This is a genomic window from Stenotrophomonas sp. PS02300 (assembly GCF_029959395.1).
In the GTDB taxonomy this organism is placed as follows: domain Bacteria; phylum Pseudomonadota; class Gammaproteobacteria; order Xanthomonadales; family Xanthomonadaceae; genus Stenotrophomonas; species Stenotrophomonas maltophilia_AD.
This window is the reverse complement of record NZ_JASCOP010000003.1, coordinates 1-53,715: the sequence shown is the minus strand read 5'-3', so window position 1 is coordinate 53,715 and position 53,715 is coordinate 1. Positions and strand designations below refer to the sequence as shown.

Here is a 53,715-nt window from a genome sequence, read left to right as displayed (position 1 = left end):
AAGCACGGTGTGGTTGGGGAAGGTCGTCCCTGGCGGGAACGCACCTCCCGCACTGATCAGGAAGTTCATGATGCTGTTGTGGAAGTCCGCCCCCGAAAAAGGAGCGCGCTGCATCTGGCCGAAGGCCATCTGGGTTTCCATCCAGCCCGACACCTGCACACGCGAGAGGCCAGACAGCTCACTCACGTTGAAGCGGAAGAAGCGCCGAGGAGGCGTGGAGTAACTGTTCCCGAGCAGCATCTGACCCATGATGGACTGACCCGTGCTCAACGGCGACTCGCAAACGACTTCCGTATCGCTGCTGCTCACGACCGTCCACTGGACATCCATGCATTTGCTGGACAAGCGGGAGACCGCCACCGATGCCTTGCCTGAGAACACCGCCTCGGGTGTGCCACTGGGAGTCACAGCGAACAGCTGGGAGCCAGTAGCGGTGAACGGCAGGACGATGAAACCAAGAAGAAAAATCAACGTTCGAATCGCCATGTGCGCTCCCCCTAGAGCATGTGACGTTGGACCTCCAGCCAATGTTACCTGTTTAGCTAACCCCTAAGCGCCGGATCGGCCCTCCAGAATCTCTCGCGCGATTTCCTCAGCGGCGTGCAGCGCCAGGCGGCACGATTCGAAATCCGGTAGCACCACGTCCCGGCAACCCGCTGCCGGGACCTCCACGGATAGAAGGCGCCATTGGAACCCTCCGCCGCGCCAGATCGTGGCCGAATACTCGTGACCGTCAAAAGAGAGAAATACCCGATGTAAAGACTCCGGAGGCTTCTGAGTGCCCATGACGGCTTTTCCAGGACCAGGATGGCTCAGTCTGTCTTCGGGCCCCACGCTGTGCAACACAGGAAGCCTGAACAGGCCGAGGCCGAGATGAGCTCGGGGCCTCATGGAAGCGATACGGCTATAACAAAGGCCTTGGGGAAGTTCTTCGACCATCGACAGCCCTGGAGATCAGCGCCTTACGCAGCCTTGCGGTGCTCGTAGTAGGGGTGCTGCTTGTCGTCCATCAGAGCGAGCAACTCCTCGACGCTGCGGCCCTGCGGCGTCAACCAAGCGTCCACGTTCTCCGGCTTGAGGTTGACAATGGTGCGATCGTGCCCTGCAGCCGCGACTTCAGGCTCGGGGGCGTCGGTCACCGCCGCATAGGACCAGAGATCGGGCAGCAGGCCGGCCGGATCGGTCCAATGGGACACCAGGCACGCGATCAGCAGGTTCTCTCCGGTGCTCGGGATGAACTGAAGTTCTTGGCTGCCGCCTGCCCCATCATCGACGTTCTCGTAGAACACACGCGCCACCATCAAGCCGTGCGTATGCCCGAACTGGTGTCGCCAGAACCGAGTGAGGTTGTCCCGGCGGGCGTTGTAGGTGCCCGAGACCTGCCCGCGTTTGGTTCTGTCGATGCTAGGGTCCATGCCTGCCGGTCGGCAGTGGTAGCGCATCGGCCGAACGATCGGCCTGCCGTCCTCCACGATGAGAACAGGGGCATACCAGTCCGGGAAGATGCGGTCGTCGCGCTCGGGGACGGGCACCGTGCGGATGCCATCCGATATCCAGCGTTTCAGCTGCTTGACCTTTTTGCCCGCGATGCGTTGGTCGTTCGCGGCTTTCTTCGTCGGCTTGGACCCGGCCAACACCCGCTCTGCGTCGGCCAACCGCTTGGCCTGCTTGAACAGCTCTTGCTCGCTGTTTTGCACAAAAGTGGCGTTGTAGGACTGGATCAGCGCCTGAATCTCCGTCACGCCAGGCGTTTGCGGATGGAGGAACCCCTGGTCCATCCCTTTGGGGATTTTGATCTTGGGATCCGCTGCCCGGCGCAGGTAAAGCTCGACGAATGCGTCGATGTCGATGTCCGCGCCATAGGCGCGAACGTATTTGTGGTAATCGGCCCACACTTCAGCGGAATAGCACATCCGGTCCTCTCCCAGCACGCGGTCTAGGCAATCCTAGCCAACCGGCCCGAGAGGGCGCGTGTGGAGGAAGCAAGCGCTCTGCCCCATGAGCGCATTCAGGAACTCCGACAAGCCGCGTTAGCAATACTACTAACAGCCCGCTAGACTGACGGCCCGTTGTGGTCTCACTGGATGAGCCAGCCTTTCAGGAAACTCCCGCCATGCTCACCCCATCCTCCTTCCCTCCCGGCTTCCTTGGCGCCGCCAACCTGGCCGCCGAAGTCTCCTGGCCCTCCCTGTGCTGCCGGTGCGCGTCACGTGTGGCTTCCCCAGTCCAGCCGAGGACTTCTTCGGCGTCACGGACCTGCTGGACCTCAACCAGCGGTGTATCGACAACCCGGTCGCCACGTTCTTTGTCGAGGCCGATACCGGCGAATCCATGGAGGGGTTTGGCATTGGACCAGGCGACACGCTGGTGGTCGACCGGAGCAAACGGCCGCGTCCGGGGGATGTCGTGATGGTGTTGTGGGAGGGAGGGTTCACCGTCAAGCAGCTGCGCCAGCGGGCCGGCCGGTTTGAGCTGCATTCCGGCAACCCGGCCAATGCTGCAATACTGGTTCCAGAAGACGTTGAGCTGGACGTCTGGGGCGTGGTGACCTGGTCCTTCCGAAAACAACTCAGGCGCTGACATGGAAGACTTACGAACCCGTTGGAGTCACCTCACAGCAATGGAGGGCCCGCGCTGGCCCATCCGCTGCGGTCATGTATTCAGCGCCGACGACCTCGCACTGCTGCGGGAGGGCCTTTGGCCCCGCGATACGGACGACCGGTGGGCGGTTTGGGTGGACGGTGGGGACACCTTGCGATGCTGGCGCTCCTCGACCGGCACGTGCATTTACGAGGCCCAGTTGCTGTTCGTCACCGACGGTTCGGCGGCAGTTGGCGTGCTGAACGTGCTTGACGAAGAAAATGTCTACCGGCGAGCGCCCACGGACGAAGGGGAGCTCGAACGCTTTGAAGGGGTGCTGTCCCTCGTGTGGCGTCGCGAGGCCGGGTCCAACGCGCTCGAAGACATAACAACTATCCAGGAGCCGTGATGCGCGATCGAATAGCTCTTTGGAAGCGTGTCTACGACACAGACGACAACGCGATTTCGAAGGCATTGTCCAAGCTCGCGTGGGACCTGACCGCATTCACTTGCGTGGTGGAAATGGTCCGCCACGCGCCCGATGTCGATGACGGGAAGCGACTCAATGGGATGGTGTTGGAAATGCTCGTTACGGGCTTCTGGAGCAGCACCATGCAAGGCGTTCGGCGTCTGGCTGAGCGGGACACCATCCACGGCGCTTATGGGGTGTGCTCCATTTCTGGCCTGTTGCTGGACGCCAAAGCGATCCGGCAACGCGTCACGCGCCGGGTATTCGTAGAGGACATTGCCGGATTGGCCTATAACTACTCCGCCGTTGAAGAACAGTATTGGCAGTTCGCGCGCGCCCAACCACCAGGCGACGCTTATCTCGTTCCGCGGGAGTATCAATACGAGCCTTCGGCACAACGGCATGCAGTGTTTGACTGGCTCAGCGGGACCACGTCCGGCACCTCAACTCCGGATGATCTGATTCGGGAAGAAGTGTTCGACGCGTTGGAGCGCCGCCTAGCGGGCCTGGATGGTGTCGTGGAACACGTTAACGTAGAGATTGCCCACGCGGCCACAGAGTTCAGCCGGACGGGCCGAGTGCTTCCGCGCTGGAATCTGGACGACGCAAAGGACGCCATCAAGGAGCTGGCCCAGATCGCGCAACTGGTGGGCGAGTGGTTTTGCTACAGCGGCATTGGCAGCGTTCTTCCCCACCCCTCGTTCGACCAATTCGCGCACTTGGACCAGCCCCTTTTCAACGGTGACACACATCAACTCCAAGTTGCTTGGGATGGTCTGGAGCAAGAAATCAGGCAGTGGCACGACGTGGATCCAAGGACCCTTTGACATGCTGGGTCTCGTCGACGGCAACAACTTTTACGCCAGCTGCGAACGGGTCTTTAACCCCTCCCTCCGCGGCAGGCCCGTGGTCATCCTCTCCAACAACGACGGCTGCGCCATTGCCCGCAGCCAGGAGGCCAAGGATCTTGGGGTCGGGATGGGCCAGCCGATCCACCAAGTTCCTTCCGACGTCCGTCGCAAGCTGAAGGTGCTATCGGCCAACTTTGGCCTCTACGGCGATCTGTCTGGGCGGGTGGTCTCCATCCTCCGGGACCTGTTTCCGCACGTTGAGGTCTACAGCATCGATGAATCGTTCGTCTCGTTCGATGGCATCCCAAAAGCCGATCACGAGCGTGTGGCTGCCGAGGCGCGCGCGCGGATTTTGCAGTGGACCGGGATTCCGTGTTGCGTGGGCATCGGCCCGTCGAAAACCTTGGCCAAGCTAGGGAACAAGGCCGCCAAGAAGACGGTGCACGGCGTCATAACAGCCCTGCCCGGCTCCCGCCTGCTGGAACGCTTTCCCGTCGAAGATGTCTGGGGCGTGGGCCGGAAGCTCACTGCCCGGCTGGGGATTGAGGGCGTGCTTACTGCGGCTGACCTGTTCCACGCCGACAGCGACACATTGCGGGCGCGGTATGGCGTGACCTTGGCCCGCACGCAGCGTGAGCTTCAGGGCATCGCCTGCGCTGGGCTGGAAGAAGAAGAGCCAGACCGCCAGCAGATCGTGGTGTCGCGCTCGTTTGGAAAGGAAATCGCTGCCGTGAAAGACCTACAGCAAGCGGTGGCCACGTTCGCCCAGCGGGCGTGTGAGAAGCTCCGGGCACGTGCGCTTCAGGCGGGCGGGGTGTGGGTTTTTCTGCATACCAACCCATTTAATCCAGGAGCCGTGCAATACCACCCCAGTAAAGCGTTCAACTTCGTGGCACCCACCGTGGACACCCGCGAGGTTCTTATGGTTGTTCAAGCCTTGACCAAGGCGATGTGGCGCCAGGGCTATCATTACAAAAAGGCCGGGATCGGCCTGCTGGACCTGAGCGCGGGCAATGTCCACCAAGGCGATTTGTTCGCCCAGGTGGATGGCCGGTCGCAGGCGCTGATGGAGGTGATGGACCGAGCCAACGCCAAGTTCGGACGCGGCGCGATGGCCTTTGCCTCGTCGGCCAAGCGGGTGCGCCATGGAGAGCAGCGCCGGCCGTTGTGGGCCATGAATCAAAAAAGCTTGTCCCCGGCTTACACCTCCCGGTGGGATGAACTGGTTAGGGTGAGATAGGAGCAGGCGGGTTTGTCGGAAGGCCTGCCTTCTTGCAAAAGAGGTAGACCGCCGAACTGCTCACCCCCAGCTCCCGGGCCAGCTGAGCCCTGCTGACGTCCTTCAACCGCGTCTGGACCTGGACGCGGCTCAGCCCCCGCAAGGTCCGCCCCTCGGGTCCCTTCAAGGCGCGACTGACGCAAAGCGCCCGCCGGTCCATGCTGACGGTGGCAGTGGATGTCCCCAGCAATGCCGCCACCTGCGCAGACGTTCGCCCGTCCTTCAGCAGCTGTCGCACCTGCCGGCGACGTTGGGCCACTTGCTCAGCTTGCCGTGATCGGTAGGCCTGCAGCCCCACAGAAAGGAGGCCATGGCGGTGCACGAAGCGGTTCACGGCTTGGTGTGTGAGGCCCAACCGCTGGGCTAAGGCGCGCTGGCTGAAGCCCGGATCGAGCAGGGCTTGGATTTGCTGCGGGGAGTGACCACCCAGGCCGCGGCTACGTGGGGTCATGGGGCAAAGGTCCCGTCATCGCTTCAACCGGTGTTTTCCCCGGTCAGCGCGGGGTGCCTTGAGCTCCGCTCGCTTCAGGTGTTGAGAGACCTGGGCAGGACTGGTTTTCAAGTGGCGCGCTACCGCACCGACGGTCTCAAACCGCACCAACAGCGCTTGCACGTCCGCACGGCTCAAGCCGAGCAGAGTGAACTCCTCAATCGGCGTCTTGCGGCGCGGCAGTTTCAAGTTCACGCGATCACCTGACACCACATGCGTGGGAACGCCCAAGCGCTCCGCCATCTCGCTGATTGAAAGGCCTTTGGCGCTTAAGAGGCGCACCATTTTCTGCCGCTCGGCTATCTTTTTTCGGCGTCGCGCATGGGCAGGATTGGTAAGGCCGTTCGCCAGGCAGAACTGACTGACTGCTGGATGGGACACCCCGAGACGCTTCGCTAACTTGCCTTGTGTGAGTCCCTGGTCCAGCAAACCCTGGATTTCTGAAGGTGAGAACTTGGCGAGGCTAGGAGACGGGAGGGGTTGGTGACGCAAGCGCATGGTTGCCAGGTTGCTGCGGATCGTGTGGACAGGCACCGCCAGCACCCGGACCATTTCTTCAGGGTGCTTGCCTGCCTCAAAGTAGGCGCGAACGGCGTAACGGCGCTGGCTCACGTAAGCCCGATAGCGCTCTACCGGGTAGCTGGGCATGGCATCGCAGGGGTCCACGCGCTGGGCATGCAGGAGTTGCTCCAGCTCGCCGTGCGCCTGCCGGTGGGCCGCCAGGACGTCGTCCAGCTCGGTGCCGTAGGGTGTGCTTCGCTGTGCAGCGTCGTAGATAGCCTGGATGTCTGGAGGCATGGGCAGCAACTCAAAGCCGCCGCTATTCGACAGCGCGCTTGGCGCAAACAAGGCGGAGCGCACGCGGCTCATTGCCTCGCTCCGCGCGCGACAATGCATGCACCCAAGCAAGCCAGGAGCAGGAACAGGCCAACCGGCCACGCACCGAAGGTGCCCACCGCTGCAACCATCGCCAGGAAGATGACTCCCACCCCAAACAAGCCGGCCTGGATAACGAAGCGGCCGTAGGTTCGGCCGTGTCGCTCTCCTGCACGCACACGGAGCCATGCAATCTTCGCGGCCCTGAAGCGGTTGAAGGTCCAGGACGGCACCGTGAGCATCAGCCCCAGCAGCACCCCAAGCAGAAGACCGCTCATCATTGGCGGCCTGCCACACGACTCCTCAGCGGGCGCGCCTGGAAGGTGAGAGGCTGGCCCACTGGCTGGGCTTCAGATTCCAAGCCATTGGCGGCTTGGCCTCCTCTTGTGGCCCAGTGCCGACAAGGCCGTGTTGGCGAGCGATGACTTGGAGGGGGAGACGGAGGTTCATCCGAGCATCCATCCCAGCGCTAAAGCCACAGCTCCCAAGACCGCTCCTGTCATAAGCCCTTGATTGAAGCGATCAGTCAGCTCGGCCTGGTGTTCTACGCGAAGCTTCCGAATCTCCATCAGGATGGCCTCTTGGCTCCGGATGACGTCTTGGCGCTGCTCTTCAGAAAAAACTTCTTGAGATGAGGTATCCATCAGCGTTGCCCCTCCATCGGCACGACGGGCACGACGCGGGTCTTGGTGCCCTTCCCTGTCAGGAACACCTTGTCCCCAGCGCGGACCGACAAGTCGTCTGCCTGGACGATGGCAATCACCTTGCCGCTCTCCAAGTCTCGGGCATACACCTCCACGCCCCGGCGTTTGCTCAAACCATTCTGAACCGCCGTGCCAGCCACACCGCCGATGGTCCCGGCCGCAATACGAGAAGCGTTTCGATAGTTTTTGTTCACGCCTCGCACGGACGCGTAACCTACGGCGGCGCCAATAGCGGAACCGGCGTCTAGACGCTTGTCGCTCTTGATGTCCACACTGCGGACCATCAACACCTCGCCCAGGCGGGCGTTCTGAACGGACAAGGTTTCGCTGGTGCCGTATCGGCGGGCCGACGTGTTTTCCGCGGCCGAGGCAGTGAGCGGGAGCAGGCTGGCGAGGGCCAGGGAAAGAATCAGTGCGCGCATGGAGGCTCCTTCTTCGTGTGGGTTGATATACCCATAACAAACGGTTGGCTTTGCGCAAGAGGCTCAGACAAGGAAAAGGCGGATTTCGCCGCCTTCTCTTATCTCTTACAAACTTCACCCAAGTTGAGATCGGACGCTGTGGCGGTCGCTCCCTCCCCTCGGACACAGACGACGAGCGTCGTCAGACGCGATTGACCGTCAGGTCGTGCAATAAGCCGGATCTTTGAGCTGAATGGGTCATTGGCCACCACCAGCGAACGACCGGAGGTCGCAGCACTATCGACAAAGGGCCCTTCCAGAGTGATCTCACCGGCGAACTCTGCCCAAGTCACTCCCCCAGATTTCAGCAGAGCAGGAATGTCCTCAACGGTCGCGTTCTTCGGCAAGTCCACTTCGCCGACCAGCTGTAAAGGTTCAGAACGGACCACGCCACGCGGTTGGCCATCGGAACCGACGGAACATCCCGATGCGAGCAACAGCATGCCGGCAATCATCGAACCAGAAATGATGCGCATATAACCTCCTTTTTTGGGTGGGTAGATATACCCATACCAAACGGATTGAGTTGCGCAAGGCCATTGAGAAAGGAAAAGACCTCTTTCGCTGTTCATATCTAACCCTAAGCCTTGGGATCCTTCTTTTTGGGGCGCTGCAGTCGGACCAAATTTTTCAGGTGGGACTGCAAGCTAACAAGGTTGCATCCTGACCTTTGGATCGAGTCCGCCAGGCCCCGATCCCAGAACGCAACCGAGACCGAGATCCCTCGTTCCTTCAACCGAATGATCGCGGGCAAGTAGTCCGCGTCGCCGGACACGATGATCACTTCGTCGCCGGGTTCGTAGCTGATGAAGCTGTCTGCAATCAAGTCGGCTACCAGGGCAGTATCGACGCCCTTCTCTTTGTCTTGCAGGCGCCTCACAAAGCTTGGAACGAAGCCTGCCTTAGACGTTTCAACGATCAACGCGTGTCTTTCAGCAGCGCTTCCAAATGACCCGTAGATTCGCGCCGCCTTGGGCTGCTCGCCGAACGAAAGCATTTCCTGCAAGGCTTTGTAGTTGCATACCGCGCCCCACAACTGCCAATGTGCAGACCCCAAGAGCTCGCGCGCGGTGGCCCGCAGGTTGCTGTCGTCAACGTAAATAAGACTTGCCATACTCCCTCCAAATGCTTTGTTACTTCATGCATACCAAAGCATTCGAGTTCCGCAAGATCGGAAATGATGAGGGCGGCCATGGCCGTCCTTTGCTCCGCTTCCTCTTTGATGCAGGCGTAAGAAGCTTGACAAAAAACCTACGCTTAGTTACAGGCCCAGAAAATCACCAACTAAGCATTCTTTCCACCCCGGCCAGGATTCGTCCTGACTCATTCTTTGTAGCAAAGATCCTTAGGCCGTCAAGGGTGTCCGTCTGAGCAGTTGATGCCCAGGAGCTTGAAAAAGATTTCAAGCCACCTCGCGTTCGCGCTCCTTCTTCCGCCCCCGCCCCCTGCCCTTCCCCTGGCTCTCGGCCACCGGGGTTGATGCGGGCTTTTCGGCTTCCTGTTCTTTTTTGACCTGCGGCAGCGGTTCGCGCTCGAACGCGGGGATGTCAAGGAAGGTCATGACCTTCTCGGCCTGGCTTGCCGCACGGAACAGGGTCTTGGGGTCGTCGGCCAGGGCCTTCATCCAGCTCTGCAAGTAAGCCGCGTGCTGCTCTTCGTGTTCCTTGCCCAAGGAGATACCAAGGCGCTCTGAAATAAACAAACTTGAAAGCTCGGCTACCAACTCCTCCTTGGCGTAGTCCTGGCTGCCGAAACGGCCGGTCTGATCGCGGTCCAAGCGGTGCTTCGCGCCGGTCCAATGGGCCAGTTCGTGGAGCAGCGTGGCTTGGTAGCTCACGTCATCTCTGAAAGTGTGGTGCTTCGGCAAGTGAATCGAATCCGCGGCGATGGAGTAGAACGCTCGGTTGCCACCGTCGTGGTGAACCTTCGGCTGGTGACGTCCCAGCAGCTCCCGCACGCGCAGGTTGCGGATGGTCTCGGGCATGACAAAGGCTGGCGGGGGCTCGGGCATGCCGTCGATCTGGCTGGCGTTGAACACGGTAGCGACGAACACGGACGGGCCGCGATAACCCTTCTCTTCGTCTTCCACGGCGGGCCGCTCACCTTCTTGCGCTTTGCCCGTCTTGCTGAAGTCCCAGTAGGCGATCTGCTGGCCCTTCTCGCCGCGCTTGATCTGGGCCCCAATGCTTTGCGCCTGGCCATAAGTCAGCCAACGGTCGTCTTGGTAGCCGTGGTCGAGTTTGGCCCCGCGCAGGATGAGCGTGTTGGAGCCTCGGTAGGCCTTGCCTGTGGTCGGGTTCCAAGGCCCACTGATCGCGCCGTTCTGCGGGGCGTCGGGATCATTCCAGGGCCGACGCCAGGGGATGGTGCCCTGCTTCATCAGCGCGAGCATGCGCTCGGCGGTGGCTTGAATAAGATCGGAATACTTGGACATGCGGGGTTGCCTCAAATCTTTTTCAAACGCCTGCGCCTCTTAAGCAGGTGCTTGTGGATGGATGGTTTGGAACTCGATGTGAAGGGTCAGGGTCTTGCGATGGAACAAAGCCCGCCGGACCAGCTCGGCGATCTCATCCTCGCTTCGCATCCCAAGGTCGCCTTCTTTTCCTAACTTCACGTGGAAGCCGAAGGCCGATTGGATCAGCAGGTATTGCGGATCGAACTCGGGGCCGTCTGGTCCTTCTAGATCAGCGGCGGTGATGGCCTCTTCGTGAAAAGCGTCATCTGGGATTTCGGGGTTGAGCGATGGCATGGGGGCTCCGTTTTGGTTTGGATATCTCTTTGCAATAGCGCAACTTCGAGAGATGTAAAGGCCTGCCCTGAATATGCAGGGCATTGCTGGGTTAGCCGGCCTTCTTCTTTTCCGCTTCACCCTTGCGTTGCTCGCGTGCCTCACGCTCCCGGCGATCCTGCTTCTCCCACGCGGCGGCGTTCTTGGCTTGGCGCTCGCGCTCTGCGCGTCGCTCGGCCTGGACCTGCTCGTAGGGCGTGTTGGTGAAGCCGAAGACGTCCTGGATACCGTCGGGCATGTCGGCAAAGTCCTGTTCGGCTTGCTGCTCGGCTGCCGCAGTCCGGGCCTGGTTGTCCGCGTCGTTCGCGGCCTTGGCCTGGTCAAACTCGGCTTTTCGGGCTTCTGGCGTCAGGGCTTCCAACCGCTTGAGCTCCTGCTCTTGTGCGCGCTCGGCGTCGGTCTGCTCTCCCTTCCAGCAGCAGAGGTAGCAATCCAACTGCTCGCCCTCCACGCGCCGATTCGACGGACGCCCGCGCAAGTGCCCGGCGGTCTTCAGGCCACGGGTGAACTGGCGCTGCGAGAGGATTTCCTCCGGTTCAAAGCCCTTTTTCTCGCACCAGGCCACATAGCGGGCGTGGATCGACTTGATGCTCTGCCACTGGTCGCTCCCGGCAGCATTGCCAAACTGCACTCGGTCGGCATGGGCCCATGCAGCGATGGAATCGGCGCCGTGTATCACAGCCTGCTTGTAAGCCTGCGCGGCTTCCGGGAGCTCGTGATCGGCCATGAAGCGGCCGCGGGCCACAACGCGCCGGGCCCCTTCCAGCATCCAATCCAGGAATAGTTGGCCCTCTTCCTCCAGCAGCCTTTTGCTGAAGTCGGGAATGCGGTCCTTTTCGGGGATGACGTTCACCCATTCGACAATCGACAGCCGGCGGGCCACGCCGCCGGACTTGTCGCGGAAAAACGGTGCGGAGTTGCTACTGATGATCCACTTGGCCTTGCTCTGGTAGTTCAGAACCGACAGGTGCTTGCGATTGATCGCGATGCCATTCCCGCTGACCAGGGTCTTGAACGTGCCCTCTTTCCATTTCTCGCACTCGACCTCATCGACGAGAATCAGCTGGCTGCCCAGGATGCCTTCGAGCGCGAACGTGTCGCTCAACGTGCCCAAGTCCAGTCGGGCCACTTTGTTGTGGACGCCTTCCACGCATTCGGCCAACGTGGACTTGCCGCTGCCGGCCGCGCCGTGCCACCAGGCCGCGATCTGATAAGAGCCGGGCAACAGGGTCATGCCGCATTGCTCCTGCACCAAGGCGCGCACGCCTTCGTCCGGAAGCGCATGGGCCAGAAACTTGCCCAGCAGGCTATCGGCCGGAAGGGGGGTGGGCGTGTAGGCCTCGCCGGGTGCGGCGCCCGTTGCGATGTTCAGGGCGTGGGTCATGCCATAGCGGGGCATGGGGGCCAAGGCTTGGATGCTGTCCGCCGTGATTTCCAGGTAAGCGTCAGCGCACGGAACCACCGCCCGATTGGGTTCCAGCTGCGGCAGCGCGCTCTGCTGACCCAACCGGGTCCGGGCGTAGGCCCAGCAGCTGGAGGCGAGCTTGTCGCAGGCCTTCGCCGGGATGTTCGTATCAAGCCAGTCGGACGCCAGGCCGTCGCCGAGTCCGCGGTGAACCAACGCCCAGTGGTTTTCACTCCAGCGGTAGACGAGCGTGGACTGGGTCGCGGATTCGTCGCGGACGCTGGCCCAGAGGTTGCCGTCCAGTCCCAGCTGCAGGTGGCGAGCGAACAGGAAGTCCAGGCTTTCCGGGCGCAGCTCGCCTTTGTTGAGCTTGGCTTGCTTGTGGCGATCCAGGGCGCGTTGTTCAACTTTGAGATTGCTGGCGTAGTCCCGATGGTTTTTCTCCCAGTGCTTTTCGATGAGAAATGCAACCTCGGGGGGGTTGACGACCGACGGATCTTGGGGGAGATTGGTTTTATACATTGTAGTTGGCTCCAACGACTCCCCGCCCGGCAAGGCGGGGTGTCGCGTTTGTGGGGTTAGGCGACGTGCGGCAACGCGTTGTCGAGGATCCGGCGCAGCTTCTCGCTGGGAGAAATCCCCGACCGCTTGGCTTCGGCTTTCAGCCGCTCAATCAACGCCTTTTCCATGCGGGCATTGAAAGGATCCTTGCGCGGGATTTGGTTTTGCTGCGTGCTCATGGGTGCTCCGTGTTGCGCCTGTAATACATTCAAGAAAGCAGGTTTCTCAAAACCGTCAACCCCTTCCCCACTAAATATTTTTTCAAGCTGCTGGTTAATTTTTCTGCTGGTTTTCTGTTTTTTCTTAAACCAGCAACTGAACCAGCAACTAAAAACCCTCCAAGTGACTGTTTAATCTTGGTTTTGTTCAAAAAATAAGCAAACTGCTGGCTTGCTGGTTAAATAAAATGCTTTACGCTACGTGCTAACGTCTCATTGAGTCGAGCGTATTTCACGCATTCTTAACAAGGCGCAGTTGCAGAGAAAGAGTGAAAAAAATAACCAGCAAACCAGCAGGAGCACTCAAAGTCTTACGCAGAAATGGTTTTGTTGCTGGCTTAGTCGCTGGTTAGCGGTTTTGACGTTAACCAGCAGGAGCGTTGACCAGCAGTTTTTCCTAACAAACCGATGCGATTGGATTATTTTTCGTATGGAATAGCTTTCAGGAGAGCCGGGTAACAAGCACTTGTTACCCGGTTTCTGCTGCTAAAGAGCGAGAGCAAAAGCGGCTTGAAGCAAAGAGCCGGCGGCTGCTCGCCGCCGAGTCTCGGGAGGGAAAGGCCGAACCCCCGGCCTACTCGTAGTTGTGAGAGAGGGACCAGAACCCGGGACGGCATGGACCAAGCAGCTCGTCTCCAATCGTTACTTTGACCGCCCCAAGCGGCAGGCAATGAAAGGTTTGATTCGCGTGGATCTGCAGAGCAGTCATCGCTGCGCACAACGGATCGATGTCCCCTGCCCGCACTAGTATTTTTTCGCTTGAGATGTGTTTCAGGGAGCTCCTAATCGCGGCAAGTGCCAGCGAACCAGCACCGCAACAGCAGTCATAGATCCTGCCCCGGCTGGCACTGGGGTGACGCCTCGTGGCAAGGGCTTGAACCAGATCGGAAAGATCGCCGGGGGTGAAAGACTGCCCCAGCCATTCCCCCCCCTCCTTGCCAGCAGCTCGGCATGGACCCGTCCCAGGACATCCTCGAATGGCCCGCTTGCGGTGACCGCTTCGATGTAAGCGGTGATGGCTGCTCCCACTTCGGCCACTGCTACGGCTTTTTCTCGCAAGGGGACAAACGCAAGGACTTTGGGATCAAGGTAAGCGTCGGTGTCTACGTGGAGATGCCCGATTGACATCAGCGCGTGCTGAACAAAGGTTTCGACTGCAACCCGCGGATTCCACGGCTTACCATCGGTGGAAGGAATGGCCCGGATGGCCTTCACAAGCTTTGCGACCTCATTCATCGTTAGCCGCCCCCGCGCCCGCGCCCAGCACCCAACTCACCCGGGCGAAATCCAGCTCCAAGAAGCACCCGCGGATCTGCCCTTCTTTGACCGCCCTTTTCAAGCGACGGGCGCCCTCCTCACCGTAGGCAATCCACGCAGGCCCAGCGTGCGGCGCATCCCCCACGTCTCCGTTGGCACGGTGGAACTTCAGACGGACTGCCTGAAAGACCACAGCGCTGACGTTGGGATGGTTCAGCACGAAGCGCTGGAACCACCGGGTTTCCGTCCTCGCAAACACCAGGGCGATTCCGCCGCCCGGGTGATTGGCCATCTTTTCCATCCAGGCCTCCTGACCACGGCCGAACGGCGGGTTCATGAAAACGAAGGCGTCCGCCGGCCAGCCGGTCGTCAGGCCGTCATCGCTCGGTTTGAGCATCGTGCCCGTAGACGTGGGCCAAGGCATGCCCTCCTCGGGCGTGCAGGGGTCGAGATCAAAGGGACCCAGGCCCGTATAGCCCTCCTTCGGGCTGCCCCAGATGAGCTCCGGCGGGGTGAGCCAGGTGTCCGTGCTCTGCGCAGCAGGCAGGCGGTCGTAACCGACCGTGGCGGATGCGAGCTCTTTGACGCGCGGGAGCGACGTCGTCTTATTCTTTTTCGGCAAAAACAGGGTATTGGAATCGGGCGAAGCGTGGGCAGTGTTCAAAGGACATCCTTTCAGTGATTACCGACGGATAAAAGGCGGAAATCACCCGACTTCCGCCCCAGTTGAGGGGCAACGTGCTCAGGTCGTCCCGTGAGCCAGGTCCACGTCAAAACAGAGCGTTGCTTCGCCCGTCAGGTCAGAGATGGCGAGGTGTGCGAGATCGACAGAGAGGACCGTGGCCGGTGCGCCGCTTTCCTGCTCAACCGTGAAATCCACCCCCGTGATGCCTTCTGCCACCATCAGCCCGGACCTCGCCCGCACCTCAGCGACCAACAGCTGCGTCAAGCCTTCACGGGTCGCGTCAATGGGCTGCTTGAACCTTTTGGAAAGCCGGTGAATGAGCTCAAGCGCGGCTTCGGAGAACCGCAGCTGAGGCGTCTGCGCCCAGAAGGGTTCACTGAGCAGGAGGTGGGTGGCGTCGGAACAGAACATGTGGAACTCCATTTGGGAAAGAGAAGGTTCTGCCGCCTGAATGGCGGCGGTGAGCAAGGCTTCGCCAGCACGGCAGAAGTTCCGCGGGGAAGAAGTTGTTTAGTGCAAAGGAAGTTGCTTTTTACAGCGTGGTTTCGAGGTGACCCGCGATGTCAAAGAGGATGTCTCCATCAACTCCGTAAGGCTTGTCCCACACGAGGACCTCTCCCTCCAGATCGATGCTCCCAACATCCCAACGCGGCGCATTGAGCTTTTCGTTGGTGAGCGCATCAAACTGCTTTATGGCGTCATCCAAGCTTTCGGCTTCAAAGGAGTAATCGCGACTGGCCAGACCATCGCCCCTCAGCTCGATGCCGGAACCGCCCACCGCGTCCGTCGACTCGAACTCAAGCGCCATTCGCTGATCGATGCTGAGGCAGTAGTGCAGCACTTCCTGGCCGGACTCAGTACCATCGCTGTAGGTCAACTCGCGCTCGATGTTCTCAAGTTCGTATGCGGCGCACTTCTTCATGGTTTCAGCCACGTTTTTAGGATCGTCCCTGAAGATGCGTGCGATCGCGTCTGGCGCTGCCTCTTCAGAATCGAGGGGCAGCCAATAGCTGATACCAACAGGGCCGATGACGCAGATGGTGTAAGTCTTCACGGGGTGTCCTTGTGTTTGGGCAAAGCTTCGCCAGCACGGCCCGAGTGCCGCGTTGAAAAGCATGGGAATTAGGGCTTTGGGGAAACCAGGCCCGGGTTGGTCAGAACGGGGAGAAAGGTCTGGCCGAACTGGTGGCTAGTCGTCGGTGCCTCGATTCAACTCGATCAGGTCTTCCAGGGTTGTGACTTGGATGAAGAGCACCTCCGCGGGGAGGAACCCTGCCGCGTTCGTGTTGGCGACCGTCGGGACAACGCCAGCGTCGGCGTCAGAAAGGGCTTGCATGAGTGCCTTCGAGAGCGATTCACCAACCGATTTCGAATCACGCCGCTCAAGGAGACTTTCGACCGCGCTGGGGTGGAGATGGAGAATCAGAGGGGTCATCGAAGTGGCTCCGCGTTGGTGTGGGCTCATCATGTCCTCGTCCTGCCGGTTAGCCCTCCCCCAATGGGACAGCTGTCCCTTTCCCGTCGGTCGTCCACGAAAAAGCCCCAGCTTTGCTGGGGCTTGCGGGGATCGACGCAGCGGCGTCTGACGTCGCTCTTGCCTGCGCGAGGGGGGCAGCGACGTCGCGTCTGCCATTGGCGCCGCTAGAACCGCCGTCTGATGTAGGACCTCTCATTGCTCGCAGCGGGCAATAGAGCCGCTAACGCTGCGCCGCGGGCCTGGCTGCTCCACGCCATCGCCTCCTTCTCCTCCGACAGGGCTTTGGCGCGCCTTTGGTTCAGCATGGACGCCTCGCTGACCGTCTGCCCTTCCCCTTTTGCTTGGTCATTGAGGGCGTTGGCGGCGAGGGCCGATGCTGACGCGTGCTCCGCCAGCCACTGGCTGTAGTGCTTAAGGGTGTCGACATACGCCTCGGCGAGCGCATTCCGCACATCCGGTTTAGCCCAAGGCATGGTTATTGCTTCTGCAACTGTGGACTCTTGCGTCTCCAGTTTCAGCAGGTTTCCCCGCTTGTCCAGCTCAACCAAGCCCGCCTGCAGCAGCCTGCGCCGCATCTCTCTCACCCCCAAGGCGCCTCCGGCATTGAATGACACCACCTCAGGCTGGCCTCCATGCTTGGGCAGGGTGGTGTAGATCACCAGCTTGCCTTCCATGGTGACCTGAAGGTATTCAATGACCTGGCTCAACGTACCGCCGAGTGTGACGTTGTCGTCCCGGGAGCTTCTCCAACTCTGCAAGTCAGTGTGTTGATCTGCCCATTGAATCAAGATGCCTGGTCGCACCCTGCTCTTTTGCCCTACCGTACTTTTCTGTAGCACCTTTGATTTCTCGAGCACCTTGCGGGCATGACGCAGCAGCAGAGACCTCCGCTTTGCTGCCGCGATACTCTTGGCTGTAGCCTTGAGATCGGACAATGCCTTGGCATCCGCTTTCAGCCGAACCTTCCACCACTCCGACTCGTGAGCGGTTCCCAACGGAAAACCTGGAATCTCACTTCTTTCTTTCTCGGCTTTTAGCTTGGTGCACTGCTCGACAGTCAGTTCCAAGGCTTTCGCGACTTCTTCGACTTGCTTGGGGTTCTTCGCGTTGTCCAACAGTGCGCGCCGGATGTGATCCTCCCAGATCAAGTCTCTCAGCGCTCGAGAACCCACGTTCAAGAGCCCAGCTGCCGCCGCTAACGGCAGTCCCTTGTGCTCTTCATGTCCTGCACCCCTATGGTCGCCTTGTTGAGCCACATCCTTAGACGCTACAACCTGCTCAAGGATGGCCCCCTTGATCTGTCCCCACTTGGCGCCCTCGCCCCGCTCACGCAGCCGCCTGTGCTTGCCGGGCGAACCAGGCTGACTGCTCTCTCCGTGCCATTTCCAGTAATAGTTGAACAAGGCCTCTTCGGCCTCTTCCTTCTTATAGGTCACTGAATTTCCCTTTCATGATTGGGCAATGGGGCAGAGCATTGGGCGGTCAGGCCGCCACTCCGCTGCTCGAAGCAGTGGGAGCCTGATCTACTACGTCCTTTCCGAGAGGTCCGCATCGCCCCCCTCACTCGCCCAGCCCGCGCGCCTTGGCCTGTTCGGCCTGCGCAAGGTCCCGGGCCAGGTCGTCGACCTTGGGGTTGTAGTAACGCATCAACATCTGGGACGTCTTGTGCCCCGAGATTCGCATCACTTTGTGAAGCGGCAGAAGGTTGGCAAGTTCTGTGATCCGTGTGTGCCGCAGGTCGTGAAGCGTAGCCCCCTCAATGGCGGCCTTCGCACATGCGCGGGACCACGCTTGGGTGACGCTGTCCCCCGCAATCGGGGCTTTTCCTCCGTCGGTTGAGAAGACCGCCCCGGCCCCAGGGAAGGATGGCCTAGCTGACCCGTTCTCGCCGACTTCATCCCCTCCCACCGCCCCCAGCTCACGCAGGAGCTGTTGCAGCACACTCACTGCGTTGGGATGAAGGGGAATGGTTCGACTGTTCACCTTTACCTTCTTGGGGGTCTTGGTGTCCCTCAGGACCACCTGCGGCGTCCCTTCCAAGGCGATGTCCTCCCACCGAAGCTTGATGGCCTCCCCGCGCCGGCAGCCCGTCCATCTAAGAAACGCAATCGCCGCGCGCGTCGAGGGATGCAGGGCCGCCATGGCTTCCTGGAGCCGTGTCCATTCTTGATCGGTCACCACGCGCTCGCGCTGATTGGACACGGAGGGGCGGGAAGCTTTCCGAATCGGGTTCTCGCGAAGCGGAAAGTGCCAGTTCTTGATGGCCGTCGTGATGACGTGGGACAAGAGCGTCTGGTGTCGAACAATGCTTGACTCGGAGAGCATGTAGTCGTCGTAGAGCACGCGCGCGAACCCCAGCTTCTCCATTCCGAAGTCCTTGGGGGTCAACGACTCCACTCCCCTGGAGCAGAGATTGGGGAACCGCTGCTGCATCAATCGAAGAGCGTCGGCGTCGCCCCTCCCCGCCTTCTTTGTCGGGCAGACCTCTTCGATGTAGCGTGCGATCCAAGCGTTGAGACTCTGGTTTCTCAGAAGCCCTGAGGCTGGCTGCTTCTCCACGTGAAGGGCTGCCCGCTCAGCGGTCGCGAATGCCGCCGCTTGCTTCAGGATCGCCACACGGCTGTCGGGCGCCTTGGCGTCGGCCTGAGCGTTGTAAGGGAAGGTCCGATTGATCCGATGCGTGTGCCCGGAAGCGTCTTGGCCCGAGATGCGTACTTGCCAAGAGCTTCCCCGGTCGTATACGCCCTTGGTCGCGGCGTCCTTCTTGCGTCCTGCCATGCTGTACTCCCCTTGTGACTGCATGGAATCTTCCCGCATTTTTCCCGCTGGATCAATTTAGTCTATCATTTCAATGACTTAAACGCGATCTATTATCATTCGCAATGACGAGGTCAGGAGTTCGATCCTCCTTGGCTCCACCACATTCCTGCCGTCGTCCGTTGGATGATCGCGAAACGAAAAAGCCACCCGTCGGGTGGCTTTTTCGTTTGCGGGTCTCCGCGCAGCCACGCAGGGCGTGGCTCTACCGGGGGCCGCCGCCCGCGCGTTCTGCGATGGGGCGCACCTGCTGTACCAGGGTGAGCAGCGTCTTGCCTGGCTCTTCGATCATCACTTCGTGGGCGGACTGCTCGAACCACACCAGCTGCTTGCTCGGTGCCTTCACTGTCTCGAACCACTGCGCCGCCACTTCGGACGATACGTTGTGATCGTGGCGGCCCTCGAACAGGAACAACGGCACCTTCAGTTCGTGTACCTCGCTCATGTCCAGGGTCAGCACCTCGCCGAGCAGGTGCTGCATCGAAAAATCATTGCCTTTCCATATCCCGGCCACGTCCTGGTCGGTGTACTCGGGCGAGAGCTTGATGGCGGCCGCTTCGGCATCGCCCCCGCGACGGTTATGGACCATGCCGCCGTAGTAGTTGAGCCACTTGCGCTGCTTGAACAGGTCAGCCAGCGGCACCGGCGCGCTGCCCTTCGCGTAGGGCGCCAGCGCTTCCAGCTCGGCCACCGCCTCGGCGTTGCCGTCTTCCCGCGCCTGCTGCAGGGTCCACGCCCAGCCCCTCCGCTCGCTCTCCGGCGCGTTGGTCAACTGCCCGATGCCGATGTAGGCGTGCAGCCATTCGGGCCGGCGCTGGGCCAGTTCGAGCCCCAGGTAGCTCCCCCAGGATTGGCCCATCACGAATATCTTGTCCTTGCCGAACTCGCGCCGCAGCCACGCCACCATCTCCTCGCTGTCGGCGATCATCCGTTCGCGGGTCATGGTCGGCGCCACCTGTGCCGGATCGTTGGCGACGTAGGTCTTGCCCGCGCCCCGTTGATCCCACTGCACCACGGTGAAGTACTCCTCCCAACCGCGCTGGAAGTACCAGCTGGTGGGCATGGCCACCCAGCCTGGCCCGCCGTGCAGCATCAGCAGCACCGGGTTGCGGCGGTCGTTGCCGCGGATCGAGACCCATTGATCGATGCCGCCGATGCGGACTTTTTCAAGCCGCTCGATGCCGTTGTCGGCCACCACCTTGCGCAGGTCGGCAATGACCTTCACTGCCTCGGCGCGGCTGTGCGGCGCGGGGGCCGGCGGGTCAGCCGCCTGCGCCGAGACGCTGAAGCCTGCTACCGCAAGCCAGAACAAGACTGCAACCCAACATTTCATCGGCGTAGACACCTTTGCAGGAGCGGTACGCCGATTGTGTCATGCGTCCGGGTTGTCCTTGATCGGCGGGCGCCGGCTTTCAGACTGACGGACGCTCTCATCGGTCTGGCCGGGGCGGGCCTTGGCCGCATCTTCCTGCTTCCGGTCCTGCTTGGCTTCGTCAACGCCCTGCTGCTTGCCGGGCTGCTTTTCAGTGGTCATGTGCGTGCTCTTGGTGGCCTGCCCCGTTGGGCATGCCTGCACCGTAGCGGTGGTCGCGTGATGCAGCGGTCATGGGGCCGGCCAACGGCCGGCGCTACCGGCTCAGGGCCTCTGCGATGCAGCGCGACATCGCTTCGCCATCCACCGGCTTGACCAGGAACGCGCGCCCGCCCCGCTCCATCACCCGCGCGCGCAGCGCATCGGTGGGAAACGCGGTCATGAAGATCATGGGAAACGCGCACCCGCGCGCAAGCAGCTCGGCCTGCAGCTGGTCGCCGCTCATCTGCGGCATCTGCATGTCGGTGAGCAGGCAGTCCGGAGCGTCACCGTCGTCGGCCAGGAACGCCGCTGCCGAGGCGTAGGTGCGCGCTTCGTGACCCAGCGAGCGCACCAGGCTGGACAACGACTGGCGGACCCCGTCGTCGTCGTCGACGATCGCAATGCGGTAACTCGGCTTCATGGGGCCTTTATGCCCGATCCGGCCGCGCGCCGGAACCATACACAGGTTTGTCCCGTCCGGTTCAGGCGGTGCCGGTGCCCACGCCCAGTGCTTCGGCATGCCGCACCAGGTCGGCCAGCGAGCGCACGCCCATCTTGCGCATCACGTTGCCGCGATGGATCTTCACGGTGATCTCGCTCAGGTGCAGCGCGCCGGCCACCTGCTTGTTCATCAACCCGGCCACCACGTGCGCCATTACCTCGCGCTCGCGCGGGGTCAGGGTGGCGTAGCGCGCTTCCAGCGAACCGCGCGCGGCCATGTCCTGGCGGCGGCGGGTGTCGCGCTCGATCGCGGCGCTGACCGCATCCAGCATGTCCTGGTCGCGGAACGGCTTGGCCAGGAAATCCACTGCGCCGGCCTTCATCGCGCGCACGGTCATCGGAATGTCGCCGTGCCCGGTCATGAACACGATGGGCAGGTGGATGCCCTGCGCGGCCAGCTGGCCCTGCAGGTCCAACCCGCTGATCCCGGGCAGGCGCACATCCAGCACGATACAGCCGGGCACGTCCGGCAGCACGGCCTGCAGCAGCTCTGACGGCGCCCCCAGCACCCGGGTCTGCAGCCCGACCGAACGCAGCAGGCTGTCCAGCGCGTCGCGCACGGCGGCATCGTCGTCGACCACCACGACCAGTGGCGATGCGGGTAGGCTCATCATGCGCGTACTCCTGTGGGATGGGTGGCCAGCACCAGCCGGAAGGTGGCGCCACGGCCGGGCGCGCTCTCCACCAACAGGCGCCCGCCATGCGCTTCGACGGTGGACCGGCAGATCGCCAGGCCCATGCCCATGCCGTCCGGCTTGGTGGTGAAGAACGGTTGGAACAGGGTGTCCAGGTGCGCGCTGTCGATGCCCGGGCCGCTGTCGGCAATGCTGATGGCCACTTCGCCGGCCGCGCCGGGCTGCGCATCCACCACCAGTTGCCGCGCATTGGCCTGCCCCGCCATGGCCTGGCTGGCGTTGATCAGCAGGTTCACCAGCACCTGCTGCAGCTGCACGGCATCACCGTGCACGGCAGGCAGGTCGGCCGCCACGGCCACCCGCAGCTGCACCGCCTCACGGTTGAGCTCGTGCTGGACCAGCCGCACCGCGTCTTCGATCAGCACGCCGGCGTCGAGCGCTTCGCGCGGCGTGCTGCGTTTGGCCAGGAACGCGCGCACGCGTTTGACAATCTCACTGGCACGGCGCGCTTCACTCACCGTGCGGGTGATGGCCGCCTCCACCTCGTGCAGGTCCGGCGGGTCGCGATGCAGCCAGCGCAGGCCGGCCTCGCCGTTGGTCACCACCGCCATCAGCGGCTGGTTGACCTCGTGTGCCAGTGAAGCGGTCAGCTCGCCCAGCGTGGCTACGCGCGTGGCGTGCGCCAGTTCGGCCTGCGCGCGCAGCGCGGCATCCTCGGCCTGGCGGCGCTCGGTGACGTCGGTGTGGGTTTCCATCACCCCCGTTGCGCGACCAAGGCCATCGCGCTGGATCACCCAGCGGCTTTCCAGCACGCGCCAGGCGCCGTCACGGGTGCGCTGCTCCAGCGTGCCTTCCCAGCTGCCCTGCTGCAGCAGCGTTGCTTCCACCGACTCGCGCGCCCGCGGGTAGCGGGTGGACAGCAGCACATCGGCCACGCGGCCGATGGCATCCTCGGCCGACCAGCCATACACCTGCGCGGCCGTGCGGTTCCAGAACGTGATCACCCCGCCCCGGTCACGCACGAAGATCATGTCGTGCGACAGATCCAGCAGCGTCGCCTGCGCGCGCAGGCGCTGCATCGCGCCCTGGTACTGCAGTGCCAGCAGCGCGGTGATGACGATCGCCGCCAGGCTGACCAGCGCGCGGAAGGTCTGCGCGCCCACATGGTTCACCCCGTGCGAATCCAGGTAGGCGATGAGGGTCAACGCGATGCCGGCCACGGCAGTGATGACGATGTCGGCGCGGCGCCCGGTGCGCGCCACCAGCAGCACCGCCACCACGTACAGCACCGCCACGGCACCCTCCAGCGTGGTGAGCACATCCACCAGGAAGATGCCCAGCGTGAGCAGCGCGGCAGCGGCGCGGAACGCGGTGCGGCCGCGCAACGTGGATGCGGGGGCGGCGCGCGGGCGCGTGGGAGTCGAGGTGGGCACGACGGTCTGGCCTCCTGGCAGGGCGCAGTCGCCTGCGCCGGGGTGGGTCCAGTATCCCCCGCACCCGGGGGCGGCAGATCCCCCCAAAGAGGGATGCGCCGGCAGGTGGCCCAAACCAAGGTATGAGCCGGGGAAACGATGGCGCAATGTTCCCGTCGGCCCCCGCTGCCTAGTCTGGATCCATCGGCTCCCCGCAGCACCTGCGGCCCGGGCCGCCTTCCCCCGCTACCGGAGAGCCGCCATGAACGATGTTGTCGCCCCGTCCCGCCAGACCGCCCCGCTGCGCACGCCGTCCGACCTCAGCCTGCAGGCCGGCAAGGACATCGCCGGTGCCCTCACCGTGCTGCTGGCCGATGTGTTCGCGCTGTACCTGAAGACCAAGAACTTTCATTGGCACCTGTCCGGACCGCACTTCCGCGACTACCACCTGATGCTGGATGAACAGGGCGAGCAGATCTTCGCCACCACCGATGCCATCGCCGAACGCGCGCGCAAGGTCGGCGGCACCACCCTGCGCTCGATCGGGCAGATCCACCGCATCCAGCGCCTGCTCGACAACGACGCGGACTACGTGACCCCCGAGGACATGCTGGCCGAGCTGGCCGACGACAACCGCCAGCTCACCCGCTTCCTGCGGGCTACCCACGTGGTGTGCACCACCCACAACGACGTGGCCACCACCAGCCTGATCGAGAACTGGATCGACGAGGCCGAGCGCCGCAGCTGGTTCCTGTTCGAAAGCACCCGCCCCATCCGCTGATCCACGCGCCGTTCCGTTCCTGCAGGAGACTGTCATGTCCGCTGCATCCCGCATTTCGTTGCCCCCCGGCGCACCCGCGCCTGCGTTCCAGTTGCCCGCCACCCCGGACCAGCGCGTCAGCCTGGCCGAGCTGCGCGGCCACCCGGTGATCCTGGCGTTCTACCCCGCCGACTGGAGCCCGGTCTGCGGCGACCAGCTGGCGCTGTACAACCAGCTGCTGCCCGAATTCCACCGCAGCGGCGCGCAGCTGGTGGGCATCTCGGTGGATGGGGTGTGGTGCCATGCCGCGTTCGCCGAGCAACGCCACCTGCACTTCCCCTTGCTGGCCGATTTCGAGCCAAAAGGCGAGGTAGCCCGCCGCTACGGCGTGTACCGCGAACAGGACGGCGTCTGCGAGCGCGCGTTGTTCGTGATCGATGCCGAGGGCATCGTGCGCTGGAGCTACATCTCACCCCTGGGCATCAATCCTGGCGCCGACGGCATCCTGGAAGCGCTGGCGCAACTTCCCTCCACCGCAGGAGCAGCGTCATGAAAGGTCTGTCGATTCCCGTCAGCGCGCAGGACCACAGCCAGGGCCCGGCCGATGCGGCCATCACCCTGGTCGAGTACGGCGATTACCAATGCCCGTACTGCGGCGAAGCGTATCCCATGCTCAAGGCCGTGCAGCAGGCATTGGGCGACCGTATGCGGTTCGTATTCCGCAACTTCCCGATTTCCGAAATCCACCCGAACGCACTGCCGGCTGCGCGTTTCGCCGAAGCGGCTGCTGACGCGGGGTTGTTCTGGGAAGCGCATGACCTGCTCTACCAGCGCCAGGATGCCTTGAGCCCGCGCGACCTGCAGGCCTATGCCAAGCAGCTCGGAGTAGACCCCGCGCTGCTGCAGGCCGCCGACAACGGCGCATTCGATGAACGCATCGAACGCGACTTCATGGGCGGCGTGCGCAGCGGCGTCAACGGCACCCCGTGCCTTTTCATCAATGGGGTGCGCTACGACGGCGCCCGCGATGTGGACAGCCTGGTCGAGGTCCTGACCGAGCTGGCCTGATCCGTTCCGCTGGCGCGCCGGGGTCTCCTCCCCCACCCCGGGCGCGCCGGCACCTGCCAAGGCCTTTGCCATGCACGCTTCCCGTCACGTCCGCTCGCTGTGGTCGGCCGATGCCGTCCATGACGATGCGCTGGGCACCATCCGCCGCCTGACCGCCGACGAGTTCCCATTGCTGGAGCGCCTGTCGATCAAGCGCATGCAGCTGGCGCCCGGCAGCATCCGCGAACCGCACTGGCATGCCAATGCCAACGAGCTGGGCTATGTGCTGGCAGGGTCGGTACTGGTCACCATCGTGGACAATGCCGATGCGATCAGCAGCATTCGCGTGGACGCCGGTGAGATGTTCCATATCGGTAGTGGCGCGCTGCATGCCATCGAGAACATCGGCGAGGAAGAAGCCGAGCTGGTGATCGTGTTCAGCCACGAACGGCCCCAGGACTTTTCCCTGCATGCGGCGTTCGGTGCGATGTCCGACGCGGTGCTGGGCAATACCTATGATGCGGATGCGCAGGTGTTTTCGCGTGTTCCGCGCAATACCGGTTCGCCCTACCTGGTGAAGCGGCGCGGACCGGCCGTGATCCCGGACGGTGCCGAACGCGCGGAGCCGCACCGGTTCTCGATCGAAGCCCAGTCGCCGCCGGTCGATTTCGCCTACGGCCAGGCCCGCGTGTCACGGACCCAGTTCTGGCCAGCATTGCGCAACCTCTCGATGTACTCGCTGCGCATCGCCGACGATGGCATGCGCGAGCCGCACTGGCATCCGGAAACGGCGGGGCTGGGCTACGTGCATCGCGGCCAGGCCAGGATGAGCATCCTCGATCCGGACGGTTCGGTGGATACCTACCTGCTGCAGCCCGGTGATGTGTACTTCATCCCGCGCGCGTATCCGCACCAGATCGAGGTACTGGGCGACGACGTGCACTTCCTGGTGTTCTTCGACCAGCCCACCCCGGGCGATGTGGGGTACCGGCTGGCGGCAACCGCATTCGCGCCGGGGGTATTGGCCGCCACATTCGGCGTCGATTCGGCAGACCTGCCGGCGTTCCCGAAGACCGTACACGACCCGTTGATCGTCGCGCGCAGGAACCCGCTGGACCCGGTCAATGCATGACGCGCTTCAATCCGGTTGCCGCGCCCTACGCCATTGCAACGGGCTCATGCCCATTCCGATGCGGAACATGTAGTTGAACGCCGAGGCCGACGCATAGCCCAGCTCATGCGCGATCGCCGTCGGCGAGCGCCCCTGCGCCAGCCACTCGATCGCGCGCAGCAGGCGCAGCCGGGTGCGCCACGTGCGCAGGCTCATGCCGGTCTCGCGCTCGAAATGCCGCGCCAGCGTGCGCGGCGACGCGCCCAACACCCGTGCCCAGTCGTCCACGCCGCGCGCATCGGCGGGCTGGTCGTGCAGCGCCTGGCACCAGCGCTGCAGGCGCGCATCCTGCGGCCACGGCAGGTGGCGCACATGCTGGCGCTGGCGGCGCAGCTGCGTGGTCACCAGCGCGCTCAGGTGCGCGTAGTACACCGCATCGTCATCCGGCCGCACTTGCCCCAGCTCCACGATCAACTCGCGCAGCAAGGGCGACACATCCAGCACCGCGCACCGGTCGGGCATGCCCAGCGCCGGATCATCGGCCACGTACAGGTTGCGGAACGCAGCCGCACTCAAGGCACCGGTGTGGTGGACCATGCCGGTAGGCACCCACAGCGCCTGCTGCGGGGTGATCACATGCCGCGCATTGCGCGCCGTTACCTGCAGCACGCCGTGGGTGGCGAACACCACCTGGTTCCAGTCATGCGCATGCGGCGGGAAACGCTCGCCGGCGGCCAGTTCCTGGCTGCGCGCCATCACCGGCCACGGCAGCGCGCGCAGCGACGGCACCGGAACTTCCTTCCAGGGCCCGGAAAGCGTGGACGGACCTTCGTGGCGGCTGATCGACATGATGCGACATTCTATCGAAAGACAGCCGCCCCGCGCCTGCCCGACCATAGACGCGTCCCGTTCCGGCTCCGCGCATGTCCACTTCCCTCGCCACCTCCACCGCACGGCAGCCCTGGCAGGTCATCGCCGCCGGCATCTGCGCGCTGGTGCTCACCGTCGGGCTGGCCCGCTTCGCCTACACCCCGCTGCTACCCCTGATGCGGGTCGATGCCGGCCTCAGTGCCGCACAGGGCGGCTGGCTGGCCACCTTCAACTACCTGGGCTACCTGCTGGGAACGCTGCTGGCCGCACGCGTGGGCGAGATGCAGCAGAAGTTCCGCTTCTATCGGATCGGCCTGGTGCTGGCGGTCGTCGCTACCGGCCTGATGGGCGTCACCACCCAGCCCTGGCTGTGGAGCCTGCTGCGCTTCGTGGCCGGCCTCTCCAGCACCGCCGGCCTGCTGCTGGCCTCCGGGCTGGTACTGAACTGGCTGCTGGCCAACCAACAGCGCCCGCGCCTGGGCCTGCACTTTGCCGGGCTGGGCCTGGGCGTCGTGGTATCGGGGCTGGCCACCGGCGTCCTGGCGGGGCATGCCGGGTCCAGCGCGCAATGGGGCTGGCTGGGCCTGCTCGGCGTGCTCTTCCTGGTTCCCGCCTGGTGCTGGATGCCGGCGCCTTCCCCGACGTCCTCCGCCCAGGCCGCCCAGGCCCCGCCCCCACCCAGCCGGCGCTGGCGCCAGCTGCTGGTGGCCGCCTATTTCTGCGCCGGGGTCGGCTTCGTGGTCAGCGCCACCTTCATCGTGGCCATCCTCGAACAGACGCCTGCCTTCCGCGGCCACGGGAGCGCCGTATGGGTGCTGGTCGGGCTGGCGGCGGTGCCGTCCACCTTCGCCTGGGACCGCATCGCCGCACGGATGGGCCTGATCCGCGCCCTGATGCTGGCCTTCTCTCTGCAGGCCGCCTCGTTCGTGCTGCCGCTGCTGGACAGTGGCCTGGCCGCCGGACTCGGCAGCGCGCTGCTGTTCGGCCTGACCTTCGCCGGCATCGTCAGCCTCACCCTCACCGTGGTCGGCCGCCACTACCCGCACAACCCGGCGAAGGCCATGGCCAACCTCACCCTCAGCTATGGCGTGGCGCAGATCCTGGCACCGGCGCTGGCAGGCACCCTGGCCCGCAGCAGTGGCAGCTACCAGGCGTCGTTGCTGCTGGCGGCCATCTTCATGGCCGTGGGTATCGTGCTGCTGGCGGCCATGCCTGATGACGCGCGCGACCACGTGCGCTGATGAACACCAATTCATGTGCGACGCGTACCTGCGATCAAGTAGTTAAGCCGCCACGCCAAGGCCGCAGCAACGAATGTGAAATTTTTTTGTCGAAACGCTTGCCGAACCCCGCAGACCTCCGTATTATTCGCGTCCTCGCCAGCGGCAACGCAGCGATGAAGTGGCCGAGTAGCTCAGTTGGTAGAGCAGGGGATTGAAAATCCCCGTGTCGGCGGTTCGATTCCGTCCTCGGCCACCACAAATCTGAAAGACCTGCAGAAATGCAGGTCTTTTTTTTGCTTTTCTGCGGTGGCATTGCAGTCAGGCATATGCACAATGTGGGCACCGTCATTGAACAAGGATGTCCCATGCGTGTTGCTTTGCTTCTGCCGTTCCTGCTGCTCAGCGTTGGTTGTGCGCACCAGACCGCGATGACCGCGCCCACCGCGCCGATGCCGACGGTGACGCCAGGCTGGATCACCCCCGCCGAAGCAGTGTTCGCCGCCAACGAAGATCCGCAGCGCGGCATCAGTGGCACCTTCGTGCTCACCGTAAAGCACACCGACGTCACCGAAGACCGCATCTACCTCAACAGCGAACGCGACTATCGCCATCAGCTCTCACTGAACGTGTCGCTGGATGCCGCTCAACGCGAAGCACTGCAGAAGCAGCTGGGCATGCCGCTGGAATACCTGGTCAACCGTCGCCTGCTGGTACAGGGAACGGCCCGCCGGACCACCATCGGCTTCACCAGCGATGGCAAGCCGTCCGGCAAGTACTACTTCCAGACCCAGCTCCAGGTAAGCGATCCGCGCCACGTTCGTTTCGCGCCCTGATCCAGCGCGCGGCTGACAAAACCTTTACACCCGCCAACGTTCTGCCCCCTAAGCTCGGGCCTCCTGCCGGGAGACCCCCATGCGCCTTCGCCCTGCCCTGTTTGCTGCTGCACTGTTGTTGACCTCCGCCACCACCCACGCGGTGGAGCCGGTGCGTTCGGTGCCTGCGTTGGACATGGGCCGCTACGCCGGCCAGTGGCATGAAATCGCGCACCTGCCGGTGTCGTTCCAGAAGAAGTGCGTGGGCGACATCACGGCGACCTATGCGCTGCGCGCCGATGGCCGCATCAGCGTGCACAACGCCTGCCGTACCGACGATGGGGAGCGCATCGCGGCCGAAGGCGTGGCGCGCCCGGTGGAAGGCGAACCGGGCCAGCTGCAGGTGCGTTTCGTGCCGGACTGGCTGGCCTGGGTGCCGCTGGTGTGGGCCGATTACTGGGTGGTCGCGCTGGACCCGGATTACCAGTGGGCGGTGGTGGGCGACCCGGACCGCAAGTACCTGTGGATCCTCTCGCGCTCGCCGCGGATGGATGCGGCGCTGTTCGCCCGCCTGAAGGGCAAGGCTGAAGCGATGGGGTATGACCTGGCGCCGTTGAAGGTGATGGCGCCGGTGGAGTGACACCCGGCGCGGTTGAAACCTGAATGCACCTTCGGTTGTCTTAGGATGCGTATCGACCAACGGTCGATACCTGCCGGCCCCGCCGCACCCGCACAACCACCATACGCCGTAGTATGCTTCCACTCACGCGGCACCTGCACGAGGATTTGCGCCCATGTTCCACCGCCTCCGTACCGTTCTTACCGTGGCCCTGCTGGCCGGTACCGCCGTTGCGCTGACCGCCTGCAACACCAACGTCAAGCGCGTCTCGCCGCCGGCTGCCAGCGTGCAGCAGCTGACCGTGGGCGCCAACGGCAACTGGACCGTGGCCCTGCGCCTGCAGAACTTCAGTTCCATGCCCATGACCTTCGACAGCGTGGAGCTGCAGATGCAGGTGGGCGACCAGGACGCCGGCAAGGTGAGCGCACGCCCGGCCATCTCCATCGGCGGCGTCTCGGCCGATGTCATCAATGTTGAGCTGCAGCCCTCTTCGGCCGCGCGCATCGTGGTGGCCGACGCCCTGGCCGGCAACCGCACCCTGGGCTATTCGCTCAAGGGCACCGTGGCCGCCACCCCGCAGGAAAAGAAGCAGCGCAGCTTCGAGATCGACAGCCGCAGCACCCTCAACCAGGCCCCCGGCCTGCCCGGCGTGCTGCGCTGACCCCAACACCGCTTCCACCTGAACCCCGCATCTGATCGAGACCTGACGATGAGCAGCTACACCGCCCCGCTTTCCGATATCCGCTTCGCCCTGCATGACGTGTTGAAGGTGGAGCCGCTGTTTGCCCGCCTGGGTTTCGCCGATGCCACCACCGACGTGGTGGATGCGGTGCTGGAAGAAGCCGGCCGTTTCAGCACCAGCGTGCTGGCGCCGCTCAACAGCGTGGGCGATGAAATCGGCTGCGTGCTCGACCAGGCCAGCGGCGAAGTGACCACCCCGCCCGGCTTCAAGCAGGCCTATGCGCAGTTCGTCGATGGTGGCTGGACCGGCCTCACCGCGTCCCCCGAACTGGGCGGCCAGGGCCTGCCGCACACGCTGGGCGTGCCGCTCAACGAAATGATCAACGCCGCCAACCTGGCATGGGGCAACTTCCCGCTGCTCTCGCACGGCGCGATCGAAGCGCTGAAGCAGCACGGCGAAGCGTGGCAGCAGGATGCGTTCCTCAAGCCGCTGATCGAAGGCCGCTGGACCGGCACCATGTGCCTGACCGAACCGCATTGCGGCACCGACCTGGGCCTGCTCAAGACCAAGGCGGAACCCAACGCCGATGGCAGCTATTCCATCACCGGCACCAAGATCTTCATCACCGCCGGCGAGCACGACCTCACCGACAACATCGTGCACCTGGTGCTGGCCAAGCTGCCTGACGCGCCGGCCGGTGCCAAGGGCATCTCGCTGTTCGTTACCCCGAAGTTCAAGGTGGACCGCGACGGCAACGTCGGCGAGCGCAACGCGCTGCGCTGCGGCTCGATCGAACACAAGATGGGCATCAAGGGCTCGGTCACCTGCGTGATGAACTTCGACGGTGCCGAAGGCTATCTCGTCGGCCAGCCGCACAAGGGCCTGCAGGCGATGTTTACCATGATGAACACCGCGCGCCTGGGCGTCGGCCTGCAGGGCATCGGCCTGTCCGAGCGCGCCTACCAGAACGCGCTGAAGTACGCGCGTGAGCGCCTGCAGTCGCGTTCGCTGAGCGGCCCGAAGAACCCGGAAAAGCCGGCCGACCCGATCCTGGTCCACCCGGACGTGCGCCGCATGCTGCTCTCCATCAAGTCACTGGTGGAAGGCAGCCGCCTCTTGGCGCTGCACGCGGCCACCCTGATCGACGTGGCCCACCACGCCGACGATGCCGGCGAACGCGAGCGCGCCGAGACCCTGGTGAGCTTCCTCACCCCGATCTCCAAGGCCTGCCAGACCGAATGGGGCATCGAGAACACCTACAACGCCCTGCAGTGCTTCGGTGGCCACGGCTACATCCACGAGCACGGCATGGAACAGCTGGCCCGCGATGCGCGCATCACCACGCTGTATGAAGGCACCACCGGCATCCAGGCGCTGGACCTGATCGGCCGCAAGACCGCTGCCAGCCAGGGCGCCGGGCTGAAGCTGATGCTGGCCGAGATCGAGGCCTTCGCCAAGGCCAACGAAGGCAACGAAGCGCTGGCCGAGTTCATCGCCCCGCTGCGCGCCAAGGCCCAGGAATGGGGCCAGCTCACGATGGCCACCCTGCAGCGCGCGGCCACCAACCCGGACGAACTGGGCGCGGCCAGCTTCGATTACCTGTTCTATTCCGGCTACGTGGTGCTGGCGTACTGGTGGGCCCGCAGCGTCGCCGCCGCCGACGCCTCGGCGCAGAGCGAGGCCTTCAAGCAGGCCAAGCGCGAAACCGCCCGCTTCTACTTCGCCCGCATGCTGCCGCGCACCCTCAGCCATGCCGCCGCCATCCAGGCCGGCGCAGAATCGCTGATGGCCATGGAAGACAGCCGGTTCGGGGAATAACCGGCCGCAGCGGGTGCCGACCAACGGTCGGCACCTACCGGGCGTTTTGCATTCCCGGTAGGTACCCACCGTTGGTGGGTACGGCAGCCGTAAGGTCAACCGACCAACGGTCGGTTGCTACCCGGACAAACCTCTGGTTCGTTCCCATACCCAAATTGCAACGAATCCGGTATAAGCTGTTTTCCCGATGGAGACAGACACTACGAGCTTAGGTCTGATCGATACCGGAGCCTCGTCCGCCCCGGTCGCCGAACTATCGCCGATCATCAGCCTGCACAGGCCTGGCAGCGTCCGCCTGCTGTCCTTGGATGCCCATGGCCGGGTACTGGACTGGATCAACTGGCAGGATGCCGCCTGCCTCTACTCGCGCGATGCCGTTGCCTGGACCCTGGGCGACCCCTGCCTGCACATCCATGGGGGCATCAACCGCCTCACCGGCCTGCAGAGCGGGGTTGACCTGCACCCGATCATCGCCGCGCGCGGCCACGCCCGTTCCCGTGCGATCGATCCCACCCCGAACCTGTCCAACCAGGCGCTGTTCGCGCGCGATGCGCACCTGTGCCTGTACTGCGGCCAACAGTTCCACCGCCCGCAGCTCACCCGCGACCACGTCATGCCGCTGTCCAAGGGCGGCCTGGACGTGTGGGAGAACGTGGTCAGCGCCTGCTTCCACTGCAACTCGCGCAAGAGCGACCGCACCCCGCAGCAGGCCGGCATGCCCTTGCTGGCCGTGCCTTACCGGCCCAGCTGGATCGAACACATGATCCTCTCCAACCGCAACATCCTGGCCGACCAGATGGCGTTCCTGAAGGCGCAGCTGCCCAAACGCTCCAAGCTGGCCGCCTGAACCTGCGACAGGTTGTCGCAGGGCACCCTCACCGTTTGCTCACCGGTAGAGCGGTTTGCTTGCCCCACCCCGGTTTGGGGGCGAAAATAGGCGCTTGAGAAGAAGCGCGATAAAAATGATCGATTCCGCACGCTATCCCCGCCTGTCGCGCATCCAGAACCCGGATGACCTGCGCAGGTTCGAAGAGTCCGAACTGCCCGCCATCGCGGATGAACTGCGTGCCTACCTGATTGAATCAGTGGGCAGGAGTGGCGGCCATTTCGGCGCCGGCCTGGGCGTGATCGAACTCACCGTGGCCCTGCACTACCTGTACCAGACCCCGGTCGACCAGCTGGTGTGGGACGTGGGCCACCAGACCTACCCGCACAAGATACTCACCGGCCGCCGCGACGAGATCCACACCGTCAAGCAGAAGGACGGCGTGGCGCCGTTCCCCAAGCGCGAGGAAAGCGAGTACGACACCTTCGGGGTCGGCCATTCCTCCACCTCCATCTCGGCCGCGCTGGGCATGGCGATCGCGCGCCAGCTTGAAGGCGACGACCGCAAGGTGGTGGCAGTGATCGGCGATGGCGCGATGACCGCCGGCATGGCCTACGAGGCACTCAACCATGCCGGTGGCATGGAGCAGGAACCGAACCTCCTGGTGATCCTCAACGACAACAACATGTCGATCTCCGAAGCCGTGGGCGGGCTGACCAAGATGCTCGGCCGCGCCACCGGCAGCCGCACGCTCAATGCGCTGCGCGAAGGCGGCAAGCGGATCCTGGGTGACAAGAAGAAATCGCCGTCGGCGCGCTTCGTCAAGCGCTGGGAAGAACACTGGAAGGGCATGTTCGTGCCGTCCACCTTCTTCGAGGAAATGGGCTTCCATTACACCGGCCCCATCGACGGCCACGACGTGCCTGCGCTGGTGGCCACGCTGAAGACGCTCAAGGGCCTGAAGGGCCTGAAGCTGCTGCACGTGATGACCACCAAGGGCAAGGGCTACGAGCGCGCCGAGGGTGACCAGATCGGTTACCACGCAGTGGGCCCGTTCGACCCGGACAAGGGCCTGGTCGCCAAGGGCGGCGCCAAGAAGCCCACCTACACCGATGTCTTCAGCGACTGGCTGTGCGATGCCGCCGCCGCCGAACCGCGCCTGCTGGGCATCACCCCGGCCATGCGCGAAGGCTCGGGCCTGGTGCGCTTCAGCAAGGAATACCCGGAGCGCTACCACGACGTGGCCATTGCCGAGCAGCACGCGGTGACGCTGGCCGCGGGCATGGCCACCCAGGGCGCCAAGCCGGTGGTGGCGATCTATTCCACCTTCCTGCAGCGCGCCTACGACCAGCTGGTGCATGACGTGGCCGTGCAGAAACTGGACGTGCTGTTCGCCATCGATCGCGCCGGCGTGGTCGGCCCGGACGGTGCCACCCATGCCGGCAACCTGGACCTGAGCTTCCTGCGCTGCGTACCGCACATGGTGGTGATGGCCCCGGCCGATGAAGCCGAATGCCGGCAGATGCTCAGCACCGGCCTGCAGTACGACGGCCCCGCCGCCGTGCGCTACCCGCGTGGCAGCGGCACCGGCGTGGATGCCGGCAACGACCTGTCCACGCTGGAGATCGGCAAGGCCGACCTTCGCGTGCAGGGCAGCCGCATCGCACTGCTGGCATTTGGCAGCACGGTGCCGGCCGCCGAAGCCGTGGGCCGCGAACTGGGCCTGAGCGTGGTCAACATGCGCTTCATCAAGCCGCTGGACCGTGCGCTGCTGCTGGAGCTGGCCAAGACCCACCAGGGCTTTGTGACCATCGAAGACAACGTGGTGGCCGGTGGCGCCGGGTCCGGCGTGGCCGAGCTGCTCAACGCCGAAGACGTGCTGCGCCCGTTCCTGCACCTGGGCCTGCCGGACAGCTTCCAGCACCATGCCAGCCGCGAAGACCTGCTGGCGGAAGCGGGAATTGATGCGGCGGGTATCCGTGCGGCGGTACTCAAACGCTGGCCGAATCTGGGCAGTCAGGCGCTGAGCGCCTGACCCCAAATCCCGCGCGGGGGCGTTACGCCCTTACCGGATTTCGAACTCCGCGCGGCAACCGCCGTTGACCCAGACGCCGTCGCGGTTCCAGCCCCAGGTGCGGCCTTCCACGCAGGCCGTACGCGAGGTCTGGCGGATCAGCCGCACATCGCGGCGAACGTTCACGTTGCAGCGGCGCATGCGCTTGTCGTTGGAATCGCAGCTGATCACCTGCCCGCGACCACCACCCCAGCCGCCGCCGTTGTTGCCCCAGCCGTTGCCATTGCCATGCGACGGCCGCCGGCCTTCGGCAATGAACTCCGCGCGGCAACCGCGGGTAACCCACACGCCATTGCGTGCCTGGCCCCAGGTGTCGCCCTCGATGCACTGGGTTCCCGACAGCTGGCGCACCAGCCGTGCGCGGCCATTGATCGGGCACTGCTGGGTGCGGCCCTTGATCGATTCGCAGCGCACTGGGCCATCGTTGTAGCCATCGTCACGGTAACGGTCGTACTGCTGCGCCTGTGCAGCCGCGCCAGCAGCCAGCAGCGCCGGCAGCAGCGCCCACGCCCACTTGTGCGTTCCATTCGCCATCGCGTCGTTCCTCATGCCTGCCTCGATCCGTTTTGTGAATAGGCACAGGATCAGGCAAGCGGCGCCTTCCGCCTATAGGCCGAAGGTCGCTCATTTCAGGGTCGATTCAACTAGCCAACGCGCAGCTGACCGGCTCCGGGCGGCTCACCCGTAGCGAACCACATCCACGAAAGCGTCTTCGACTTCCACCCGCACGCCGATGCTGCGCCCGGTTTCCGCGTGTTGCTCACGGGCCAGGTTGTCGGCGAAATCGAAGGCCACCGCGCCTTCGGCGAAGGCGGCGGCTTCATTGCGGCTGGGGTCAAGAACGCACCAGCGGTGGTCAGCGTGCTTCACGGTAATGTTCATGGTGCACTCCGGGGTTATCCCTGACCCGCACCATACGGCTGAAGCCGACACCGAACTATCGGATTAGTCTGATATTGGCACCAGACCTACCCCCATTTCCGAATTTGCCCGATGGCGGTCAGCGCCCCGCTTTCAGGTGGCCATCCCTTCAATCCTCCTTGCCGAGGAACGCGAACGCCGGGGTCGGCTTGAACTGCGCCAGCGCGTCACCGGCAAATACATTGCGCTGGTCTTTGCCAAGGTCCAGTTTCAGCACCGGTGCACCCGGCGAGAAGTCTGCCTTGTTCAGGTCCACCCAGAAGGTATTGGGGGTCAAGGCCGATTCAAAGAAATAGAGCCTGCGCTTGTGGTCGGCCACCGTCCGCCAACGCGTGGAGGAAATGTTCGGCGCTTCGGGCGTGGTCAAGCCGTAGGGCACCGACGCATTGCGGATGACACTGAACACGCTGGCCAGCGCTTCCACCGGGTCCTCGCTCTTGGGGATGGCATTGATGTAGAAACTCGCCCGCGCGAATCTATCGGCGGCACGGTTGGTTCCAGGCAACATCACCGTGCCGCCGATCTGCTGCCAATACGTGTTGAGCGCCAGTTGCTGGTCGAACACCGGCGAGTTGGTCATCACCTGGTAGGCGCGATCATGGTGGATCACCTGCTTGCCATCGATGTATTCGATTATGGCGCTGTCGCCGGTCGCATCGGACAACGACAGGTGCAGGGTGGCCATCCGCGATTCGCCCGGAAGATAGTCGGTGACCAGCGCATAGGGCTCCTTTCGCATGGCTGCCACGGCTTCGGCCACTGTCGCGAAATTGTCCAGCATGTACTGCGCCCACAGGGAAATCACCAAGCCGGGCTTGCCGTTGCGTTCCTGCGGATACTCCGATTCCACCAGCCATAGCAGGTTCGCCGACAAGCCCGCCTCGTTCAATCCATCGGTGGTTGAGATATCGAAACCGCTGGCGATGACGCTGCCGTACTTCGACGTCCACGAGGCCGAATGACTGCCGGCCTGCCCGGTGCGCGCGATGCCACGGGGAAACACCCACAGATTGGTGGCGATGTCGCTCTGCCAGTCCATCGAACGTGCGGTGATGACATCCTGGTTGTTGCCCAGGTAGACCACACGCGTGCAGGCCTGCGCAGGGCCGTTGGCCAGCATCAGGGACAATGACAACGTGCACAACGCCGGGCGCAACGACGACAGAAGACGCATGGTGGTTCTCCTTGGCAGAAACTCAGTAGCGCCACTCCAGGCCCAACCCCGGGCCCGACATGACGAGGTCGAAATCCAGGTAACGGGTGACCTGGCGCAACGAGAGGTAGCGGTAGCCCAGGCGCAGCCAGCCGTGTTCACTGATCCGCACGCCGTAGGAAGCCAGCAGATCCAGACCGACTGTGTCGCTGGCGCTGCCCAGCGCCCACAGGTTGATGCCCTGGCGTTCGCTCAGGGCCCAGGTCACGCGCACGCCCAGCACCGGGTCCAGCCAATCGTGGCTGACCCGCTCCTGTCGTCCCAGCGCGGTCACCCGTCCTCGCAGGTGCCAATAGCGCGCGCCTGCCACCACATCCATGCGCAGCACGGGGTCGTCTATGAAGCGGTACTGAGCCATTGCCGCGCCGGTCGCGATCCGCGTCTCCAAGCCCGCATCCACGCCCAGCTGCGGAACGCGAGCGGATTCACTGGTATCCACCCAGGTCATGTCCGAGAGCAGGCCCCAGCGACCGCGCCTGACATCGATGACCGCCATGCCAGCCATATCCAGATCACGCAGCGTCTCGCCGAAGTCCTTGTCCACCGAGACCGGCGGTAACCCGTTTACCTTCGCATCGCCATGGACGTCGGCTCCCCATGCGTACGGAACCACGCTGACCTGCCATGCCGGCTCGGCTGCGACTGCAAACGGCAACATCGACACGCACCACAGCAGCCAACGTTGCATGCATGCTCCCGGAGAAGGAAACGCCCGTGGTGCGCCAGCCAGGGGCTGGTTTGGAAACGATCCATCTGGATCTGAACGGTTCGCCAGTGACGGGCCAGTGAATGTCAGCTGCGCTGGGCCTCGACTGGCTCAACTGGCAACGTCATCACAAATCGCGCGCCCCCACTGGCCGCTTCTTCGGCCACGATGCTGCCGCCGTGCCGCAGCATGATTTCACGCGCCAGATACAACCCCAGCCCGCTGCCACTGCCGCTGGGGCGCAGCCGGTGGAAAGGCTCGAATATCGATTGCCGGGCCTGCTCGGGCACGCCATCGCCCTCGTCGCTGACCGACAGCACCCCGCCGGCCTGCAGCTCCACCACCACCAGCCCACGTCCGCCGCCATGGGCGATGGCGTTCTGCAGCAGGCCGCTGATGACCCGGTGCAGCGCATCCGGATCACCGCGCACCCAGACCGGTGCGTCTGGTGCTTCCACCGCGAATTCGTAGCCGGCATCGATCAGCAGCGGCGCCACATCGGCGGCGACCTCGCCGGTCAAGGCGGCCAGGTCGATGCGCTGGTGCTGGCTGCGGTGGTGATCCAGCCGCTGCAGGTCCAGCAGCTGTTCGGCGATGTTGCTCAGCCGGCCCAGGTCGCGCTGCAGGCGTGAACGCACCTGCCCCGGCGGCAGGTCGGCAATGCGCGTGGCCAGGATGGCAATCGGCATGCGCAGCTCGTGCGCTGCGCCCACCAGGAACCGGTCCTGCGCGTCGTAGCTTTCACCAATGCGCCGCACCGCCGCGTTGAACGCATCCACCAGCGGCACGATTTCGCGCGGCACCGCGTGGGTATCCAGCCCGCGCCCGCGTTCGGTGATCTGGATCGCCGCGGCCTGCGCCGCCACCCGGTTCACCCCGCGCAGGGAACGATGGATCGCCCACGGCGCCACCACCAGCGTGATCACGATCAGCGGCAGGGTGATCCAGCCGCCCAGGTAGCCGATCACCACCAGCATCTGCCGCCACAGCCCGCGATGCGGAATGCCGCCCAGCATCACGTGGATGCGCCCGCCATCGGGCTCGGTTACCCATACCCGCATCGCCAGTTCCACCCCGTGCGTGCGCGTGCGCACATCGGTGGGCTCCACGTGCTGCAGCTGCTGCACCAGCGGGCGGAACGCGGCCGGTACGTTGCCCTGCTCCAGGGTGCGGCCCTGCTCATCGGCGGCGGCAAACCAGAACGTGGCCGGGCGGTCAGGCACCGCCTCGTTCACCGCATCCCAATCCACCCGCAGCGCATCGCCCTCCACGTGGATCGCCTCGGCCACCGATTGGCTGGTTTTCCAGTCGATATAGGCCGCGCCACGGTCGCCGTACATCAGCACCATGCCGGTAAGCCCCACCGCCACCATGGTCATCTGGATCAGGCAGATCTTCCAGGCCAGGCTGAAGGACAGCGAGCCGGGTTTGAGGAACTTCATGCGGTTTCCTTGAGCAGGTAGCCAATGCCGCGCATCACGTGGATTTCCACCTGCGCATCGGCATCGGCCAGCGCGCGGCGCAGCTTGGAGACGTGCGCGTCGAGCGCATTGGATTGAATCTCATCATCGAAGCCATACACCGCCTCCTGCAGCGCCGCGCGCGCCACGGTGCGGCCTTGGCGCAGGGCCAGTGCTTCCAGCACCAGCAGTTGCCGGCGCGGCAGTGCAAGCAGCGCACCGTCCACGCTGGCTTCGCGTGCCACGAAATCGAACTGCAGCCGCCCCAGCGCCAGTACCGGCAGGGTGATCTGCGCGGGCCGCCGCGAAATCGCGCGGATCCGCGCCAGCAGCTCTTCCACCGCGAAGGGTTTGGTCAGGTAATCGTCGGCGCCTACATCCAACCCGACCACGCGGTCGGCCACCGAATCGCGCGCGGTGAGCATGATCACCGGCAGGTTGGGAATGTGGCTGCGCGCCACCCGCACGAAATTGGCGCCATCGCCATCGGGCAGCTGCCGGTCCAGCAGCAGCACCTGGTGCACGCCGGATTTCAGCGCCTCGGCCGCCTGCGCCATCGACACCACCAGGTCCACCACCATGCCATGGCGGCCCAGGCTGGCCTGGATGGCGCCGGCCAGTTCGGGGTCGTCTTCAAGCAGCAGGATGCGCATGGCAATACGGGCAAGGGGGTAATGGGCGCCGATGGTACCGCGCCGGCCGGCGCAACGTTCCCACAATGTCCGGCGGCCACCATGGAGGTTTGATCGTCCCCCCAGGAGCAGTACCCATGCAAATCGGTTCACGGAAGGCAGCGACGGCAGGCATCACCCTGCTGGGCCTGCTGGCCAGCGGCAGTGTGCTGGCCCAGGCCGCCCCCGGCGAAAGACCCCGCAGCAGCCTGGGGTTGGCCGTGGTGGCACAGAAGTCGCCCTATGCCGGCTATGACACCGACGTGCTGCCTGCACCGGTCATCAACTACGAAGGCAAAAAGTTCCATTTCCGTGGCGGCAGCATCGGCTACACGCTGTTCGACAACGAGAAAACCGAAGTCTCGCTGCTGGCCCAGCCGCACGTGATGCGCTTCAAGCGCAAGGATACCGATGACCTGCAGCTGCGCCAGCTCGACAACCGCAACCTCTCGGCGATGGCCGGCGTGGCCGTGCGCCATACCGCGCCGTGGGGCGTACTGCAGGGCAACGTCCTGGCCGAAGTGAGCGGGCACGGTGGTGGCGTGGCGGCGGACGCCAAATATTCTTACCCGATTCCGACCGGCAAGGTCGTGCTGATTCCCGGCGTGGGCGTGAACTACGCCAGCAGCGCGCTCAACGATTACTACTTCGGCATCAGCGCCGATGAAGCACAGCGCAGCAGCCTGGCCCGTTACAAGGCCGACAGCGGCGTTGCTCCCTACATGGACGTCACCGCGCTGATGCCGCTGGGCGCGCACTGGACCGCCACCGCATCGCTGCGCCGCACCCTGCTTTCCAGCGCGGTGAAGGACAGCCCGATGACCCGGGGCGACCACATGGATACCGCGCTGCTGGCGCTCACTTACGGATTCTGACTATGCGCGAAGGCATCGTACGCCGTGTCGCCAACGTAGCACTGCAGATCGAGCCGGACCGCACCCAGGTACTGCAATGGATCCTGCATGCCCCACTGGCCGCCCTGGGCGGCCACACCACCTTCGAACTGGCCTGCAACGGCCAGGGCGAACGGGTGATTGAACTGCTGCACGGGGTGCTCGCGCAGGCGGGCACCACGCCGCCGCAACTACCGCAGGCCCCCACATGAGCCGACCCTTCCCGATGCTGAGCACCGACGAACCCGCAGACGCACCGGCGCTGGCTGCCGCGCTGGTCACGTTCGACCAGGCGGTACAGTCGCTGATCGAACAGGACCCGGACCGCCACGGGCGGTTTTCCCGTGCCTATGTCACCGCGATTTTCCGTGCATGCCTGCTGCGCCCCGAACCGGGTGCCGGGGTGCCGCGTGGGCGGCCGGATCCGGAAATCGCCCAGGCCCTCAAACGGTGGATCCAGGCCCAGTTGCTGCGCCACCCCGGCGAAGGCGACGACCACCGCCTCACCGCCGCGCGCCGCGCCGCGCACGGCTTCTGGCTGCAGTCCATGGCGTGCCCGATCGACGATGACGGGCAGCCGCGTGCGGCCCGGCTGCTGGAAGGGCTGCTGGCGCTGACCCGCCCGGAGTGATCCGCACGGTTGGGCAGTTTGCGACTTGTTGCGTTGAAAAGCGGGGCCGGCAGGATCACTGTCCGGCTTCCTTTCCAGCGCAGCGGACGCACTGCCCATGCGAGTTCCTTCCGATGTTCCACCGCCCTTCCCACCCCGCATTGAATCGCCCACCCCGCTCACCGACGCGGTCGGCGCCGATGCGCCGGGCTGGCAGGAAGCTGCCGACGCGTTGGATGGGATGACGCCTTCCGCTGCGGACGACAACGACAGCGCGCACGACCAGGAGCAGGAAGAAGGCGGCAGGCGACACGGCCTGCAGTGGCCCGATCCGGAAGAGGAAGACTCCGCCCCGGCACTGGACCCCGAGGCGGCTCGCCGCCCGGAACTGGGCAATGGCTTCTGGGTGCTGCCCGATCCGCGTACGCCCCTGCCGCGCGTGCATGCGCAAAGCCGCAGCCCATTGATCGCCGAACCCTCGCGCCCCTTGTCGACCGATCTTCCCGGCCAGCGCCATGCCCGGCAGGGACGCAATGACAGCGACGACGATACCCGCCGGGAGAAGGACGCTGGCCAGGACGAAGGCCGCGCAAAAGAGTGAGAGCACGTCCTCACGGCGCGTTGCCGGCGCCTCGCTAGGCTGCAGCTGTTTCCCGACGGCAGGTGTGGCGATGCGTGGTGTGATGGCGGTGATGTTGCTGGCGCTGGCCGCGCCCGCGTGGGCGCAGCAGGACGATGCGGAAACACCGGCGTTCGACCGCCCGGGGTTGGGCTTTTCGGCCTCGGTGCTGCCTCAGGGCAGCGCTGCGCTGGAACTGGGCCTGCCCAGCTACGAACGCGACCGCGATGACGACGGCACGCGCACCACCCAGTACGGCACCGACCTGCTGCTGCGCGTGGGCCTGGGCGCCCATCTGGAACTGCAGGCCTTCGGCAGCCCCTGGAACCGCCTGCGCGAAGCGCCGCGCAACGCACCCTCGACCACCACGCGGGGTGCAGGCGACAGCGGTCTTGCGCTGAAGTTCGCGCTTCCCCTCGAATCGGACAAACACGCTGTCGCGCTGCTGGCCAGCACCAGCTTCGACACCGGCTCACGCGACTTCAGCGAAGGCGGCACCCAGTACCAGCTCGGCGCCAGCTACGAGTACACCTTCAACGCCCAGTGGAGCACCGCGCTGTATGCCAATGCCACGCGCGGCGCGGGCGAGGACGAGTTCAGCTGGTCGCCCAGCCTCAGCCTCGCCGTAAGCGACACAGTAAGCACCTACATCGAGGCGGGTTTCACCCACACGAATGGCGAACCTTCCACCTCGGTAGCCGGTGCAGGCGTGACCTGGATGGCAGCCCGCCGGGTGCAGCTGGACGCTTCGTTCGACCTCGGCCTGGACAGCAACAGCCCGGATCTGCAGGCTGGACTGGGGGTGTCGCTCTACTTCGAGTGAACCAAAAAAGCCTGCGCATCGCTGCGCAGGCTCCTTCGGCGGTGTTACACGTTACGGCCCTGGGGTCAGGTCACTTTCTTGGCGACCGTCATGCCCAGCAGGAACAGGATGACGGCGATGATGATGCCGGCCCAGAACAGGAACTTGGCCACGCCAATGGCGGCGCCGCCGATGCCGGCAAAGCCGAGTGCGCCGGCGATGAGACCGATGATGGCGAAGATGATGGCCCACTTGATCATGTTGTTCCTTTGCCCGGAATGCGGGTTGACTGACAGGACTCCACGCTAGCGATTGGCGTGTGCCGCAACAGTGAATGGGGCGCGTGAACCGCGTGAAATCCCTACGTGGATGTGAAGACGCCCGCTACGTATTCAGCGACGCTTGTAGGAATTTTCCGACGAACGGTAGGGAGCAATTCCGAGGCGACCCACGCAAGCCATTGATTTTCAAGCTCGCTCACGAAGCCTCTCATCACCGCACTGAATGTGTGACCGTTGCCTCAATTTCACCGTCTGGTCACAATGCTGACGTCCCACTACGGCCTTACCGCCATGCGCGCATTCGTCACCAAGCAGCATCCCGCCCTGCTCAAGGTCTACTTCGTGGCCTGCTACGTCGTGCTGATTGAAGAAGTGATTCGCGCCGTCAACTGATTGGGCCCGGCAGCGGCATCAGTGGCCCAATGCAGGACGATGGGCAGGCGCTTTGCCGCCACGCTCGCTTCGCTGCAGTTTTTCCAGCGCCTGTTGCAAGGCTGACATCCGGAACGGCTTCTGCAACCCGAAGCGATGCTGGAATGCCAGCGGAAGGCTGGATCTGTCATAGCCGGTAAGGAAGACATACGGAATGCCGCGCGCCTCCAGCGCCTCGGCGATCGGGAACGACTGCTTCCCGCCCAGATTGATGTCCAGCAGCGCCAGGTCAAAGGGCGTCTGCTCCACAAGCCGTAGCGCCGCATCCACGGTGCCCACCGGCCCCACCACTTCGTAGCCCAGCGTCTCCAGCCCGTCCTCGACAAGCATCGCGATGAGCGATTCGTCTTCGACGACCAGGACGCGCGGGCTCACGGGTGCACCTGGACCGCGTCATCGCCGTGCGGTATCGATACCCGATACCGCAGGCCTTCCGGCTCGAACGTCAGCTCCACATCGCTGCCAAGATCGTGCTTGAGGCCGCGTTCGAGCAACCGCGAGCCGAACCCGCGTTGCGCCGGCGGCTGCACCGGCGGGCCATCGCGCTCCTGCCACTCCAGTTCGATCAGGTCCTCCCCATCGACCTGGCGTTGCCCCCACGCCACGCGCACGCGGCCCTCAGGCCCCGAAAGCGCACCATGCTTGACGGCGTTGGTGCCCAGCTCATGCAGCGCCATGGCCAGCGCCAAGGCGCGGCGGGGATCGAGCCGGCAGGGCTCGCCCTGGATATCGAAGCGCCGCCCGCCTTCGCCGTGCAGGTCCGCCGTGGCCTGGACCAGGTCATGGATATCGGCGCTGTGCCAGTTTTCGCGGGTCAGCACATCGTGTGCGCCGGCCAGCGCCAGCAGGCGCTCTTCGATCTTCTCGCCGGCGTCGACGATGTTCTGCGCGTTGCGGAAGGTCTGCCGGGTGATGGACTGCACCATCGCCAGCGAGTTCTTGACCCGGTGGTTGAGCTCGTTGATGAGCAGCTGCAGGTGCTGCTCGTGGCGCTTGCGCTCGGTCACATCGCGGGTGCTGCCGGCAATGGCCTCCACTTCGCCATCGGGGCCTATCACCGGGGTGAAAATGTAGTCGTAGATGCGCACGCCCTCGGTAGCGTGCGGGAACGGCACATCCCCGCGGATGGGCTGCTTGGTGGCAATCACCCGCTCGATCTCCGCGTCGTGCATCGCCGCATGCCAAGGCTCGTAGCCGATCTCCAGGCAGGTCTTGCCCATCGCCTCATCCCAGGTCATGCCCCACATGTTCAGCAGCGCCTTGTTGGCGTAGATGAAGCGATGCTGCAGGTCAAAGACGTAGGACAGATCCGGGGTTGCCTGCAGCAGGGCTTCGTAGATCCGCCATTTGGCGCTGTTGTCTTCCTGATCCTGCAGCACGGGATAGAGCCCTGTTCATTTGGACGAAGCATAGGAGCCACGACGTGAAAGTGGGATCACGTTGGCGCTTTGTGAACGCCCGATTCTAGCGGAGGTTGTTCATCTCCATGGGCTGATACACCAGCCCCAGGTACTCCCCCACCTCGCCCGACACCCGGAACCCATACCGCTGGTAGGCCGGCACCGAGCTCAACGAGGCCCGCACCGTAACGACCTCGCCCCGCGCGCACTCCAGCAGCGCCGTCATCAGCGCCCGCCCAACCCCCTGCCCCTGCCAACCCGGCGCCACGAACAGCGTCGCCACGTGCTGGCCGCCCATCAGCTCGGCCACCCCGATGACCCGCCCGGCGGTCTCGAAGACAAACATGTCGTTGTCGTCGGACATGCGATCGGCGAAGCCGTTCATCGACACGATCCCCGTAAACGTCTCAATCCCCAGCGGCGAGAGCGAGGGCGCCACCGCCTCCATGAAGGACGCCATGCACACCGCACTGGCCTGCTCCAGATCGGTGGCCCGTAGTCGCCGTACTGCCATTGGGGTGTCCTCCATGAAAACCGGTTTGAAACTGACATCTGCATGGTAGCTGGCATTGCGCAGCTCGGATCTAGCGACCCTTTTGTGGGCACGTCCTTAACGAAAGAAATGCTGTTTACGACGTGCTGGCGCAGGCATTCTTTACCAGTGCACAATTCCGCAATCAGACTGTTGACAGCCTTCGAGCGGCACGCGCAGGATCGCCCCGTCGTCGAACAATCGACGACCGGGATTGGCGTCCCGAGCGAAGGCGCACCAGCGCCCATCGACCGATGCACGGCGCTTTTTTTTGCGCCGCTGCATCGGTCGAGGGCGATTGCCTGCCACTTCTACGGCGGGCGGTGCGCGGGGGCCTTAGGCCCACCGGACCTTTGCCCGGCACGCCAACCGCGTACCGTCCGCCACCCTAATTGGCGTTAGGGCGGCGGACCCCAAACTGCAAAGGAATCTAGTCATGAACTCTGACAACCTCGCGGCGCCAACACGCGTCACCGTGCACTTAGCTCATTACTTCGGCGACATTTCCGACTCTCTGGAATGGAACAGCTCGGCGTGGGTCGAACTTGAAGAACGCCTGGCCGCCACCACCCGACCACTTGATTCGCTGACTATCGGCGAGATCATGCAGGCTCTCGCTGAGACCCGCTGCGGAAGCTCCCCGGATGCGGGCAACTTCGTCGAACGCATGATCGGCCAGCACGACCCCTCTCGACACGACCTGTTCCGTGTCATACGCAAGCTGTTTCGCATCTACGATCTGAGGATCATCGAACTGCTGGAGCTGATCGATGTGCTCGAGCGCTGCCCTGGAACGGTTGAGGACATGCCGATAAAGAACCTCCTCGCACTGATCGCCATCGTGGACATCGACGAAGAGCCGCTGGCTCCACCAGAAGCAGACAGCAGCTCCCCCGCAACCACGCACTAAAGCCAACGCACCAACGAAAAAGGCCCGAGACGGGCCTTTTTCGATACCACAGCGCAATGACGCAGCAGTCTCCTTAGCAAGCCTTCCATGTCACCACGAAAGGGGGTTCGGAGCATCCCCAGCCACGCTGGGAAATCATTGCAAAAGCTGCTTGTCGTTTAGCAGCCAGGCCCTCAGCGGATATAGCCTGAAACATCGACCCTGCAGTCACCGCCAGCTCTTTGCCATCTACACAATCGCAAACGCTATCTACAACTCAGTTCCTAACCCTACGGCTCCGGTAAGAGCAAGCCGGCTTGCGCCGAGGGCTATGGGTTCTTTCTGACTTCCACTAATCTCCAACCTCGCGAACACTCAATTGGTTGGTGGATTTGCGGAACGTTTCAGCCTGATGATCTCATTGTTGATCTTCACTACTGCGTCAACGATGTCGCGAACGCGGCAAATCTGATCCTTGACCTCGCCAAGACTCACGTCGGCGTTCATCTGGTAATCCGCGCGAACGCGCGCGTTCCTTGCGGCTATCAGCCTCACAATCAGCTTGCTCTTCAACGGCACCAAGCAACCCAGGTCTACGCCGAGCCTATCGGTACGCCACTCCCTCAACCGCTCGATCATCTCGGCATGAGAGACGTGCATGACATTGGGCGGGCACCGACGGGATGACGGCAGCTGATCAACGAAAGGATGTAGAAAATGGAACGCGGCGTAGTACGACCTGCTGGACGCCGCCCGTAGAGCCACCTCATCGGACTGCCCACAGGCGTGCCTTCTGGCGAAGTCACGAAGATGCTCAGGTGAGATCGGCATCGAGCGCCTCATCGATAGTAGGGATGAACGCTATGCTGGCACCACCACTGAGGATGATGGGAAAGTCGCGTTCAACCAGAAGGTCATAGAAGTCGGATTCTGCGACGCTGGTGACATCGATCACATCATCGACGAGTATCTGAAAATGCATCGACGCAGGGCCATACTCGTGCGGGATGAACGAAGATCTGACCGCCAGCACCTTCAGCTGTCTATCTCGAAGAAACTGGATCGCGCAGCCGACTGGCTCGGACCACGAATCGACATTCAAGCCCTGGGCTGAAAGGTCATCCACTGCGTCCTCCACAGAGAATTTATAGATACTGCTCGGCAAGGACTCTGCGCCTTCGCAGTTGTCTGGGACATCCGCACCTTTTCTGTCTGGAACAGACGCTATACCGAACTCGTGATCAAGAATGGCGCTGCCGCCATCCCCGCCAAGCTCAGCAACACGCTCACGAAGCAGGAAAGCGTCATACAGCAAGCCGACGTACCCAAGCAGACTGATGACAGCCTGCATGGCGGCGAAGTTGCCATCCAACTCCCCCCGAAACTCGACGAAACGCTCCTTCGCCTTGCCGGACTGGCCAGTGACGCACAGCATCGCCAACCAACGGACCTTGAGATTTGAGTTCGCTGGTTGGAGCCGAACGGCGCGCGCGAAGTCTTCATCCGCCGCATCAAACAAACTGCTCATAGCAGACGCATATGCACGCAGTTCCCATGCGCCAGCTGCATCTATCGATGAAAGTTCGTCTGCCCTCTTTCGAAGTCGACGCACCGCAACGCTGTCATTGACACCAGACTTCAGCGCGTCAAACGCTTCATTCAGCGTGTCGTTGAACACAGTGTCGGGAGTGGCGCTGATAGACATGTAAGCGCGTCCAGAAATCAGGGGGCGCAACGGTAGCACTGCGCACTAGCCAGAAAGGTGCGCCCGGTCCCACTGTTCTACTTGGAAGTAATGCACCGGGGACAGAAAGTTCAAACCTTGATCGCGTTATCGAAACTGAGTCCGAAGAACGGGCCCAAACCGACATCTCCGGCAGCTCAGCCGGCAAATTCCAGAAGAATTAGTTGATGCGGCTACCCTGCCCAATCACCCGCCAGCGACCAACTTGTCGGAATCCAACCTTTCATGAAACCCAAGCGCCTGGGCGATCTGGTGTTAAACGCCACCAAAACAAAAAAGGGCCCGCACCAGAAGTGCGAACCCTTGATCGTGTCACCAACAGTGGTCGGGACGGCCGGATTTGAACCGACGACCCTCTGCCCCCCAGGCAGATGCGCTACCAGGCTGCGCTACGCCCCGATGTTGCTGGTGTTGTCCCCGCCTCTCAGCGGGCCGACGAGTATAACCGGTTTGATCGAAAAATGGTTCAGCGACGCAGCAGCTGGAGCACTTCTTCCAGCTCCATCCGCGTCTGCTTGATGATCTGGTTGCTCAGCGCCGATTCGTCGCGCGCGCCGGCACCTTCCAGGCGCAGGCGGGCACCGCCGATGGTGTAGCCCTGTTCGTAGAGCAGGCCGCGGATCTGGCGCACCATCAGCACGTCGTGGCGCTGGTAGTAGCGGCGGTTGCCACGGCGCTTGGCCGGTTCCAGGCTGGGAAATTCGGTTTCCCAGTAGCGCAGCACGTGCGGCTTTACATCGCACAGCTCGCTGACTTCACCAATGGTGAAGTAGCGCTTGGCCGGTATCGGCGGAAGTTCGCGGTTACTGCCCGGATCCAGCATATGCCTCTACCCTTTCCTTGAGCTTCTGGCCCGGACGGAAGGTGACCACCGTACGGGCGGAAATCGGAATTTCCTCGCCGGTTTTCGGGTTGCGGCCCGGGCGCTGGTTCTTGCGCCGCAGGTCGAAGTTGCCGAAGCCGGAAAGCTTCACCTGACGTCCCTGTTCCAACGCTTCACGCAGTACATCGAAGAACGCGTCGACAAATTCCTTGGCTTCGCGCTTGTTCAGACCCACTTCGTCGAACAGCTTTTCGGCCATCTCAGCCTTGGTCAATGCCATTGCCTGCTACCCCCCATGCTGCCCGCTCAACCGCGGATCCGGGCGTGGTGTTCACGCTCCATTGCGGCCACCGCCTCGGTGACCACCGCATCCACGTCGCGGTCCGTCAGAGTGCGCGACTTGTCCTGCAAAATCAAGCCCATAGCGAGACTCTTGAAGCCCGGCTCGACCCCCTGGCCCACGTAGCGGTCGAACAGGGTCACCTGGCGCAGCAGCGGGCCCACGGCCCGGCGCAGGGTGGCTTCCAGGTCGGTCCAGGCGGCGGCTTCGGGCACCAGGAAGGCCAGGTCGCGGCGCACGGAGGGGAAACGGGACAGCTCGGTGGCGCGCGGCAGGCTGCGGGCGGCCAGCGGGGCCAGGTCCAGCTCCAGGCCGAACACGTCCACGTCGATGTCCATGGCCTTGGCCAGGCGCGGGTGGATCTGGCCGATCCAGCCGATGCTGGCGCCATCGCGCAACACCTCGGCCGAGCGCGCCGGGTGGCCGTACGGGCGAGTGGAAGGCACGAAGCTGAGCGCGGCGCCGGAAGCGGCGGCCAGCGATTCCAGGTCGCCCTTGAGGTCATGGAAATCGACCTTGCGGGTGGCCAGGCCCCACTGCTGCGGGGTGGCATCGCCACACACGGCCACGGCCACGCGCTGGGTTTCCAGCGGGGCGGCGCCCTGCCCGGCCTGCGGGTGGAATACCCGGCCCAGTTCGAACAGGCGCACGGTGCCCTGCTGGCGCGCGGCGTTGCGGCCCAGGGTGGTCACAAGGCCCGGCAGCAGTGCCGGGCGCATCACCGCCAGCTCGGCCGACAGCGGGTTGGCCAGCGCCACCACGTTGTCCTGCAGCTGCCACTGGGCCAGCAGGCCGGCGTCGACGAAGGCGTAGTTGATGGTTTCCTGCAGGTCGCGGGCCACCAGCTGGCGGCGCGTGCTCAGGTCGTCCAGGCGGGTTTCGCTGGGCATGGCGATCCGCGCGGCACCGCCCGGCAGGGTGGTGGGAATGCGCTCGTAGCCGTGGATGCGGGCCAGCTCTTCAATCAGGTCTTCTTCGATGGCGATGTCGAAGCGGCGGCTGGGCGCGGTGACCTGCCAGCCCTCGGCGGCGGCGGCCACGTCCATGCCCAGCGCGCGCAGGATGCGCTCCACGTCGGCATCGGCGATCTGGATGCCCAGCACGCGGGCGATGCGCGCACGGCGCAGCCCGATGGTAGCGGTGGCCGGCAGGTCGGCCTCGCGCACGGCTTCGGTGACCGGTGCCGGGGTGCCGCCGGCCAGGTCCAGCACCAGGCGGGTGGCGTATTCGATGGCGGTGCGCGGCAGCGCCGGGTCCACGCCACGCTCGAAGCGGTGGCCGGCGTCGGTGTGCAGGCCCAGCTTGCGGCCACGGCCCATGATGGCGGCCGGTGCGAAGTGCGCCGCTTCCAGGAACACGGCAGTGGTGTCGTCGGTGACGCGGGTGTCGTAACCGCCCATGATGCCGGCCAGGCCCACCGGGCGGTCGGCGTCGGTGATGACCAGGAAGCCGTCGTCCAGCGCGGCGTCGCGGCCGTCCAGCAGCTTCAGGGTTTCCCCTGCGCGCGAGCGGCGCACGGCGATGCTGCCCTGCAGGGTGCCCAGGTCGTAGGCGTGCATCGGCTGGCCCAGTTCCAGCATCACGTACTGGGTGATGTCCACCAGCAGCGACACCGGGCGCACGCCACTGCGGCGCAGGCGCTCGGCCATCCACAGCGGGGTGGCGGCGCGCGGGTTCACGCCTTCGATCACACGGCCGAGGTAACGCGGCGCTTCGGCGCCGGCATCCAGGGCGATGCTCAGTTCGCGGCTGCCCACGGCGGCGATCGGCGCGGCGTTGAACGGCACCACTTCACTGGCGCACGCGGCGGCCACGTCGAAGGCGATGCCGCGCACGCTGAAGCAGTCGGCGCGGTTGGGGGTGAGCTTGATCTCGATGCTGGCGTCGGGCAGGCCCAGGTATTCCACCAGCGACTGGCCCACCGGGGCGTCATCGGGCAGCTCGAACAGGCCCGAGGCGTCGCTGTCCAGGCCGAGTTCCTTGGCCGAGCACAGCATGCCGTTGGAATCCACGCCGCGCAGCTTGGCCGCCTTGATGTTGAAGTCGCCGATCTTCGCGCCGATCATCGCCAGCGGTGCGACCAGGCCCGGGCGCGCGTTGGGCGCGCCGCACACGATCTGCAGCTGCTCGCCCTGCCCGGCATCGACCTGGCAGATCTGCAGGCGGTCGGCTTCAGGGTGGCGCTCGGCGGTAACGATGCGCGCCACCACCACGTGGTCGAGGCTGGCGCCGAGGTCGGTGACCTCTTCAACTTCCAGGCCGATGGCGGTCAGCACCGCGCTCAGCTCGTCGCGCGAGGCGGTGGTGGGAACGTGGCTGCGCAGCCAGTTTTCAGAGAATTTCATGGTGTCACCCTGGTGGGCCCGGCGCAGGCGCCTGGGCCGTGATGAATGTCGTTCGGCGTTACGCGAATTGTTTGAGGAACCGCACGTCGTTCTCGAAGAACGCGCGCAGGTCGTTCACGCCGTAACGCAGCATGGCGAAGCGCTCCACGCCCAGGCCGAAGGCGAAGCCGGTGTAACGCTCCGGGTCGATGCCCACGTTGCGCAGCACGTTGGGGTGGACCATGCCGCAGCCGAGCACTTCCAGCCAGCGGGTGCTGCCATCGGGCTGCTGCCAGGCGATATCCACTTCCGCACCCGGTTCCACGAACGGGAAGTAGCTGGGGCGGAAGCGCATTTCGAAATCGCGTTCGAAGAATGCGCGCACGAACTCGGACAAGGTGCCCTTGAGGTCGGCGAAGGTTGAATGCTCATCCACCAGCAGGCCTTCCACCTGGTGGAACATCGGCGAATGGGTCTGGTCGCTGTCGCTGCGGTACACCTTGCCGGCCGCGATCATGCGCAGCGGCGGTGCGTGGTCGCCCATGTAGCGCACCTGCACACCGGAGGTATGCGTGCGCAGCAGGCGGCCATCGCCGAAGTAGAAGGTGTCGTGCATGGCACGCGCCGGGTGGTGCGGCGGGAAGTTCAGGGCTTCGAAGTTGTGCCAGTCGTCTTCGATTTCCGGGCCTTCGGAGAGCTCGTAACCGAGGCGGCCGAAGATTTCGGTGATGCGCTCCAAGGTACGGGTCACCGGGTGCAGGCCACCGCGTTCGGCGCGGCGCCCCGGCAGGGTGATGTCGATCGCTTCGGCCGCCAGGCGCGCGTCGAGCGCGGCGTTCTCCAGCACGGCCTTGCGTTCGCCCAGCGCGCTGGTCAGCGCGTCACGGGCCTGGTTGATGGCTTCGCCGGCGGCCTTGCGCTCGTCGGCCGGCAGCGCACCCAGCTGCTTGAGCTGTGCGGTGATGCTGCCGCTCTTGCCGAGCAGCGCCACGCGCAGGGCTTCCAGCGCATCGGGGCTCTGGGCGGCGGCCACGTCGGCCAGCGCCTGGGTGGTCAGGGATTGGATGTCACTCATGGATAGCCTGGACCTCGCGTCGGTATGCCTTCGCGATGCGCGCCGGGCCGACCCCCGTCGCCACCGCTGTCGGGGCGGCACCCGGTTGGGCTGCCGCCGCCACAAAAAAGAATGGGGAAGGACTTGCGCCCTTCCCCATGCATTGCCTTACCCGCAGCCGTTGCGTTTGCACGGCAACGGCGGGGAATGGACTTATGCCGCCAGTGCGCCCTTGGCCTTTTCGGCCAGTGCTGCAAAACCAGCTGCGTCGTGCACGGCGATATCGGCCAGGACCTTGCGGTCCAGGGTGATACCCGCCTTCAGCAGGCCGTTCATGAAACGGCTGTAGCTCAGACCATTGATGCGGGCAGCCGCGTTGATGCGGGTGATCCACAGCGAACGGAAATTACGCTTCTTCTGCTTACGACCGATGTAGGCGTACTGCTGGGCCTTGATGACGGCCTGCTTGGCAACGCGGAACACCTTGCGGCGGGCGTTGTAGTAGCCCTTGGCCAGGGTCAGAATTTTCTTGTGGCGGCGACGCGCCTGTACGCCACGCTTTACTCGTGCCATGGGTCAGTCCTCAGAGGTAGGGAAGCATACGGTTCAAACGGCCTGCGTCTTCTGCACGAACATGGTTCGTCTGACGCAGATTGCGCTTCCGCTTGGTCGACTTCTTCGTGAGGATGTGGCTACGGTTGGCGTGGCCAGCCTTGAACTTACCGGAGGCGGTCTTGCGGAAACGCTTGGCCGCCGCCCGGTTGGTCTTGATCTTGGGCATTGCAATGTCCTTGATGATGTTTTGTCACTGACCAGGGCGGTGGCATTGCCACACTTTCCGTCCGTGCCCTTGCCTGCTTGTAAGCCCGGGATCCCCACTGGGAACCAGGCCGGTCCTGTTGCCGTTGAAAAGCTTGAAACCGTTCAAAACAGCAGCCCCGCGAAAAAACGGGGTCGCCCATTATGCATGGGAACTGTGACGGTTGCAAACCTTTGATTGGGCGGGGTTTGCCGGAAACGGCCCAACCTGAACGCCGCGCGGCGTGGCCGCGCGCGGTTCGGGTCCGCGAAGCCACGCAGGGCGTGGCTCTACGCGCTGCACCCGTATTTATTATTCGGG

Annotated in this window: 66 protein-coding genes and 2 tRNA genes (1 of these 68 only partly in view); 23 read left to right on the top strand and 45 right to left on the bottom strand. The window is 64.0% G+C overall.

Annotated elements, in window-relative coordinates; all coding sequences use genetic code 11:
• Together QMX79_RS01590 and QMX79_RS01585 are read right to left on the bottom strand one after the other, a co-directional pair.
• Positions 1 to 486, bottom strand: the 5' portion of a protein-coding gene (locus QMX79_RS01590) for a PDZ domain-containing protein (RefSeq protein ID WP_282243683.1). Its footprint begins 426 nt before the window's first position; only the first 486 of its 912 coding nucleotides appear in the window; the start codon lies at positions 484 to 486; its stop codon lies off the left edge, out of view.
• Between the two features lie 476 nt (positions 487 to 962).
• Positions 963 to 1,913 carry an SOS response-associated peptidase family protein gene (locus QMX79_RS01585; RefSeq protein ID WP_282243681.1) on the bottom strand — a complete coding sequence of 317 codons (951 nt, stop codon included), beginning with the start codon at positions 1,911 to 1,913 and terminating at the stop codon, positions 963 to 965.
• 277 nt (positions 1,914 to 2,190) lie between these two features.
• On the opposite strand from QMX79_RS01585, the gene umuD reads away from it, so the two are divergent.
• The 4 genes from umuD to QMX79_RS01565 all read left to right on the top strand — a co-directional run bounded on the left by umuD (position 2,191) and on the right by QMX79_RS01565 (position 5,140).
• Positions 2,191 to 2,580 (top strand): translesion error-prone DNA polymerase V autoproteolytic subunit, encoded by a 390-nt coding sequence (gene umuD, locus QMX79_RS01580; protein WP_282243679.1) that lies wholly within the window; start codon positions 2,191 to 2,193, stop codon positions 2,578 to 2,580.
• Between the two features lie 220 nt (positions 2,581 to 2,800).
• Complete coding sequence (locus QMX79_RS01575; RefSeq protein ID WP_282243677.1) at positions 2,801 to 2,989, top strand: hypothetical protein; 189 nt, start codon at positions 2,801 to 2,803, stop codon at positions 2,987 to 2,989.
• The gene (locus QMX79_RS01570) at positions 2,989 to 3,876 is read left to right on the top strand and encodes a hypothetical protein (RefSeq protein ID WP_282243675.1); all 888 of its coding nucleotides are present in this window, start codon (positions 2,989 to 2,991) and stop codon (positions 3,874 to 3,876) included. Before QMX79_RS01575 ends, QMX79_RS01570 begins: the two co-directional genes overlap by 1 nt.
• A 1-nt stretch (position 3,877) precedes the next feature.
• The gene (locus QMX79_RS01565) at positions 3,878 to 5,140 is read left to right on the top strand and encodes a Y-family DNA polymerase (RefSeq protein WP_282243674.1); all 1,263 of its coding nucleotides are present in this window, start codon (positions 3,878 to 3,880) and stop codon (positions 5,138 to 5,140) included.
• Positions 5,141 to 5,645: 505 nt separating this feature from the next.
• Here QMX79_RS01565 and QMX79_RS01560 read toward each other — a convergent pair.
• From QMX79_RS01560 to QMX79_RS01450, 23 genes are all read right to left on the bottom strand, one after another.
• The gene (locus QMX79_RS01560; protein ID WP_282243672.1) at positions 5,646 to 6,539 is read right to left on the bottom strand and encodes a hypothetical protein; all 894 of its coding nucleotides are present in this window, start codon (positions 6,537 to 6,539) and stop codon (positions 5,646 to 5,648) included.
• Positions 6,536 to 6,823 (bottom strand): hypothetical protein, encoded by a 288-nt coding sequence (locus QMX79_RS01555; RefSeq protein ID WP_282243670.1) that lies wholly within the window; start codon positions 6,821 to 6,823, stop codon positions 6,536 to 6,538. The genes QMX79_RS01560 and QMX79_RS01555 overlap by 4 nt, the downstream gene beginning before the upstream one ends.
• Positions 6,824 to 6,991: 168 nt before the next feature.
• The gene (locus tag QMX79_RS01550; RefSeq protein ID WP_282243668.1) at positions 6,992 to 7,189 is read right to left on the bottom strand and encodes a hypothetical protein; all 198 of its coding nucleotides are present in this window, start codon (positions 7,187 to 7,189) and stop codon (positions 6,992 to 6,994) included.
• Entirely contained in the window at positions 7,189 to 7,671 is a 483-nt protein-coding gene (locus tag QMX79_RS01545) for a hypothetical protein (protein WP_282243666.1), read from the bottom strand. Before QMX79_RS01545 ends, QMX79_RS01550 begins: the two co-directional genes overlap by 1 nt.
• A 98-nt stretch (positions 7,672 to 7,769) precedes the next feature.
• A complete protein-coding gene (locus tag QMX79_RS01540; protein WP_282243665.1) occupies positions 7,770 to 8,186 on the bottom strand; it encodes a hypothetical protein in 417 nt (138 codons plus the stop codon).
• Positions 8,187 to 8,290: 104 nt separating this feature from the next.
• A complete protein-coding gene (locus QMX79_RS01535; RefSeq protein WP_282243664.1) occupies positions 8,291 to 8,824 on the bottom strand; it encodes an NYN domain-containing protein in 534 nt (177 codons plus the stop codon).
• A 288-nt stretch (positions 8,825 to 9,112) separates the two neighbouring features.
• On the bottom strand, positions 9,113 to 10,144 hold the full coding sequence (locus tag QMX79_RS01530; protein WP_282243662.1) for a zincin-like metallopeptidase domain-containing protein: 1,032 nt from the start codon (positions 10,142 to 10,144) through the stop codon (positions 9,113 to 9,115).
• Positions 10,145 to 10,183: 39 nt separating this feature from the next.
• The gene (locus tag QMX79_RS01525) at positions 10,184 to 10,459 is read right to left on the bottom strand and encodes a hypothetical protein (protein WP_282243660.1); all 276 of its coding nucleotides are present in this window, start codon (positions 10,457 to 10,459) and stop codon (positions 10,184 to 10,186) included.
• A gap of 91 nt (positions 10,460 to 10,550) precedes the next feature.
• On the bottom strand, positions 10,551 to 12,425 hold the full coding sequence (locus QMX79_RS01520) for a DUF5906 domain-containing protein (protein WP_282243659.1): 1,875 nt from the start codon (positions 12,423 to 12,425) through the stop codon (positions 10,551 to 10,553).
• Between the two features lie 56 nt (positions 12,426 to 12,481).
• A complete protein-coding gene (locus QMX79_RS01515) occupies positions 12,482 to 12,643 on the bottom strand; it encodes a ribbon-helix-helix protein, CopG family (RefSeq protein WP_282243657.1) in 162 nt (53 codons plus the stop codon).
• Between the two features lie 29 nt (positions 12,644 to 12,672).
• On the bottom strand, positions 12,673 to 12,834 hold the full coding sequence (locus QMX79_RS01510) for a hypothetical protein (RefSeq protein WP_282243655.1): 162 nt from the start codon (positions 12,832 to 12,834) through the stop codon (positions 12,673 to 12,675).
• Between the two features lie 619 nt (positions 12,835 to 13,453).
• Positions 13,454 to 13,918, bottom strand: coding sequence for a hypothetical protein (locus tag QMX79_RS01505; RefSeq protein ID WP_282243653.1), 465 nt, complete (start codon positions 13,916 to 13,918; stop codon positions 13,454 to 13,456).
• A complete protein-coding gene (locus tag QMX79_RS01500) occupies positions 13,911 to 14,603 on the bottom strand; it encodes a DNA N-6-adenine-methyltransferase (protein ID WP_282243652.1) in 693 nt (230 codons plus the stop codon). The genes QMX79_RS01505 and QMX79_RS01500 overlap by 8 nt, the downstream gene beginning before the upstream one ends.
• Positions 14,604 to 14,681: 78 nt before the next feature.
• Entirely contained in the window at positions 14,682 to 15,092 is a 411-nt protein-coding gene (locus QMX79_RS01495) for a hypothetical protein (protein ID WP_282243650.1), read from the bottom strand.
• 64 nt (positions 15,093 to 15,156) lie between these two features.
• On the bottom strand, positions 15,157 to 15,678 hold the full coding sequence (locus tag QMX79_RS01490) for a hypothetical protein (protein ID WP_282243648.1): 522 nt from the start codon (positions 15,676 to 15,678) through the stop codon (positions 15,157 to 15,159).
• Between the two features lie 135 nt (positions 15,679 to 15,813).
• Positions 15,814 to 16,059, bottom strand: a complete 246-nt coding sequence (locus QMX79_RS01485; protein WP_282243645.1) for a hypothetical protein — start codon at positions 16,057 to 16,059, stop codon at positions 15,814 to 15,816.
• Positions 16,060 to 16,265: 206 nt separating this feature from the next.
• Complete coding sequence (locus QMX79_RS01480; protein WP_282243643.1) at positions 16,266 to 17,537, bottom strand: hypothetical protein; 1,272 nt, start codon at positions 17,535 to 17,537, stop codon at positions 16,266 to 16,268.
• A 124-nt stretch (positions 17,538 to 17,661) separates the two neighbouring features.
• Complete coding sequence (locus QMX79_RS01475) at positions 17,662 to 18,879, bottom strand: site-specific integrase (protein WP_282243641.1); 1,218 nt, start codon at positions 18,877 to 18,879, stop codon at positions 17,662 to 17,664.
• Between the two features lie 244 nt (positions 18,880 to 19,123).
• Positions 19,124 to 20,230, bottom strand: coding sequence for an alpha/beta fold hydrolase (locus QMX79_RS01470; RefSeq protein ID WP_282243639.1), 1,107 nt, complete (start codon positions 20,228 to 20,230; stop codon positions 19,124 to 19,126).
• A 60-nt stretch (positions 20,231 to 20,290) separates the two neighbouring features.
• Positions 20,291 to 20,452, bottom strand: coding sequence for a hypothetical protein (locus QMX79_RS01465; protein WP_282243637.1), 162 nt, complete (start codon positions 20,450 to 20,452; stop codon positions 20,291 to 20,293).
• 94 nt (positions 20,453 to 20,546) lie between these two features.
• Positions 20,547 to 20,912: a response regulator gene (locus QMX79_RS01460; RefSeq protein ID WP_282243635.1), complete on the bottom strand. Its 366-nt coding sequence runs from the start codon at positions 20,910 to 20,912 to the stop codon at positions 20,547 to 20,549.
• Positions 20,913 to 20,973: 61 nt separating this feature from the next.
• Positions 20,974 to 21,603, bottom strand: coding sequence for a response regulator (locus tag QMX79_RS01455; protein WP_282243633.1), 630 nt, complete (start codon positions 21,601 to 21,603; stop codon positions 20,974 to 20,976).
• Complete coding sequence (locus QMX79_RS01450) at positions 21,603 to 23,060, bottom strand: ATP-binding protein (RefSeq protein WP_282243631.1); 1,458 nt, start codon at positions 23,058 to 23,060, stop codon at positions 21,603 to 21,605. Before QMX79_RS01450 ends, QMX79_RS01455 begins: the two co-directional genes overlap by 1 nt.
• 241 nt (positions 23,061 to 23,301) lie before the next feature.
• Here QMX79_RS01450 and QMX79_RS01445 point away from each other — a divergent pair, with 241 nt between their 5' ends.
• From QMX79_RS01445 to QMX79_RS01430, 4 genes are all read left to right on the top strand, one after another.
• The gene (locus tag QMX79_RS01445; protein ID WP_282243630.1) at positions 23,302 to 23,820 is read left to right on the top strand and encodes a DNA starvation/stationary phase protection protein; all 519 of its coding nucleotides are present in this window, start codon (positions 23,302 to 23,304) and stop codon (positions 23,818 to 23,820) included.
• A 34-nt stretch (positions 23,821 to 23,854) separates the two neighbouring features.
• On the top strand, positions 23,855 to 24,352 hold the full coding sequence (locus QMX79_RS01440) for a peroxiredoxin (protein ID WP_282243628.1): 498 nt from the start codon (positions 23,855 to 23,857) through the stop codon (positions 24,350 to 24,352).
• A complete protein-coding gene (locus tag QMX79_RS01435; protein WP_282243626.1) occupies positions 24,349 to 24,867 on the top strand; it encodes a DsbA family protein in 519 nt (172 codons plus the stop codon). Before QMX79_RS01440 ends, QMX79_RS01435 begins: the two co-directional genes overlap by 4 nt.
• 70 nt (positions 24,868 to 24,937) lie before the next feature.
• Positions 24,938 to 25,978, top strand: coding sequence for a cupin domain-containing protein (locus QMX79_RS01430; RefSeq protein WP_282243624.1), 1,041 nt, complete (start codon positions 24,938 to 24,940; stop codon positions 25,976 to 25,978).
• 6 nt (positions 25,979 to 25,984) lie between these two features.
• Here QMX79_RS01430 and QMX79_RS01425 read toward each other — a convergent pair whose 3' ends face one another.
• Positions 25,985 to 26,806 carry a helix-turn-helix transcriptional regulator gene (locus QMX79_RS01425; RefSeq protein WP_282243622.1) on the bottom strand — a complete coding sequence of 274 codons (822 nt, stop codon included), beginning with the start codon at positions 26,804 to 26,806 and terminating at the stop codon, positions 25,985 to 25,987.
• A 74-nt stretch (positions 26,807 to 26,880) separates the two neighbouring features.
• Between QMX79_RS01425 and QMX79_RS01420 the strand changes: the two genes are divergently transcribed.
• From QMX79_RS01420 to dxs, 8 genes are all read left to right on the top strand, one after another.
• Positions 26,881 to 28,068, top strand: coding sequence for a YbfB/YjiJ family MFS transporter (locus tag QMX79_RS01420; RefSeq protein ID WP_282243621.1), 1,188 nt, complete (start codon positions 26,881 to 26,883; stop codon positions 28,066 to 28,068).
• Positions 28,069 to 28,230: 162 nt separating this feature from the next.
• Positions 28,231 to 28,306: transfer RNA gene (locus tag QMX79_RS01415), tRNA-Phe, on the top strand.
• Between the two features lie 109 nt (positions 28,307 to 28,415).
• On the top strand, positions 28,416 to 28,883 hold the full coding sequence (locus QMX79_RS01410) for a hypothetical protein (RefSeq protein ID WP_282243620.1): 468 nt from the start codon (positions 28,416 to 28,418) through the stop codon (positions 28,881 to 28,883).
• 79 nt (positions 28,884 to 28,962) lie between these two features.
• Positions 28,963 to 29,502: a lipocalin family protein gene (locus QMX79_RS01405; protein ID WP_282243618.1), complete on the top strand. Its 540-nt coding sequence runs from the start codon at positions 28,963 to 28,965 to the stop codon at positions 29,500 to 29,502.
• A 154-nt stretch (positions 29,503 to 29,656) separates the two neighbouring features.
• The gene (locus tag QMX79_RS01400; RefSeq protein ID WP_282243616.1) at positions 29,657 to 30,142 is read left to right on the top strand and encodes an LEA type 2 family protein; all 486 of its coding nucleotides are present in this window, start codon (positions 29,657 to 29,659) and stop codon (positions 30,140 to 30,142) included.
• Between the two features lie 48 nt (positions 30,143 to 30,190).
• On the top strand, positions 30,191 to 31,981 hold the full coding sequence (locus tag QMX79_RS01395; protein ID WP_282243614.1) for an acyl-CoA dehydrogenase C-terminal domain-containing protein: 1,791 nt from the start codon (positions 30,191 to 30,193) through the stop codon (positions 31,979 to 31,981).
• Positions 31,982 to 32,168: 187 nt separating this feature from the next.
• Entirely contained in the window at positions 32,169 to 32,828 is a 660-nt protein-coding gene (locus QMX79_RS01390) for an HNH endonuclease (protein ID WP_282243613.1), read from the top strand.
• A gap of 115 nt (positions 32,829 to 32,943) precedes the next feature.
• Positions 32,944 to 34,842 carry a 1-deoxy-D-xylulose-5-phosphate synthase gene (gene dxs, locus QMX79_RS01385; protein WP_282243611.1) on the top strand — a complete coding sequence of 633 codons (1,899 nt, stop codon included), beginning with the start codon at positions 32,944 to 32,946 and terminating at the stop codon, positions 34,840 to 34,842.
• 30 nt (positions 34,843 to 34,872) lie between these two features.
• Here dxs and QMX79_RS01380 read toward each other — a convergent pair whose 3' ends face one another.
• The 6 genes from QMX79_RS01380 to QMX79_RS01355 form a co-directional block, all read right to left on the bottom strand.
• Positions 34,873 to 35,415: a DUF3011 domain-containing protein gene (locus QMX79_RS01380; protein ID WP_282243609.1), complete on the bottom strand. Its 543-nt coding sequence runs from the start codon at positions 35,413 to 35,415 to the stop codon at positions 34,873 to 34,875.
• 144 nt (positions 35,416 to 35,559) lie between these two features.
• Positions 35,560 to 35,763, bottom strand: a complete 204-nt coding sequence (locus tag QMX79_RS01375; protein ID WP_282243607.1) for a hypothetical protein — start codon at positions 35,761 to 35,763, stop codon at positions 35,560 to 35,562.
• A gap of 148 nt (positions 35,764 to 35,911) precedes the next feature.
• On the bottom strand, positions 35,912 to 36,976 hold the full coding sequence (locus QMX79_RS01370) for a linear amide C-N hydrolase (RefSeq protein ID WP_282243605.1): 1,065 nt from the start codon (positions 36,974 to 36,976) through the stop codon (positions 35,912 to 35,914).
• 22 nt (positions 36,977 to 36,998) lie between these two features.
• Positions 36,999 to 37,703 carry a hypothetical protein gene (locus QMX79_RS01365; RefSeq protein WP_282243603.1) on the bottom strand — a complete coding sequence of 235 codons (705 nt, stop codon included), beginning with the start codon at positions 37,701 to 37,703 and terminating at the stop codon, positions 36,999 to 37,001.
• A gap of 104 nt (positions 37,704 to 37,807) precedes the next feature.
• A complete protein-coding gene (locus QMX79_RS01360) occupies positions 37,808 to 39,163 on the bottom strand; it encodes a HAMP domain-containing sensor histidine kinase (RefSeq protein WP_282243601.1) in 1,356 nt (451 codons plus the stop codon).
• The gene (locus QMX79_RS01355) at positions 39,160 to 39,834 is read right to left on the bottom strand and encodes a response regulator transcription factor (protein WP_282243600.1); all 675 of its coding nucleotides are present in this window, start codon (positions 39,832 to 39,834) and stop codon (positions 39,160 to 39,162) included. The genes QMX79_RS01360 and QMX79_RS01355 overlap by 4 nt, the downstream gene beginning before the upstream one ends.
• Positions 39,835 to 39,950: 116 nt before the next feature.
• Between QMX79_RS01355 and QMX79_RS01350 the strand changes: the two genes are divergently transcribed.
• The 5 genes from QMX79_RS01350 (at position 39,951) to QMX79_RS01330 (ending at position 42,797) form a co-directional block, all read left to right on the top strand.
• The gene (locus QMX79_RS01350; protein WP_282243597.1) at positions 39,951 to 40,727 is read left to right on the top strand and encodes a MipA/OmpV family protein; all 777 of its coding nucleotides are present in this window, start codon (positions 39,951 to 39,953) and stop codon (positions 40,725 to 40,727) included.
• A gap of 2 nt (positions 40,728 to 40,729) precedes the next feature.
• The gene (locus tag QMX79_RS01345; protein WP_068853336.1) at positions 40,730 to 40,957 is read left to right on the top strand and encodes a hypothetical protein; all 228 of its coding nucleotides are present in this window, start codon (positions 40,730 to 40,732) and stop codon (positions 40,955 to 40,957) included.
• Positions 40,954 to 41,376 (top strand): hypothetical protein, encoded by a 423-nt coding sequence (locus QMX79_RS01340; protein ID WP_282243594.1) that lies wholly within the window; start codon positions 40,954 to 40,956, stop codon positions 41,374 to 41,376. Before QMX79_RS01345 ends, QMX79_RS01340 begins: the two co-directional genes overlap by 4 nt.
• Positions 41,377 to 41,473: 97 nt before the next feature.
• A complete protein-coding gene (locus tag QMX79_RS01335) occupies positions 41,474 to 41,956 on the top strand; it encodes a hypothetical protein (protein WP_282243593.1) in 483 nt (160 codons plus the stop codon).
• A 70-nt stretch (positions 41,957 to 42,026) separates the two neighbouring features.
• Positions 42,027 to 42,797: a transporter gene (locus tag QMX79_RS01330; protein ID WP_282243591.1), complete on the top strand. Its 771-nt coding sequence runs from the start codon at positions 42,027 to 42,029 to the stop codon at positions 42,795 to 42,797.
• Between the two features lie 65 nt (positions 42,798 to 42,862).
• On the opposite strand, the gene QMX79_RS01325 is transcribed toward QMX79_RS01330, so the two are convergent.
• Positions 42,863 to 43,036: a DUF1328 domain-containing protein gene (locus QMX79_RS01325; protein WP_068853344.1), complete on the bottom strand. Its 174-nt coding sequence runs from the start codon at positions 43,034 to 43,036 to the stop codon at positions 42,863 to 42,865.
• A 282-nt stretch (positions 43,037 to 43,318) separates the two neighbouring features.
• Between QMX79_RS01325 and QMX79_RS01320 the strand changes: the two genes are divergently transcribed.
• Complete coding sequence (locus QMX79_RS01320; protein ID WP_282243590.1) at positions 43,319 to 43,450, top strand: hypothetical protein; 132 nt, start codon at positions 43,319 to 43,321, stop codon at positions 43,448 to 43,450.
• An 18-nt stretch (positions 43,451 to 43,468) separates the two neighbouring features.
• Here QMX79_RS01320 and QMX79_RS01315 read toward each other — a convergent pair whose 3' ends face one another.
• From QMX79_RS01315 to QMX79_RS01305, 3 genes are all read right to left on the bottom strand, one after another.
• A complete protein-coding gene (locus tag QMX79_RS01315) occupies positions 43,469 to 43,864 on the bottom strand; it encodes a response regulator (RefSeq protein ID WP_282243589.1) in 396 nt (131 codons plus the stop codon).
• Positions 43,861 to 44,865: an HWE histidine kinase domain-containing protein gene (locus tag QMX79_RS01310; RefSeq protein ID WP_282243761.1), complete on the bottom strand. Its 1,005-nt coding sequence runs from the start codon at positions 44,863 to 44,865 to the stop codon at positions 43,861 to 43,863. Before QMX79_RS01310 ends, QMX79_RS01315 begins: the two co-directional genes overlap by 4 nt.
• Before the next feature lie 88 nt (positions 44,866 to 44,953).
• On the bottom strand, positions 44,954 to 45,418 hold the full coding sequence (locus tag QMX79_RS01305; RefSeq protein WP_282243587.1) for a GNAT family N-acetyltransferase: 465 nt from the start codon (positions 45,416 to 45,418) through the stop codon (positions 44,954 to 44,956).
• A gap of 439 nt (positions 45,419 to 45,857) precedes the next feature.
• On the opposite strand from QMX79_RS01305, the gene QMX79_RS01300 reads away from it, so the two are divergent.
• The gene (locus QMX79_RS01300) at positions 45,858 to 46,331 is read left to right on the top strand and encodes a hypothetical protein (RefSeq protein WP_282243585.1); all 474 of its coding nucleotides are present in this window, start codon (positions 45,858 to 45,860) and stop codon (positions 46,329 to 46,331) included.
• A gap of 354 nt (positions 46,332 to 46,685) precedes the next feature.
• Here QMX79_RS01300 and QMX79_RS01295 read toward each other — a convergent pair whose 3' ends face one another.
• From QMX79_RS01295 to rpmI, 9 genes are all read right to left on the bottom strand, one after another.
• Positions 46,686 to 47,141, bottom strand: coding sequence for a hypothetical protein (locus QMX79_RS01295; RefSeq protein ID WP_282243584.1), 456 nt, complete (start codon positions 47,139 to 47,141; stop codon positions 46,686 to 46,688).
• Entirely contained in the window at positions 47,125 to 48,015 is an 891-nt protein-coding gene (locus tag QMX79_RS01290) for a hypothetical protein (protein ID WP_282243582.1), read from the bottom strand. Before QMX79_RS01290 ends, QMX79_RS01295 begins: the two co-directional genes overlap by 17 nt.
• A gap of 361 nt (positions 48,016 to 48,376) precedes the next feature.
• Positions 48,377 to 48,453, bottom strand: a tRNA-Pro gene (locus QMX79_RS01285).
• Positions 48,454 to 48,520: 67 nt separating this feature from the next.
• On the bottom strand, positions 48,521 to 48,877 hold the full coding sequence (locus QMX79_RS01280; protein WP_068853353.1) for a MerR family transcriptional regulator: 357 nt from the start codon (positions 48,875 to 48,877) through the stop codon (positions 48,521 to 48,523).
• Complete coding sequence (locus QMX79_RS01275) at positions 48,858 to 49,157, bottom strand: integration host factor subunit alpha (RefSeq protein ID WP_005410432.1); 300 nt, start codon at positions 49,155 to 49,157, stop codon at positions 48,858 to 48,860. The genes QMX79_RS01280 and QMX79_RS01275 overlap by 20 nt, the downstream gene beginning before the upstream one ends.
• A 26-nt stretch (positions 49,158 to 49,183) precedes the next feature.
• Positions 49,184 to 51,562, bottom strand: a complete 2,379-nt coding sequence (pheT, locus tag QMX79_RS01270) for a phenylalanine--tRNA ligase subunit beta (protein ID WP_282243573.1) — start codon at positions 51,560 to 51,562, stop codon at positions 49,184 to 49,186.
• A 58-nt stretch (positions 51,563 to 51,620) separates the two neighbouring features.
• Positions 51,621 to 52,616 carry a phenylalanine--tRNA ligase subunit alpha gene (locus QMX79_RS01265; protein ID WP_282243572.1) on the bottom strand — a complete coding sequence of 332 codons (996 nt, stop codon included), beginning with the start codon at positions 52,614 to 52,616 and terminating at the stop codon, positions 51,621 to 51,623.
• A 192-nt stretch (positions 52,617 to 52,808) separates the two neighbouring features.
• Positions 52,809 to 53,168: a 50S ribosomal protein L20 gene (gene rplT, locus QMX79_RS01260; protein WP_003484828.1), complete on the bottom strand. Its 360-nt coding sequence runs from the start codon at positions 53,166 to 53,168 to the stop codon at positions 52,809 to 52,811.
• 10 nt (positions 53,169 to 53,178) lie between these two features.
• Positions 53,179 to 53,376, bottom strand: coding sequence for a 50S ribosomal protein L35 (rpmI, locus tag QMX79_RS01255; RefSeq protein ID WP_017355265.1), 198 nt, complete (start codon positions 53,374 to 53,376; stop codon positions 53,179 to 53,181).
• Positions 53,377 to 53,715 lie beyond the last annotated feature (339 nt).

Coding starts and splice junctions, on each gene's coding strand:
- QMX79_RS01435 (WP_282243626.1), top strand. CDS start 24,349: ATGAAAGGTCTGTCGATTCCCGTCAGCGCGCAGGACCACAGCCAGGGC.
- QMX79_RS01540 (WP_282243665.1), bottom strand. CDS start 8,186: ATGCGCATCATTTCTGGTTCGATGATTGCCGGCATGCTGTTGCTCGCA.
- QMX79_RS01465 (WP_282243637.1), bottom strand. CDS start 20,452: ATGACCACTGAAAAGCAGCCCGGCAAGCAGCAGGGCGTTGACGAAGCC.
- QMX79_RS01320 (WP_282243590.1), top strand. CDS start 43,319: ATGCTGACGTCCCACTACGGCCTTACCGCCATGCGCGCATTCGTCACC.
- QMX79_RS01355 (WP_282243600.1), bottom strand. CDS start 39,834: ATGCGCATCCTGCTGCTTGAAGACGACCCCGAACTGGCCGGCGCCATC.
- QMX79_RS01550 (WP_282243668.1), bottom strand. CDS start 7,189: ATGGATACCTCATCTCAAGAAGTTTTTTCTGAAGAGCAGCGCCAAGAC.
- QMX79_RS01430 (WP_282243624.1), top strand. CDS start 24,938: ATGCACGCTTCCCGTCACGTCCGCTCGCTGTGGTCGGCCGATGCCGTC.
- QMX79_RS01305 (WP_282243587.1), bottom strand. CDS start 45,418: ATGGAGGACACCCCAATGGCAGTACGGCGACTACGGGCCACCGATCTG.
- QMX79_RS01395 (WP_282243614.1), top strand. CDS start 30,191: ATGAGCAGCTACACCGCCCCGCTTTCCGATATCCGCTTCGCCCTGCAT.
- QMX79_RS01505 (WP_282243653.1), bottom strand. CDS start 13,918: ATGAATGAGGTCGCAAAGCTTGTGAAGGCCATCCGGGCCATTCCTTCC.
- QMX79_RS01380 (WP_282243609.1), bottom strand. CDS start 35,415: ATGGCGAATGGAACGCACAAGTGGGCGTGGGCGCTGCTGCCGGCGCTG.
- QMX79_RS01340 (WP_282243594.1), top strand. CDS start 40,954: ATGAGCCGACCCTTCCCGATGCTGAGCACCGACGAACCCGCAGACGCA.
- QMX79_RS01330 (WP_282243591.1), top strand. CDS start 42,027: ATGCGTGGTGTGATGGCGGTGATGTTGCTGGCGCTGGCCGCGCCCGCG.
- QMX79_RS01365 (WP_282243603.1), bottom strand. CDS start 37,703: ATGCAACGTTGGCTGCTGTGGTGCGTGTCGATGTTGCCGTTTGCAGTC.
- QMX79_RS01410 (WP_282243620.1), top strand. CDS start 28,416: ATGCGTGTTGCTTTGCTTCTGCCGTTCCTGCTGCTCAGCGTTGGTTGT.
- QMX79_RS01350 (WP_282243597.1), top strand. CDS start 39,951: ATGCAAATCGGTTCACGGAAGGCAGCGACGGCAGGCATCACCCTGCTG.
- QMX79_RS01475 (WP_282243641.1), bottom strand. CDS start 18,879: ATGGCAGGACGCAAGAAGGACGCCGCGACCAAGGGCGTATACGACCGG.
- QMX79_RS01525 (WP_282243660.1), bottom strand. CDS start 10,459: ATGCCATCGCTCAACCCCGAAATCCCAGATGACGCTTTTCACGAAGAG.
- QMX79_RS01280 (WP_068853353.1), bottom strand. CDS start 48,877: ATGCTGGATCCGGGCAGTAACCGCGAACTTCCGCCGATACCGGCCAAG.
- QMX79_RS01520 (WP_282243659.1), bottom strand. CDS start 12,425: ATGTATAAAACCAATCTCCCCCAAGATCCGTCGGTCGTCAACCCCCCC.
- rpmI (WP_017355265.1), bottom strand. CDS start 53,376: ATGCCCAAGATCAAGACCAACCGGGCGGCGGCCAAGCGTTTCCGCAAG.
- QMX79_RS01425 (WP_282243622.1), bottom strand. CDS start 26,806: ATGTCGATCAGCCGCCACGAAGGTCCGTCCACGCTTTCCGGGCCCTGG.
- QMX79_RS01535 (WP_282243664.1), bottom strand. CDS start 8,824: ATGGCAAGTCTTATTTACGTTGACGACAGCAACCTGCGGGCCACCGCG.
- QMX79_RS01530 (WP_282243662.1), bottom strand. CDS start 10,144: ATGTCCAAGTATTCCGATCTTATTCAAGCCACCGCCGAGCGCATGCTC.
- QMX79_RS01375 (WP_282243607.1), bottom strand. CDS start 35,763: ATGAACATTACCGTGAAGCACGCTGACCACCGCTGGTGCGTTCTTGAC.
- pheT (WP_282243573.1), bottom strand. CDS start 51,562: ATGAAATTCTCTGAAAACTGGCTGCGCAGCCACGTTCCCACCACCGCC.
- rplT (WP_003484828.1), bottom strand. CDS start 53,168: ATGGCACGAGTAAAGCGTGGCGTACAGGCGCGTCGCCGCCACAAGAAA.
- QMX79_RS01300 (WP_282243585.1), top strand. CDS start 45,858: ATGAACTCTGACAACCTCGCGGCGCCAACACGCGTCACCGTGCACTTA.
- QMX79_RS01345 (WP_068853336.1), top strand. CDS start 40,730: ATGCGCGAAGGCATCGTACGCCGTGTCGCCAACGTAGCACTGCAGATC.
- QMX79_RS01405 (WP_282243618.1), top strand. CDS start 28,963: ATGCGCCTTCGCCCTGCCCTGTTTGCTGCTGCACTGTTGTTGACCTCC.
- dxs (WP_282243611.1), top strand. CDS start 32,944: ATGATCGATTCCGCACGCTATCCCCGCCTGTCGCGCATCCAGAACCCG.
- QMX79_RS01545 (WP_282243666.1), bottom strand. CDS start 7,671: ATGCGCGCACTGATTCTTTCCCTGGCCCTCGCCAGCCTGCTCCCGCTC.
- QMX79_RS01335 (WP_282243593.1), top strand. CDS start 41,474: ATGCGAGTTCCTTCCGATGTTCCACCGCCCTTCCCACCCCGCATTGAA.
- QMX79_RS01440 (WP_282243628.1), top strand. CDS start 23,855: ATGTCCGCTGCATCCCGCATTTCGTTGCCCCCCGGCGCACCCGCGCCT.
- QMX79_RS01460 (WP_282243635.1), bottom strand. CDS start 20,912: ATGAAGCCGAGTTACCGCATTGCGATCGTCGACGACGACGACGGGGTC.
- QMX79_RS01390 (WP_282243613.1), top strand. CDS start 32,169: ATGGAGACAGACACTACGAGCTTAGGTCTGATCGATACCGGAGCCTCG.
- QMX79_RS01420 (WP_282243621.1), top strand. CDS start 26,881: ATGTCCACTTCCCTCGCCACCTCCACCGCACGGCAGCCCTGGCAGGTC.
- QMX79_RS01565 (WP_282243674.1), top strand. CDS start 3,878: ATGCTGGGTCTCGTCGACGGCAACAACTTTTACGCCAGCTGCGAACGG.
- QMX79_RS01370 (WP_282243605.1), bottom strand. CDS start 36,976: ATGCGTCTTCTGTCGTCGTTGCGCCCGGCGTTGTGCACGTTGTCATTG.
- QMX79_RS01325 (WP_068853344.1), bottom strand. CDS start 43,036: ATGATCAAGTGGGCCATCATCTTCGCCATCATCGGTCTCATCGCCGGC.
- QMX79_RS01560 (WP_282243672.1), bottom strand. CDS start 6,539: ATGAGCCGCGTGCGCTCCGCCTTGTTTGCGCCAAGCGCGCTGTCGAAT.
- QMX79_RS01455 (WP_282243633.1), bottom strand. CDS start 21,603: ATGAGCCTACCCGCATCGCCACTGGTCGTGGTGGTCGACGACGATGCC.
- QMX79_RS01445 (WP_282243630.1), top strand. CDS start 23,302: ATGAACGATGTTGTCGCCCCGTCCCGCCAGACCGCCCCGCTGCGCACG.
- QMX79_RS01360 (WP_282243601.1), bottom strand. CDS start 39,163: ATGAAGTTCCTCAAACCCGGCTCGCTGTCCTTCAGCCTGGCCTGGAAG.
- QMX79_RS01295 (WP_282243584.1), bottom strand. CDS start 47,141: ATGCCGATCTCACCTGAGCATCTTCGTGACTTCGCCAGAAGGCACGCC.
- QMX79_RS01275 (WP_005410432.1), bottom strand. CDS start 49,157: ATGGCATTGACCAAGGCTGAGATGGCCGAAAAGCTGTTCGACGAAGTG.
- QMX79_RS01570 (WP_282243675.1), top strand. CDS start 2,989: ATGCGCGATCGAATAGCTCTTTGGAAGCGTGTCTACGACACAGACGAC.
- QMX79_RS01585 (WP_282243681.1), bottom strand. CDS start 1,913: ATGTGCTATTCCGCTGAAGTGTGGGCCGATTACCACAAATACGTTCGC.
- QMX79_RS01290 (WP_282243582.1), bottom strand. CDS start 48,015: ATGTCTATCAGCGCCACTCCCGACACTGTGTTCAACGACACGCTGAAT.
- QMX79_RS01485 (WP_282243645.1), bottom strand. CDS start 16,059: ATGACCCCTCTGATTCTCCATCTCCACCCCAGCGCGGTCGAAAGTCTC.
- QMX79_RS01555 (WP_282243670.1), bottom strand. CDS start 6,823: ATGAGCGGTCTTCTGCTTGGGGTGCTGCTGGGGCTGATGCTCACGGTG.
- QMX79_RS01515 (WP_282243657.1), bottom strand. CDS start 12,643: ATGAGCACGCAGCAAAACCAAATCCCGCGCAAGGATCCTTTCAATGCC.
- QMX79_RS01400 (WP_282243616.1), top strand. CDS start 29,657: ATGTTCCACCGCCTCCGTACCGTTCTTACCGTGGCCCTGCTGGCCGGT.
- QMX79_RS01265 (WP_282243572.1), bottom strand. CDS start 52,616: ATGAGTGACATCCAATCCCTGACCACCCAGGCGCTGGCCGACGTGGCC.